48 protein-coding genes are annotated in these 56,998 nt (G+C 74.8%); 24 read left to right on the forward strand and 24 right to left on the reverse strand.

Annotated elements, in window-relative coordinates; genetic code table 11:
- Positions 1-119 precede the first annotated feature (119 nt).
- From ACZ60W_RS09420 to ACZ60W_RS09430, 3 genes are all read left to right on the forward strand, one after another.
- On the forward strand, positions 120-758 hold the full coding sequence (locus ACZ60W_RS09420; protein WP_469754749.1) for an RNA polymerase sigma factor: 639 nt from the start codon (positions 120-122) through the stop codon (positions 756-758).
- Positions 755-1,108, forward strand: a complete 354-nt coding sequence (locus ACZ60W_RS09425) for a hypothetical protein (RefSeq protein ID WP_469754750.1) — start codon at positions 755-757, stop codon at positions 1,106-1,108. Before ACZ60W_RS09420 ends, ACZ60W_RS09425 begins: the two co-directional genes overlap by 4 nt.
- Positions 1,109-1,176: 68 nt before the next feature.
- Positions 1,177-1,467, forward strand: a complete 291-nt coding sequence (locus tag ACZ60W_RS09430) for a DUF7848 domain-containing protein (RefSeq protein ID WP_469754751.1) — start codon at positions 1,177-1,179, stop codon at positions 1,465-1,467.
- A gap of 12 nt (positions 1,468-1,479) precedes the next feature.
- Here the strand turns inward: ACZ60W_RS09430 and ACZ60W_RS09435 are convergent, their stop codons facing one another.
- The 4 genes from ACZ60W_RS09435 to ACZ60W_RS09450 all read right to left on the reverse strand — a co-directional run bounded on the left by ACZ60W_RS09435 (position 1,480) and on the right by ACZ60W_RS09450 (position 6,444).
- Positions 1,480-2,331, reverse strand: coding sequence for an EamA family transporter (locus ACZ60W_RS09435; protein ID WP_469754752.1), 852 nt, complete (start codon positions 2,329-2,331; stop codon positions 1,480-1,482).
- Complete coding sequence (locus ACZ60W_RS09440; protein ID WP_469754753.1) at positions 2,328-2,819, reverse strand: YbaK/EbsC family protein; 492 nt, start codon at positions 2,817-2,819, stop codon at positions 2,328-2,330. Before ACZ60W_RS09440 ends, ACZ60W_RS09435 begins: the two co-directional genes overlap by 4 nt.
- A gap of 125 nt (positions 2,820-2,944) precedes the next feature.
- Entirely contained in the window at positions 2,945-4,588 is a 1,644-nt protein-coding gene (locus tag ACZ60W_RS09445) for a penicillin-binding transpeptidase domain-containing protein (RefSeq protein WP_469754754.1), read from the reverse strand.
- A 113-nt stretch (positions 4,589-4,701) separates the two neighbouring features.
- Complete coding sequence (locus tag ACZ60W_RS09450; RefSeq protein ID WP_469754755.1) at positions 4,702-6,444, reverse strand: dolichyl-phosphate-mannose--protein mannosyltransferase; 1,743 nt, start codon at positions 6,442-6,444, stop codon at positions 4,702-4,704.
- Positions 6,445-6,504: 60 nt separating this feature from the next.
- On the opposite strand from ACZ60W_RS09450, the gene rsmI reads away from it, so the two are divergent.
- The 15 genes from rsmI (at position 6,505) to ACZ60W_RS09525 (ending at position 24,297) form a co-directional block, all read left to right on the forward strand.
- Positions 6,505-7,383, forward strand: coding sequence for a 16S rRNA (cytidine(1402)-2'-O)-methyltransferase (gene rsmI / locus ACZ60W_RS09455; protein WP_469754756.1), 879 nt, complete (start codon positions 6,505-6,507; stop codon positions 7,381-7,383).
- A 138-nt stretch (positions 7,384-7,521) separates the two neighbouring features.
- Positions 7,522-7,941 (forward strand): hypothetical protein, encoded by a 420-nt coding sequence (locus ACZ60W_RS09460; RefSeq protein WP_469754757.1) that lies wholly within the window; start codon positions 7,522-7,524, stop codon positions 7,939-7,941.
- A 42-nt stretch (positions 7,942-7,983) separates the two neighbouring features.
- Entirely contained in the window at positions 7,984-8,853 is an 870-nt protein-coding gene (locus ACZ60W_RS09465) for a TatD family hydrolase (protein WP_469754758.1), read from the forward strand.
- 72 nt (positions 8,854-8,925) lie between these two features.
- Complete coding sequence (locus ACZ60W_RS09470; protein ID WP_469754759.1) at positions 8,926-10,221, forward strand: ubiquitin-like domain-containing protein; 1,296 nt, start codon at positions 8,926-8,928, stop codon at positions 10,219-10,221.
- Between the two features lie 61 nt (positions 10,222-10,282).
- Positions 10,283-11,155, forward strand: coding sequence for a 16S rRNA (adenine(1518)-N(6)/adenine(1519)-N(6))-dimethyltransferase RsmA (rsmA, locus tag ACZ60W_RS09475; RefSeq protein WP_469754760.1), 873 nt, complete (start codon positions 10,283-10,285; stop codon positions 11,153-11,155).
- A complete protein-coding gene (locus tag ACZ60W_RS09480; protein ID WP_469754761.1) occupies positions 11,152-12,072 on the forward strand; it encodes a 4-(cytidine 5'-diphospho)-2-C-methyl-D-erythritol kinase in 921 nt (306 codons plus the stop codon). The genes rsmA and ACZ60W_RS09480 overlap by 4 nt, the downstream gene beginning before the upstream one ends.
- Before the next feature lie 109 nt (positions 12,073-12,181).
- Entirely contained in the window at positions 12,182-13,477 is a 1,296-nt protein-coding gene (locus tag ACZ60W_RS09485) for an acyltransferase family protein (protein ID WP_469754762.1), read from the forward strand.
- Positions 13,478-13,534: 57 nt separating this feature from the next.
- Positions 13,535-15,340 (forward strand): ABC-F family ATP-binding cassette domain-containing protein, encoded by a 1,806-nt coding sequence (locus ACZ60W_RS09490; protein WP_469754763.1) that lies wholly within the window; start codon positions 13,535-13,537, stop codon positions 15,338-15,340.
- 112 nt (positions 15,341-15,452) lie between these two features.
- Complete coding sequence (locus ACZ60W_RS09495; RefSeq protein WP_469754764.1) at positions 15,453-17,267, forward strand: outer membrane protein assembly factor BamB family protein; 1,815 nt, start codon at positions 15,453-15,455, stop codon at positions 17,265-17,267.
- Positions 17,268-17,280: 13 nt separating this feature from the next.
- Positions 17,281-19,113 (forward strand): outer membrane protein assembly factor BamB family protein, encoded by a 1,833-nt coding sequence (locus ACZ60W_RS09500; protein ID WP_469754765.1) that lies wholly within the window; start codon positions 17,281-17,283, stop codon positions 19,111-19,113.
- Positions 19,114-19,320: 207 nt separating this feature from the next.
- Positions 19,321-20,004, forward strand: coding sequence for a helix-turn-helix transcriptional regulator (locus ACZ60W_RS09505; protein WP_469754878.1), 684 nt, complete (start codon positions 19,321-19,323; stop codon positions 20,002-20,004).
- A gap of 114 nt (positions 20,005-20,118) precedes the next feature.
- Complete coding sequence (galT, locus tag ACZ60W_RS09510; RefSeq protein WP_469754766.1) at positions 20,119-21,162, forward strand: galactose-1-phosphate uridylyltransferase; 1,044 nt, start codon at positions 20,119-20,121, stop codon at positions 21,160-21,162.
- Positions 21,159-22,142, forward strand: coding sequence for a UDP-glucose 4-epimerase GalE (galE, locus tag ACZ60W_RS09515; protein ID WP_469754767.1), 984 nt, complete (start codon positions 21,159-21,161; stop codon positions 22,140-22,142). Before galT ends, galE begins: the two co-directional genes overlap by 4 nt.
- Entirely contained in the window at positions 22,139-23,278 is a 1,140-nt protein-coding gene (gene galK, locus ACZ60W_RS09520) for a galactokinase (protein ID WP_469754768.1), read from the forward strand. The genes galE and galK overlap by 4 nt, the downstream gene beginning before the upstream one ends.
- Before the next feature lie 230 nt (positions 23,279-23,508).
- The gene (locus ACZ60W_RS09525; protein ID WP_469754769.1) at positions 23,509-24,297 is read left to right on the forward strand and encodes a LuxR C-terminal-related transcriptional regulator; all 789 of its coding nucleotides are present in this window, start codon (positions 23,509-23,511) and stop codon (positions 24,295-24,297) included.
- On the opposite strand, the gene ACZ60W_RS09530 is transcribed toward ACZ60W_RS09525, so the two are convergent.
- Positions 24,256-24,753 (reverse strand): MarR family winged helix-turn-helix transcriptional regulator, encoded by a 498-nt coding sequence (locus tag ACZ60W_RS09530; protein WP_017241145.1) that lies wholly within the window; start codon positions 24,751-24,753, stop codon positions 24,256-24,258. The genes ACZ60W_RS09525 and ACZ60W_RS09530 overlap by 42 nt on opposite strands.
- Positions 24,754-24,916: 163 nt before the next feature.
- Here ACZ60W_RS09530 and ACZ60W_RS09535 point away from each other — a divergent pair, with 163 nt between their 5' ends.
- Entirely contained in the window at positions 24,917-25,750 is an 834-nt protein-coding gene (locus ACZ60W_RS09535) for a trans-aconitate 2-methyltransferase (protein ID WP_469754770.1), read from the forward strand.
- Between the two features lie 206 nt (positions 25,751-25,956).
- Here ACZ60W_RS09535 and ACZ60W_RS09540 read toward each other — a convergent pair whose 3' ends face one another.
- From ACZ60W_RS09540 to ACZ60W_RS09550, 3 genes are all read right to left on the reverse strand, one after another.
- The gene (locus ACZ60W_RS09540; RefSeq protein WP_469754771.1) at positions 25,957-30,867 is read right to left on the reverse strand and encodes a DNA-binding protein; all 4,911 of its coding nucleotides are present in this window, start codon (positions 30,865-30,867) and stop codon (positions 25,957-25,959) included.
- Positions 30,864-31,721, reverse strand: a complete 858-nt coding sequence (locus ACZ60W_RS09545) for a DUF4132 domain-containing protein (protein ID WP_469754772.1) — start codon at positions 31,719-31,721, stop codon at positions 30,864-30,866. Before ACZ60W_RS09545 ends, ACZ60W_RS09540 begins: the two co-directional genes overlap by 4 nt.
- 203 nt (positions 31,722-31,924) lie before the next feature.
- Positions 31,925-33,199: a geranylgeranyl reductase family protein gene (locus tag ACZ60W_RS09550; protein ID WP_469754773.1), complete on the reverse strand. Its 1,275-nt coding sequence runs from the start codon at positions 33,197-33,199 to the stop codon at positions 31,925-31,927.
- Between the two features lie 392 nt (positions 33,200-33,591).
- On the opposite strand from ACZ60W_RS09550, the gene ACZ60W_RS09555 reads away from it, so the two are divergent.
- Positions 33,592-33,765, forward strand: coding sequence for a hypothetical protein (locus ACZ60W_RS09555; protein ID WP_469754774.1), 174 nt, complete (start codon positions 33,592-33,594; stop codon positions 33,763-33,765).
- 27 nt (positions 33,766-33,792) lie between these two features.
- On the opposite strand, the gene ACZ60W_RS09560 is transcribed toward ACZ60W_RS09555, so the two are convergent.
- The 4 genes from ACZ60W_RS09560 to ACZ60W_RS09575 all read right to left on the reverse strand — a co-directional run bounded on the left by ACZ60W_RS09560 (position 33,793) and on the right by ACZ60W_RS09575 (position 37,657).
- Positions 33,793-34,374: a DinB family protein gene (locus ACZ60W_RS09560; RefSeq protein ID WP_469754775.1), complete on the reverse strand. Its 582-nt coding sequence runs from the start codon at positions 34,372-34,374 to the stop codon at positions 33,793-33,795.
- Positions 34,375-34,537: 163 nt separating this feature from the next.
- Complete coding sequence (locus tag ACZ60W_RS09565; RefSeq protein ID WP_469754776.1) at positions 34,538-35,674, reverse strand: 2Fe-2S iron-sulfur cluster-binding protein; 1,137 nt, start codon at positions 35,672-35,674, stop codon at positions 34,538-34,540.
- An 85-nt stretch (positions 35,675-35,759) separates the two neighbouring features.
- Positions 35,760-37,241, reverse strand: a complete 1,482-nt coding sequence (locus ACZ60W_RS09570; protein ID WP_469754777.1) for a phytoene desaturase family protein — start codon at positions 37,239-37,241, stop codon at positions 35,760-35,762.
- Positions 37,238-37,657: a nuclear transport factor 2 family protein gene (locus ACZ60W_RS09575; RefSeq protein WP_469754879.1), complete on the reverse strand. Its 420-nt coding sequence runs from the start codon at positions 37,655-37,657 to the stop codon at positions 37,238-37,240. Before ACZ60W_RS09575 ends, ACZ60W_RS09570 begins: the two co-directional genes overlap by 4 nt.
- Before the next feature lie 165 nt (positions 37,658-37,822).
- On the opposite strand from ACZ60W_RS09575, the gene ACZ60W_RS09580 reads away from it, so the two are divergent.
- Together ACZ60W_RS09580 and ACZ60W_RS09585 are read left to right on the forward strand one after the other, a co-directional pair.
- Entirely contained in the window at positions 37,823-38,608 is a 786-nt protein-coding gene (locus tag ACZ60W_RS09580) for an SGNH/GDSL hydrolase family protein (protein ID WP_469754778.1), read from the forward strand.
- A gap of 230 nt (positions 38,609-38,838) precedes the next feature.
- Positions 38,839-39,666, forward strand: a complete 828-nt coding sequence (locus tag ACZ60W_RS09585; protein ID WP_469754779.1) for a class I SAM-dependent methyltransferase — start codon at positions 38,839-38,841, stop codon at positions 39,664-39,666.
- 159 nt (positions 39,667-39,825) lie between these two features.
- On the opposite strand, the gene ACZ60W_RS09590 is transcribed toward ACZ60W_RS09585, so the two are convergent.
- The 5 genes from ACZ60W_RS09590 to ACZ60W_RS09610 form a co-directional block, all read right to left on the reverse strand.
- Complete coding sequence (locus ACZ60W_RS09590; protein ID WP_469754780.1) at positions 39,826-40,314, reverse strand: GNAT family N-acetyltransferase; 489 nt, start codon at positions 40,312-40,314, stop codon at positions 39,826-39,828.
- Positions 40,315-40,324: 10 nt separating this feature from the next.
- Complete coding sequence (locus tag ACZ60W_RS09595; protein WP_469754880.1) at positions 40,325-41,863, reverse strand: MFS transporter; 1,539 nt, start codon at positions 41,861-41,863, stop codon at positions 40,325-40,327.
- Between the two features lie 198 nt (positions 41,864-42,061).
- Complete coding sequence (locus tag ACZ60W_RS09600; RefSeq protein WP_469754781.1) at positions 42,062-44,587, reverse strand: hypothetical protein; 2,526 nt, start codon at positions 44,585-44,587, stop codon at positions 42,062-42,064.
- Entirely contained in the window at positions 44,580-45,410 is an 831-nt protein-coding gene (locus ACZ60W_RS09605; protein WP_469754782.1) for an anti-sigma factor antagonist, read from the reverse strand. Before ACZ60W_RS09605 ends, ACZ60W_RS09600 begins: the two co-directional genes overlap by 8 nt.
- 51 nt (positions 45,411-45,461) lie before the next feature.
- Positions 45,462-46,025 (reverse strand): hypothetical protein, encoded by a 564-nt coding sequence (locus tag ACZ60W_RS09610; RefSeq protein ID WP_469754783.1) that lies wholly within the window; start codon positions 46,023-46,025, stop codon positions 45,462-45,464.
- 408 nt (positions 46,026-46,433) lie between these two features.
- Here ACZ60W_RS09610 and ACZ60W_RS09615 point away from each other — a divergent pair, with 408 nt between their 5' ends.
- A complete protein-coding gene (locus ACZ60W_RS09615; RefSeq protein WP_469754784.1) occupies positions 46,434-47,801 on the forward strand; it encodes an MFS transporter in 1,368 nt (455 codons plus the stop codon).
- A 72-nt stretch (positions 47,802-47,873) separates the two neighbouring features.
- Here the strand turns inward: ACZ60W_RS09615 and ACZ60W_RS09620 are convergent, their stop codons facing one another.
- From ACZ60W_RS09620 to ACZ60W_RS09645, 6 genes are all read right to left on the reverse strand, one after another.
- On the reverse strand, positions 47,874-49,766 hold the full coding sequence (locus tag ACZ60W_RS09620; RefSeq protein WP_469754785.1) for a helix-turn-helix domain-containing protein: 1,893 nt from the start codon (positions 49,764-49,766) through the stop codon (positions 47,874-47,876).
- Positions 49,767-49,840: 74 nt separating this feature from the next.
- A complete protein-coding gene (locus ACZ60W_RS09625; RefSeq protein WP_469754786.1) occupies positions 49,841-50,668 on the reverse strand; it encodes a 3-hydroxybutyrate dehydrogenase in 828 nt (275 codons plus the stop codon).
- 55 nt (positions 50,669-50,723) lie between these two features.
- Positions 50,724-51,206, reverse strand: a complete 483-nt coding sequence (locus tag ACZ60W_RS09630) for an NUDIX hydrolase (protein ID WP_469754787.1) — start codon at positions 51,204-51,206, stop codon at positions 50,724-50,726.
- Between the two features lie 115 nt (positions 51,207-51,321).
- Complete coding sequence (lnt, locus tag ACZ60W_RS09635) at positions 51,322-52,920, reverse strand: apolipoprotein N-acyltransferase (RefSeq protein ID WP_469754788.1); 1,599 nt, start codon at positions 52,918-52,920, stop codon at positions 51,322-51,324.
- Positions 52,921-53,029: 109 nt separating this feature from the next.
- Entirely contained in the window at positions 53,030-53,596 is a 567-nt protein-coding gene (locus ACZ60W_RS09640) for a hypothetical protein (protein WP_469754789.1), read from the reverse strand.
- A 61-nt stretch (positions 53,597-53,657) separates the two neighbouring features.
- Positions 53,658-54,452 carry a glutamate racemase gene (locus tag ACZ60W_RS09645; RefSeq protein WP_469754790.1) on the reverse strand — a complete coding sequence of 265 codons (795 nt, stop codon included), beginning with the start codon at positions 54,450-54,452 and terminating at the stop codon, positions 53,658-53,660.
- Between the two features lie 58 nt (positions 54,453-54,510).
- On the opposite strand from ACZ60W_RS09645, the gene ACZ60W_RS09650 reads away from it, so the two are divergent.
- Positions 54,511-55,740: a glycosyltransferase gene (locus tag ACZ60W_RS09650; protein WP_469754791.1), complete on the forward strand. Its 1,230-nt coding sequence runs from the start codon at positions 54,511-54,513 to the stop codon at positions 55,738-55,740.
- A gap of 62 nt (positions 55,741-55,802) precedes the next feature.
- Here the strand turns inward: ACZ60W_RS09650 and ACZ60W_RS09655 are convergent, their stop codons facing one another.
- Positions 55,803-56,924, reverse strand: coding sequence for a PP2C family protein-serine/threonine phosphatase (locus tag ACZ60W_RS09655; RefSeq protein WP_469754792.1), 1,122 nt, complete (start codon positions 56,922-56,924; stop codon positions 55,803-55,805).
- Positions 56,925-56,998: the final 74 nt, after the last annotated feature.

The following is a 56,998-nucleotide window of genomic DNA, read 5'->3' on the forward strand; positions in this document are numbered from 1 at the left end:
GGAGCGTGGTGTTGGGTTTTGCACCTCTTCCTCCTCCCCCACCTCCCCCCCCCCCCCCCCCCCCCGCACCCCCCCCCCCCCCCCCCCCCCCCCCCCCCCCCCACCCCCGGAAGAGGCCCATGCAGTACGCGACAGTGCGGTACGCGATCCCCGTGGCGCCGGCCTGGTGGTCCCGCCTGCTCGCCCGCGTGTCCGGGACCGCGGACCGCCCGGCGGCCCCGGCGGCGCGCCGGCTGCGGGCCGTGCCGGACCCGCACGACGACGGGCGGCCGCCGTCGCTCACCGAGCTGTACCGGGCCCGGCGGCTCGACATGGTGCGGCTCGCGCTCTTCCTGGTCGACGACCTGCCCACCGCCGAGGACGTCGTGCAGGACGCCTTCGCCGCCGTCTGCCGCCGCCACGGCACCTCGCTCGCGGGCCTCCAGGACCCGGGGGCCTACCTGCACACCGCCGTCGTCAACGCGGCCCGCTCCGTGCTGCGCCGCCGCCGGACCGCCCGCGCCTACGCCCCGCCGCACCAGGGTTCCGGGCCGCCCGTCGACGAGGCCCTCCTGCTCGCCGAGGAGCACCGCCACGTCCTGGACGCGCTGGCCGAGCTCACCCACCGTCAGCGCGAGGTGCTCGTCCTGCGGTACTGGTCGGAGCTGACCGAGGCCCAGATCGCGCAGACCCTCGGCCTCTCCCGCGGCACGGTGAAGTCCACCGCGAGCCGTGCCCTGGACGCCCTGGAGAAGAGACTGGAGGCGACGGACCGATGACCCCGCACCCCGACGCGACCGCCCGGCCCGCCACCGAGGACCGCCTCCGCGCCGCCCTCACCGCCCGCGCCGCGCTCCTGGCCCCCCACGACCTCCGGCCCGCCGCCCCTCCCCGCGGCCGCGCCTGGGGCACCCGCCGCCTCCAGGGGGTGGCGGCCCTCGTCGCCGCGGTGGCCGCGGCGGTCGTCCTCGTCGCGCTGCTCCCCGCCGGGGGGATTCCGCGGACCCCCGTCACCCCCGCCGCCACCCCCTCCGCCGGCGAACGCCGCCCGGCCCCGCCGCCCACCCCGGCCCCCTCCCCGCCCGCTCCGACCTCCCCGACCGTCGTGCCTCCCGGCCCCCTCCCCTAGACGTGTCTGCGAGGGCCCCGCGGCGGGAAAGCTGGTGTCGGCGGAGGTCACTGTGGAGGGGGATTCGGATGCGTCGTGAGGGAATCGCAGTGACCCGGCGGGCCGGGGGTACGCAGCGGGCCGGCCGGCGGCCGAAACTGTGGGCGTTACGCGAGGACAGGACGGGCAGCGGGACGATCACCGAGGCCGAGTGCACCACCTGCCTGGACGGCTCCGGGGCGGCGGACGACGGCAGGGGGCCCGCCGTGTGGTGCCTGGCGCACGCGCAGGAGACCGGGCACACCGGCTTCCGCCGCATCCGCACCGACTTCTTCCGGGCGTCCTGCGACACCGCCTCGGCCGCCGCCGACGGCGGCTGAGACGGGGCCGGTTCAGCCGGCGTGCAGCATCAGCCCGATGCCGAGGGCCATCAGACCCGCCGCCGCGACCCGGGGGCCGCCGAAGCGTTCCTTGAAGAAGACGGCGCCGATCGCGGCGCCGACGATGATCGAGGACTCGCGGAGCGCGGCGACCGGGGCGAGCGGGGCCCTCGTCTGCGCCCACAGGACCAGCGCGTACGCGGCCACCGAGAGGGCCGCGCCGGTGAGACCGCGGACGGCGTGGGGGCGGAGCTGGCCCGCCAGGGCGGAGCGGCGGCGGTACAGGGCGTACGCGGGGATGGCGAGGCCCTCCAGGATCATCAGCCAGGCGAGGTAGCCGAGCGGGGTGCCCGAGGCGCGGACGCCGACGCCGTCGACGACCGTGTAGAGCGCGATCGCCAGTCCGGTGGCGCCCGCGGCGAGGAGCGCGGGCCAGTGCGGGCGGGCGCCCTCGCCCCGGACGCCCCACAGGGCGAGCCCGGTCAGGCCCGCGCAGGCCACGGCCACCCCGAGGAGCTGCCGGCCGTCCGGCACCTCGTCGAGGAGGAGGGCCGCGAGGACGGTCACCACCAGCGGGGCCGTACCGCGGGCCATCGGGTACATCTGGCCGAAGTCGCCCAGCGTGAACGACCGCATGAGCAGGACGTAGTAGCCGATGTGGAGCACCGCGGAGGCGGCCAGGAAGGGCCAGGCGCCGGCCGCCGGCAGCGGCACGAAGAGCGCCGTCGCCAGACCGAGCAGCGCGCCGCCGCCGGAGATCAGCGTGAAGGAGAGCAGCTGGTCCTTGATGTGGTGGGCGAGGGCGTTCCAGCCGGCGTGGGTGACGGCGGCGACGAGGACGGCGAAGGTGACGAGCGGCGTCACTCCGCGGACTCGCGCACGTCGACCAGCGTGCCGCCGGCGTGGGCCACCAGCGTCTTGGGGTCGACGGCGAAGACCGTGTGCGGGGTGCCGGCCGCCGCCCACACCACGTCGTGGTCGAGGACGCCGCGGTCGGCGAGGACCCGGGTCCGGGTGGCGTGGCCGAACGGCGGGACGCCCCCGATCGCGTAGCCGGTGGTCTCCCGGACAACCCTGGCGTCGGCCCGGGTCACCCGTTCGGCGCCCAGCTCCTCCCGCACCCGTTCGACGTCCACCCGCGAGGCCCCGTCCATCAGGACCAGGACCGGCACGCCGTCGGCCGCGAAGACCAGCGACTTCACGATCTCGGCGACCTCGCAGCCGATGGCGGCGGCGGCCTGCTGGGCGGTGCGGGTCTCGTCCGGGAAGCGGCGGATCTCGACGTCGAGGCCCGCCTCCCGGAGTGCGGCGGCGAACCGGGGGTGCGCGAAGGAGGCGTCGTCAGCGGTCATGCCCGCACGCTAGCGGTCCGTGTACGGGCCACGCGACCCTCTTCCGGGTCGTGGACCCCGGGCCCCGCGTCCCGCGGCGGGGCCGCCCGCGCCGGCCGGCGGCGCGGCCGGCGCGGGCGGCGCGCTCACCCGGCCCGCAGGACCTGCGCGACCACCGGGCCGGCCGCGTCGCCGCCGTGCCCGCCGGACTGGACGACCGCCGCGGCGGCGAGGTCGCCGGAGTAGCCGGTGAACCAGCTGTTCGAGGTGTTCTGGGAGTCCACCTCGGCGGACCCGGTCTTCGCGCCCTTCGGGGAGGGGAGCCCGGCCATCGCCTTCGTCGCGGTGCCGTCGGGGGCCGTCGCGGTGCCCCGCATCATCTGCTGGAGCCCCGAGGCGACCGCGGGGGACAGCGGCTCGGCGGTCGCGAACGTGCGGTCGTCGAGCTCCCTGGCCACCAGGTACGGCTGGCGGAAGCCGCCGTTCCGGACGGTCGCCGAGAGCGAGGCGACGTTGAGCGGGCTCATCGTGATCCTGCCCTGGCCGATGTACGAGGCCGCCGTCTCGCCGCCGGACGACTCGGGGACGCTGCCGTCGGCCGCGGGGACGCCCACCTGCCAGTTCAGGCCGATGCCGAAGGACCGGCGGGCCGTCTCGCCGAGGACGGTGTCCTCGACGTCCCTCTCGCCGAGCGGCCCGAGCGCCTTGATGAAGGCGGTGTTGCAGGAGCGGCGGAAGGACTGGGCGAGGGTGCCCCCGTCGATCTTGAAGTGGTCCAGGTTGTGGAAGGACACGCCCTTCCAGGTGACGTCGGCCGGGCACTGGACCCGGTCGCCCGGCATCGCCAGCCCCTGCTGCATCATCATCGCCGCCGTGACGATCTTCATCGTCGAGCCGGGGGCCTGCTTGCCCAGGAAGGCGGTGTTGAAGCCGGCGGCCGGACTGTTGGCGACCGCCCGTATCGCGCCGGTCGAGGGCTCTATCGCCGCGACCGCCGCCGACCCGTACGCCTTGACCGCCTTCTCGGCCGCGGCCTGGACGTCCGCGTCGATGGTGGTCCTCAGGGTGCCCGGCCGTCCCTTCGACAGGACGAGGACGGTGGTGTCCGGGACGGCCTCGCTGCCCGAGTCGATCCAGGTCTCGATCCCGTTCGTGCCGCCCGTCTTCGCCCCGTACCGCTTGCGCAGCTCGTCCAGGACCGGCCCGAGCGAGGGGTACTTCTGCGCGGTCAGCTCCTTGCCCGCGCGGTCGACGGCCTTCACGGAAGCCGTCTTCGCGGCGCCGGTGCGCAGGCTGCCGCCGGCGGCCAGCTTGGGGTGGATCACCGTCGGCGCCCACTGCACCAGCGGCCGGCCGGTGGTCCGGCCGCGGACGACGGTCAGCTCGGAGGCGTACGTCCAGGGCTTCGACACGCCTTCGAAGGTGACGGTCGCCGCGACCGTGAACGGCACCTTCGCCCCGACCGGCGTCCCCGGCGTGATGACGGCCGCGGAGACGGCCGCGCCCTCACGGAAGCCCAGCACGGCCGGCCCCGCCGTGACCGGGTCGTTGGTCAGCTGGGCCGCCTTGTCGGACTCCCCGGCCGCCCACGCCGCCAGGAAGTCCCGCGCGGTCGACGTCACCTCGTCGGCGGTGACGGGCCCCGATCTCGGCGCCGCCTCCGACCGCGTCCCGACCTTCGACTCCCCGCCCGTGACGCCGTTCCACAGGTTGTACCCGCCGTACCCGACGCCCCCCGCCACGACGGCGAACACACTTCCCACGACCGCGACCTTGGCTCCGCTGCGCATGGCTGCGCCTCCCCTCCCCCGGTGGCCGTCCAGTCAAGCAGCGCGGCATCGCGGTGTCGAGGAACTCATGGCACATCTGTCACTCCGTCACCGCTGCGGCGCGACGCGGTGCGTCACACCCAGGTGTCGAGCCACATCCGGGAACGCCATTGGTCCAGCGGAATGGGAGTGCCGGTGTAGATGGGCCAGAAATAGATGAAATTCCAGACGATGAGCAGGACGAGACATCCGGCCGCCACCGCGCCGAATGTACGGCGTCTTTCCGATGAACCGCGGGGGCCGATGAGAGCGCCCAGCATCATCGCCACCGCGAGACACAGGAAGGGCACGAAGACGACGGCGTAGAAAAGGAAGATGGTGCGTTCCTGGTAGAGGAACCAGGGGAGCCAGCCGGCCGCGATGCCGCACGCGACGGCGCCGGCGCGCCAGTCGCGGCGGAAGGCCCAGCGCCACAGGACGTAGAGGACGGCGAAGCAGGCGGCCCACCACAGGAGCGGGGTGCCGAGGGCCAGGACCTCCTGGGCGCACTTCTCCTTCGCGCTCGCGGGGCAGCCGGCGGTGCCGGGGGCGGGCGACTCGTAGAAGTAGGAGACGGGGCGGCCGAGGACGATCCAGGACCAGGGGTTGGACTGGTAGGTGTGCGGCGAGGTCAGGCCGACGTGGAAGGTGTACACCTCGGACTCGTAGTGCCAGAGGCTGCGCAGCCAGTCGGGGAGCCACCCCCAGGTGCCGCCGCCGACCGTCCGGTCGTGGTCGGCGGCCCAGGTGCGGAAGTAGCCCTTGTCGCTGACCAGCCAGCCCGTCCAGGTCGCCAGGTAGGTGGCGATCGCCACCGGGACGACCGAGACGAACGCCGGGACGAGGTCCTTGCGCACGACCGCGAGGTGCGGCCGGACGGCGCCGGCGGTGCGGCGGCCCGCCACGTCCCACAGGACCGTCATCAGGCCGAAGCCGACCATGACGTACAGGCCGTTCCACTTCGTCGCGGCGGCGAGCCCCAGTGACACGCCGGCCGCGATCCGCCACGGCCGCCAGCCCAGGCGCAGGGACTCCGCGATCTCCGCGTCGGGCCGCAGCACCCCCTCCTCGTCCTCGGGGAGCGCGGCCGCGATCCGCTGCCGGGTCCGGTCGCGGTCGATGACCAGGCAGCCGAAGGCGGCGAGCACGAAGAACATCAGCACCTGGTCGAGCAGGGCCGTGCGGCTCATCACGAAGTGCAGCCCGTCGACGGCGAGCAGCAGCCCCGCCAGGCAGCCCAGGAACGTCGAGCGGAACAGCCGGCGGCCGATCCGGCAGAGCATGAGCACCGACAGGGTGCCCAGGAGCGCCACCACGAACCGCCAGCCGAACGGCTCGAAGCCGAAGAGCTTCTCGCCGACGCCGATCATCCATTTGCCCATCGGCGGGTGGACGACGTAGCCGGGATCCGTCGGCACGAGCACCGCGCCCGGGTCGGTCAGGATCGTCTTGTCGATGTCCTTCGGCCAGGCGCCCTCGTACCCCTGGTTGATCAGGGCCCAGGAGTCCTTCGCGTAGTACGTCTCGTCGAATATCACCGCGTGCGGCTTGCCCAGGTTCCAGAACCGCAGCAGCCCCGCCACGGCCGTGACCAGGAGCGGACCGCCCCAGGCCAGCAGCCGCCAGAGCCGTTCGGCGGGCCCGGGGCCGAGGCCCAGGAGCGACCACACCCGCGGTGAGGGGCGGGTGTAGGAGGGGACGAGCCGCTCCCGCAGCCCGATGGGTGCGGCGCTTCCGGCGGGCGGCACGTAGCCGAAACGCCGCAGCCGCTGCTGCCACGAAGAGGGCTCTGCCACGGCGTGCCGGCCCTCCAGGGTCTCGGGTGCGGTACTGGTCACCGCGCCATCGTAGGGAACGCGCCTGTGCACGTCGCCTGTCCGGGCTGGGAGGATGTCGGTGTGACAGGAACGCTGGTACTCGCAGGGACCCCCATCGGTGACATCGCGGACGCTCCGCCCCGACTCGCCACCGAACTGGAGAACGCGGACATCGTGGCCGCCGAGGACACCCGGAGGCTGCGCGGACTGACCCGGGCGCTCGGCATCCACACCACGGGCCGGGTCGTCTCCTACTTCGAGGGCAACGAATCCGCCCGTACGCCGGAGCTGGTCGAGGCGCTCGTCGGCGGCGCGCGCGTGCTGCTCGTGACCGACGCGGGCATGCCGTCCGTCTCCGACCCCGGCTACCGGCTGGTCGCCGCCGCCGTCGAGCAGGACATCAAGGTCACGGCCGTCCCCGGCCCGTCCGCCGTGCTCACCGCGCTCGCCCTCTCCGGGCTGCCCGTGGACCGCTTCTGCTTCGAGGGCTTCCTGCCGCGGAAGGCGGGCGAGCGGCTCGGGCGGCTGCGCGAGGTCGCGGACGAGCGGCGGACCCTCGTGTACTTCGAGGCCCCGCACCGCCTCGACGACACCCTCGCCGCCATGGCCGAGGTCTTCGGCGCCGACCGGCGCGCCGCCGTCTGCCGCGAGCTGACCAAGACGTACGAGGAGGTCAAGCGCGGCCCGCTGGCCGAGCTGGCCGCCTGGGCCGCCGAGGGCGTGCGGGGCGAGATCACCGTCGTCGTCGAGGGCGCGCCGGAGGCCGGACCCGCCGAACTCGACGCCGAGGAGCTGGTGCGCAGGGTGCGGGTGCGCGAGGAGGCGGGGGAGCGCCGCAAGGAGGCGATCGCCGCCGTCGCCGCCGACGCGGGACTTCCCAAAAGGGAGGTGTTCGATGCCGTGGTGGCGGCAAAGAACGCGGACGCGTCGGGCCCCGGAAAGGGTAAAGGACTAATCTGAAAGGCAAAGCCGAACCCGGCGCCTGGACCCTTCCTCGGGCGCTTGGCAAGGGAAGGGCCAAAAGCCTTCCATGGTTCCTCCCGCGCTGATGCGCTCCCGCCCGAAAAGGCGTCCACTGGTCAGTGGAGAGGAGCTGGCATGAGCGAGAGCACCGGCACCGGCATATCCGTCGCCCATGAGGCGTACGCCTTCGCCTGCATGCACTGTGGATACGGCTGGGAGCAGGCGTACGACATCGAACACCACGTCGACGCCGCCGGTCAGGCATTCGTCGTCTACAAGGCCGACGGAGAGCGGGTCCCGTCCCCGCTGTCCAGTCCCACCTGCATGAACTGCGGCGGCCACGTCGTCCGCATCATGCGCGCGGGGCAGGTGTCGTCGGTGCTCGACCTGATCGCCGCGACGGAGAAGCACCGGCGCGGCGCGAAGGAGACCAGGCCGGTCTCGCCGGCCGGACCCATCGGCCAGGAGCTGACCGAGGACACCGCCGAGAAGCCGCCGGTGCCGCACCACTGGCACCTGTCCGACCTGCTGCATCCTTTCCGCCACAACAAGTAACGCCTTGGCGGTGGCACTCATGGCCCTCGTACGATGCGGGCCATGAGTGCCAAGGACGCCCCGCCCCCGCTGCCCGAACCCCTCCTCGTGGAGGTCGCGGACTCGCACACCCACCTGGACCTGCAGTCCGGGACCGTCGAGGAAGCCCTGGTCAAGGCCGCCGCGGTCGGTGTCACCACGGTCGTGCAGGTCGGCTGCGACGTGAAGGGCTCCCGGTGGGCCGCGGAGACCGCCGCCGCCCACCCCCAGGTGCACGCGGCCGTCGCCCTCCATCCCAACGAGGCCCCCAGGATCGTCCTCGGGGACCCCGACGGCTGGTCCCGGCAGGGCGCCCGCGAGGGCGGCGGCGACGCGGCCCTCGACGACGCCCTCGCCGAGATCGACCGGCTGGCCGCCCTGCCGCACGTCCGCGGGGTCGGCGAGACCGGACTCGACTTCTTCCGCACGGGACCGGACGGCATCGCCGCCCAGGAGCGCTCCTTCCGCGCCCACATCGAGATCGCCAAACGGCACGGCAAGGCCCTGGTCATCCACGACCGGGAGGCCCACGCCGACGTGCTGCGCGTCCTGGACGAGGAGGGCGCCCCGGAGCGGACCGTCTTCCACTGCTACTCCGGCGACGCCGCCATGGCCGAGATCTGCGCCGCCAAGGGCTACTACATGTCCTTCGCCGGCAACGTCACCTTCAAGAACGCCCAGCCGCTGCGCGACGCGCTGGCCGTCGCCCCCCTCGACCTCGTCCTCGTCGAGACCGACGCCCCCTTCCTCACCCCGGCGCCCTTCCGCGGCCGCCCCAACGCCCCCTATCTGATCCCCGTCACCCTGCGGGCGATGGCGGAGGTGCGGGGCATCGGGGAGAACGAGCTCGCGGAGGCCATCGCCGTGAACACGGCCCGCGCCTTCGATTACTGATCCATAACGGTTACGTGTCGTAGTCGAGCCGTCCGGCAGAGTGACGGCCGCCGGGGCTAGGGTCCCGGCCTCGTGAGCACTTCCCAGGGCAGTCACCGAGCCGGACGGCGGGGCGCGGCCGCGACCCTGTCCCTGCACGACCAGCCGACGCAGGCGGCGCCCCTCGTCCTCCCGGAGACCGGACCGGCCCCCGGCGCCGTCCCCGGGCAGGGCTCCCGGGCCGGCTCCCGGCGCGCGGCCCGCCGCCGCAAGGCCGGCGGGGCCGGGGCGTCCGCCGCCGGCGGGCTGCGCCGGCTCGTCCCGCAGGCCCTCGTCGTGGCCTTCCTCGCCGGCGGCACCAGCGCCTTCGTCGCCGACGACAAGGAGGTGCGGCTCACCGTCGACGGCGTCCCGCGCACCCTGCACACCTTCGCCGACGAGGTCGAGGAGCTCCTCGCCGACGAGGGCCTGGCCGTCGGCGCGCACGACATCGTCGCCCCCGCCCCCGGGGAGGCGCTCGCCTCCGGCGACGAGGTCGTCGTCCGCTACGGCCGCCCGGTCTCCCTCACCCTCGACGGCCGCCGCCGCCAGGTGTGGACGACCGCCCGGACCGTCGAGGGGGCCCTGCGCCAGCTCGGGGTCCGCGCCGAGGGCGCCCACCTCTCGGTCTCCCGCGGCGCGCCGATCTCCCGGCAGGGCCTCGCCCTCGACGTCCGGACCGAGCGCACGGTCACCTTCCTCGCCGACGGCCGCGAGCGGACCGTCCGCACCAACGCCGCCACCGTCCGGGAGGCGCTCGTGGAGGCCGGCATCACCCTCTCCGGGCAGGACACCACCTCCGTCCCCGCCGGCGCCTTCCCCCGCGACGGCCAGACCGTGAACGTGCTGCGGATCACCGGCTCCCGGCAGGTCCGCGAGGAGGCCGTCCCGTACGCCGTCGAGACCGTCCGCGACCCGCTGCTGTTCGCCGGCACCGAGACCGTCGAACGGCAGGGCGTGCCCGGCGTCCGCCGCGTCACCTACAGCCTGCGGACGGTCAACGGGGTCCGGCAGAAGCCCCGCAGGATCGGCGAGGAGATCGTCCGCGAACCGGTGTCCCGCACCGTGCGGATCGGCACCCGCCCGCTCCCCACCTCCGTCGCCGGCGCCGACGGCCTCGACTGGGGCGCCCTCGCCGCCTGCGAGTCCGGCGGCCGCCCGAACGCCGTCGACCCCTCGGGGACCTACGGCGGGCTCTACCAGTTCGACCCCGGCACCTGGCAGTCCCTCGGCGGCAGCGGCACCGCCCAGGACGCGCCCGCCGCCGAGCAGACCTTCCGCGCCAAGAAGCTGTACGTCCAGCGCGGGGCGAGCCCCTGGCCCCACTGCGGCAGGCGCCTGTACCGGTGACTCCGCCGGACGGGACCCGGTCGTACCGATGACCGCGCCGGACAGGGCCTAGGCTGTACCGGTGAGCACCACCACCGGCCCCGAAAGCCCCGACGCCCTCCTCGGCCCCGCCGACATCCGTGAGCTGGCCGCCGCCCTCGGCGTCCGCCCCACGAAGCAGAAGGGCCAGAACTTCGTCATCGACGCCAACACCGTCCGGCGGATCGTCCGCACGGCCGAGGTACGGCCCGACGACGTCGTCGTCGAGGTGGGACCCGGCCTCGGCTCCCTCACCCTGGCGCTCCTGGAGGCCGCGGACCGCGTGACCGCCGTCGAGATCGACGACGTGCTCGCCGCCGCGCTGCCCGCCACGATCCGGGCCCGCATGCCCGCCCGCGCCGACCGCTTCGCGCTCGTCCACTCCGACGCGATGCACGTCCAGGAACTCCCCGGCCCGGCGCCGACCGCGCTCGTCGCCAACCTGCCGTACAACGTGGCCGTCCCGGTCCTCCTCCACATGCTGGAGCGGTTCCCGACCATCGAGCGGACCCTCGTCATGGTCCAGGCCGAGGTCGCCGACCGGCTCGCCGCCAAGCCCGGCAACAAGGTCTACGGCGTCCCGTCGGTCAAGGCCAACTGGTACGCCGAGGTCAAGCGCGCCGGCTCCATCGGCCGCAACGTCTTCTGGCCCGCGCCCAACGTCGACTCCGGCCTCGTCTCCCTCGTGCGCCGCACCGAGCCGCTCGCCACCACCGCCACCCGCCAGGAGGTCTTCGCGGTCGTCGACGCGGCGTTCGCGCAGCGCCGCAAGACCCTCCGCGCGGCCCTCGCCACCTGGGCGGGCTCGCCCGCGGCGGCCGAGGACGCCCTGGTGAAGGCCGGCATCTCGCCGCAGGCGCGCGGCGAGTCCCTGACGGTCGAGGAGTTCGCGCGGATCGCGGAGGCGAAGGCATGAGCGGCATCACGGTACGGGTCCCCGCCAAGGTCAACGTGCAGCTCGCGGTCGGCGCCGCCCGGCCCGACGGCTTCCACGACCTCGCCAGCGTCTTCCTCGCCGTCTCCCTGTACGACGAGGTGACCGCCACCCCCGCCGCCGGACTCACCGTCACCTGCGAGGGGCCCGACGCCGACAAGGTGCCGCTCGACCGCACCAACCTGGCCGCGCGCGCCGCCGAACTGCTCGCCGCCCGCCACGGACTCTCCCCCGACGTCCACCTGCACATCAGGAAGGACATCCCGGTCGCCGGCGGCATGGCCGGCGGCAGCGCCGACGGCGCGGGCGCCCTGCTCGCCTGCGACGCGCTCTGGGGCCTGGACTCCTCCCGCGAGGAGCTCCTGGAGATCTGCGCGGAGCTCGGCAGCGACGTGCCCTTCAACCTGGTCGGCGGCGCGGCCCTCGGCACCGGGCGCGGCGAGAAGCTCGACCCCGTGCCGGTCGGCGGCACCTTCCACTGGGTGTTCGCCGTCGCCGACGGCGGACTGTCGACCCCCGCGGTCTACGGCGAGTTCGACCGCCTCGCCGAAGGCACCGACGTCCCCGCGCCCGCCGCCTCCCCGGTCCTGCTCGACGCCCTGCGCACCGGCGACACCGCCGCCCTCGCGGACTCCCTCGCCAACGACCTCCAGGCGGCCGCCCTCTCGCTGCGCCCCTCGCTGGCCGCGACCCTGACGGCCGGCACCGAGGCGGGCGCCCTCGCGGCCCTGGTCTCCGGCTCGGGCCCGACGACCGCGTTCCTCGTCAAGGACGCCGAGGCCGCCCGGGCGGTCGCCGCCGCCCTCGTCGCCTCGGGCACCTGCCGCACCGCCCGCACGACCACCTCCCCGGCCCCCGGCGCGACGGTCGTCCGGCCGTCCGGCCACCACGGCGGCTAGGGCGCACGGAGTCCCGGCGGCCGGACCGCCGCCGGGACACCCGTACTCAGCGGGCGGTTGAGTATCCGCGCCCTGTCGCCGCGGGGGCGGGCGGCGGGAGCGTACTCCCATGGGAATCAGCGCTCGCGAACTCGCCGCCGCCACACCCGCGACGCGGGACCGGTACGTCGACCTGCTCCGGGTGGCCTCGCTCGCGGTCGTCGTCCTCGGCCACTGGCTGATGGCGGCCGTCACCGCCGACGGGCAGGTCGGCAACCTCCTCGCCGTCGTCCCGGAGCTCCAGGCCGTCACCTGGGCGCTCCAGGTGATGCCGGTGTTCTTCTTCGTCGGCGGCTTCGCGCACGCCCTCGCCCACCGCTCGCGCCCGGGGTACGCGGCCTTCCTCAGGGCCCGACTCCAGCGGCTGCTGCGGCCCACGATGGTCTTCGTCGGCGTCTGGGGCGCCGGCGCGCTGGCCCTCCAGCTCGCCGGCGTCGACGGGGGACTCGCCGGGGTGGCGCTGCGCCTGGTCACCCAGCCGCTCTGGTTCATCGGGATCTACCTGGCGATGGTCGCCTTCACCCCGCCGCTGCTGCGGCTGCACGCGCGGTGGGGATGGGGCGCGTTCGCGGTGCTCGCCGGCGGCGCCGTCGCGGTGGACGTGCTGCGCTTCGCGGCCGGTGTCCCCTACGTCGAGTTCCTCGACTTCGCCTTCGTCTGGCTCGCGGTCCACCAGCTCGGCTTCCTGCGCGCCGACGGCATGATCCGCCGGCCGGCCCTCCTCGCCGCCGCCGGCCTGGCCGGTGCGGCCGCCCTCGTCGCCCTCGGCCCCTACCCGCTGTCCATGGTGGGGATGCCCGGCGAGAAGGTGTCGAACATGGCGCCGCCCACCCTCGCCCTGCTCTGCCACGGCCTGTGGCTGGTCGGCGCGGTCGAACTGCTGAAGGGCCCGGGCACCCGGCTCGTCGCCCGCGCCGGGGTCTGGCGGACGGTCGTCGCCGCCAACGGGATCGCGATGACGGCGTTCCTCTGGCACCTGACGGCCATGCTCGCGGTGTACGGGGCGATGCTCGGCCTCGGCCTCGGGCTGCCCGCGCCGGCGTCCGGCGCCTGGTGGGCTCAGGTCCCGCTCCGGTTCGCCGCGGCCGCCGCGCTCACGGCGCTGCTCGTCGCGCTCTTCCGCCGCTTCGAGGCCCCGGGCCGCGCCCCCGCCCGCACCGGCGGCTCCGCGCTGCCCGCCGCGCTGGGCGTCGCCCTCGCGCTCCTCGGCGTCCTGGGCCTGTCCATGACGGGACTCGGCGGCCTCCTGGAGGGCCACGGCGCCACCCTGATCGCCGTCCGCGTCACGGCCCCGGCGGCGGTGGCGATGGCCTTGACCGGCTGGCTCCTGGTCGAGCGGCCCCCCGCACGCCGTCACCGAGAGTGACCGGTCGCCCCACCGTCTACCCTGGACGTCGATCGATCACCCCGTACAGGAGTCAACGTGGCCGTCAACCTGGTCAATGTCGAGAACGTCAGCAAGGTGTACGGCACCCGTGCCCTGCTCGACGGGGTCTCGCTCGGTGTCTCCGAAGGGGACCGGATCGGGGTGGTGGGCCGCAACGGCGACGGCAAGACCACCCTGATCCGGATGCTCGCCCGGCTGGAGGAGGCGGACACCGGGCGGGTCACCCACAGCGGCGGGCTGCGCCTGGGCGTGCTCACCCAGCACGACTCGCTCGACCCGAAGGCCACCATCCGCCACGAGGTCATCGGCGTCATGGCCGACCACGAGTGGGCCGGCAGCGCGAAGATCCGCGACGTGCTCACCGGGCTCTTCGGCGGGCTCGACCTACCCGGCTTCGAGAACGGCCTCGACACCGTCATCGGCCCGCTCTCCGGCGGCGAGCGGCGGCGGATCGCGCTCGCCAAGCTCCTCATCGAGGACCAGGACCTGATCGTCCTCGACGAGCCCACCAACCACCTCGACGTCGAGGGCATCTCCTGGCTCGCCCAGCACCTCCAGGCGCGCCGCTCGGCCCTCGTCTGCGTCACCCACGACCGCTGGTTCCTCGACCAGGTCTGCACCCGCATGTGGGACGTGCAGCGCGGCGCCGTCCACGAGTACGAGGGCGGCTACTCCGACTACGTCTTCGCCCGCGCCGAGCGCGAGCGGATCGCCGCCACGGAGGAGACCAAGCGGCAGAACCTGATGCGCAAGGAGCTGGCCTGGCTGCGGCGCGGCGCCCCCGCCCGCACCTCGAAGCCGCGCTACCGCATCGAGGCGGCCAACGAGCTGATCGCCGACGTGCCGCCGCCGCGCGACACCAGCGAGCTGATGAAGTTCGCCAACGCCCGCCTCGGCAAGACGGTCTTCGACCTGGAGGACGTGACCGTCACCGCCGGTCCCAAGACCCTCCTGGAGCACCTGACCTGGCAGCTCGGCCCCGGCGACCGCATCGGCCTCGTCGGCGTCAACGGCGCGGGCAAGACCTCCCTCCTGCGGGCGCTCGCCGACGCGGCCGTCACCCAGGGCGAGACCCAGCCCGCCGCCGGGCGGATCGTCGTCGGCAAGACCGTCAGGCTCGCCTACCTCTCCCAGGACGTCACCGAACTCCCCGCCACCCTGCGCGTCCTGGAGGCCGTGCAGCAGATCCGCGACCGCGTGGACCTCGGCAAGGGCCGCGAGATGACGGCCGGACAGCTCTGCGAGCAGTTCGGCTTCTCCAAGGAGAAGCAGTGGACGCCGGTCGGCGACCTCTCCGGCGGCGAGCGCCGCCGCCTCCAGCTGCTGCGGCTGCTGATGGACGAGCCGAACGTCCTCTTCCTCGACGAGCCCACCAACGACCTCGACATCGAGACCCTCACCCAGCTGGAGGACCTCCTCGACGGCTGGCCGGGCTCCATGGTCGTCATCTCCCACGACCGGTTCTTCATCGAGCGCACCACCGACAGGACGCTCGCGCTGCTCGGCGACCGGACCCTGCGGATGCTGCCGCGCGGCATCGACGAGTACCTGGAGCGCCGCCGCCGCATGATCGAGACGGCCGCGCCGGCGCCCGCCGCCCCGGTCGCGCAGGCGAAGCCCGGTGTCTCCGCCGCCGACGCGCGGGCCGCGAAGAAGGAGCTCCAGAAGGTGGAGCGGCAGCTCGACAAGGTCGCGCAGAAGGAGGCGAAGCTGCACACGCAGATCGCCGACAACGCCACCGATTTCGAGAAGGTCGCGAAGCTCGACGCGGAGCTGCGGGAACTCGTCGCGGAGCGCGAGGAATTGGAAATGCGCTGGCTCGAACTGGCCGAGGACGCATAACGAGGGCATCACAGGCCGGTCCTCCCTTGGGTACAAGGGGCGGACCGGTCGCTTTTGCGCCATCACGTGAGTGGTAGAAAGAAAACCCGTTCACGTCAAGGGGGAACCGCTGATGACCCAGCCGCCCAGCAACCAGCCGCCGGGGGGCTTCGGAGCCCCTCAGGACCCGAACCAGGGTCTCCCGCCCGTCCCGCCAGTGCCGCCGCAGGCCCCGCCCGCCCCGCAGACCCCGCCGCCCGCCGCGCCGGGTCCGTACGGGCAGCAGCCGACGCAGCCCGGCTACGGGTACCCGCAGGCGCCGGGCCAGCCGCCGGCCGCGCCGGGCCCCTACGGCCAGCCCGGTCCGTACGGACAGCCGCCGCAGCAGCCGTACGGCTACCCGCAGCAGGGCCAGCCCGGCCCGTACGGGCAGCAGGCGAACCCCTACGGCGGCCACCCCACCCAGCCCCTGTACCAGGGCGCCCCGACCCCGCCGTCCGGCGGCGGCGGTCTGAAGGGCCGGACCGGCGTCGTGGCGGCCGTGGCCGCCGCGGCCGTCCTGGTCGCCGCCGTCACCACCTGGGCGGTCGTCTCCGGCGGGGACGACAAGGACCCGGTCGCCGGGCCCACCGCCACCGCGACCACCTCCGCGGCCCCCAAGCCCACCGAGTCGGTGGACCAGGGCGACGGCTCGGGCGACGGCGCGGGCGGCGACGAGGACCTCAACGCGGACCGCCAGCCGGGCGAGGCGAAGGTCGGCTGGCTCCTCAAGAACGACGTCGACCTGCCCCGCAACGGCTCCGAGGTCCACGGCCCGTGGATCGTCGGGGACACCGTCGTGAAGGCGATGTACAAGGGCGTCGACGGCTACGGCCTGAGCGACGGCAAGCGCAAGTGGCACGTCGACCTGCCGTTCGAGCTGTGCGCGGCCCCGCCGGAGCCCGCCGCCGACGGTTCCATGGTCTTCGGCTACGCCGAGAGCGCCAAGGACGGCGCCAAGTGCACCCAGCTGCAGAAGATCGACCTCAAGACGGGCAAGGCCGGCTGGAAGAAGGCCGTGCCGAAGGCCACGGGCCTCTTCGCCTTCTCCGACAACACCCTGTCCATCAGCGGCAACACGGTCACCGCGGCCGGCTCCAGCAGCGCGTACGGCTTCTCGCTCACCGACGGCCGGCAGCTCTTCCAGGGCGCCACCACGGGCTGCAAGCCCTTCGCCTACGCGGGCGGCAGCAAGCTGATCGCCGCGATGGACTGCCCCTCGGGCAGCGCCGGCAAGAAGATCCAGGCGGTCGGTCAGGTCGACCCGAACACCGGCAAGCCCCGCTTCACCTTCAAGCTGGAGGCGAACTGGGAGGTCGACAAGGTCTACTCGGTCGACCCGCTGGTCGTCTCCGCCACCCAGCGCGAGCAGAAGAAGTGGACGATCTTCGCCCTCGACGCCAACGGCAAGCTGCGTTCGCAGATCCAGGGCGGCAGCGACAAGTTCGCCCCGTCGTGCGGCGGCGGCCTGGTCATCTTCGGCCGCAACCTCCAGGGCTGCACCGGCGTCGCGGCCGACGCGAACACCTTCTACATGGCGACCGAGACCGACTACGGCAAGCCCAACGAGGTCGTCGCCTTCGACCTGGCGACCGGCAAGGCCAAGTGGCGCTCCAAGGCCCCCGGCGAGCAGTCCATGACCCCGCTGCGCATGGAGGGCGGCCAGGTCCTGCTGTACGTGGACCCGTCGTACGACAAGGGCGGCGCCGTCGCCACCCTCGCCCCGACCGGCGGCGCGCCGCGGATCCTGCTCCAGCACCCGGCGTCGACCGCGTCGATCGAGAGCAGCTTCTACAGCGCGGGCTACGCCTACGGCAGCGGCACCTTCGTGGTGGCGAGCGGACGTGTGTCGGCGTCCAACGACAAGGACGAGATGCAGGTCAAGACCATGATGGCCTTCAGCAAGTGAGGTACACGGACCGATGACGCAGCCACCCCCGCCCCCGCCGAACCAGCCCCCGGATCCGCAGGGGGGCTTCGGCGCCCCGACGCCGCAGCCCCCGACGGAGCCCGGCTACGGATATCCGCAGCAGCCGCCGACGCAGCCCGGCTACGGCTACCCGGCGCAGCCGCCCGCGCAGGACCCCGGCTACGGCTACCCGCAGCCGCCCGCGCCCCCGCAGCAGCAGCCGTACGGCTACCCCACGCAGCCGCAGCAGCCGCAGCAGCCGCAGCAGCCGCAGTACGGCGGGTACCAGCAGCAGCAGCCCCCGTACGGCTACCCGACGCAGCCCCAGCAGCCCTACGGCGGCTACCCGCAGCCGGCGCCCGCCCCCTCGGCGCCGGGTGGCCGGAAGCTCTCCGCCCAGCTCCAGATCGTGATCGCGGCGGTCGTCGCCGTCGCGGTGATCATCGGCGTCGGCATCTGGTACGCCGGCTCCGGCGGCGACGGCAAGGACGACGAGGCCAAGGGCACCGGCGGCACCTCGCAGGGCACCACCGGCGACGGCGGCAAGGGCGGCGGGATCGACGGCGCGGGCAAGGAGAAGGCGCCGGCCGACACCCAGGCGAAGGCGGCCTTCCAGGTCCCGCAGCCCAAGGTCCCGGACGTCACCGACGTCTCCGGCTCCTGGATCACCGACAAGGCGTACGTGAAGTCGGGCATCAACTCCGTCGTCGCCTACGACCTGGACAAGGGCACCCCGCTCTGGACGCTGCCGCTGACCGGCCAGGTCTGCGGCGCCTCCCGGCACGTGAGCGCCGACAACAAGGTGCCGATCCTCTTCGAGGCCACCAAGCGGGTCGCGCCGCGCTACTACCAGCCGTGCACCGAGGTCGGCGTGGTCGACCTGAACACCGGCAAGCTGCTGTGGTCCACCTCGATCACCGGCGGCTCCGCCGGCGACCAGAAGGCCCGGTTCAGCGAGGTCACGCTCAGCGGCGCGACCGTCGCGGCCGGCGGCACGGACGGCGGCGCCGCCTTCGACCTCGCCAACGGCAACCCGCGGTGGAAGCCGCAGGTCAACGACGAGAACTGCTACGACCTCGGTTACGGCGGCGGCGCGGGCCTGGTCGCGGTCCGCAAGTGCGGTCCGTACAGCAGCCAGTACGTGCTCATCCAGAACCTCAACCCGGCCACGGGCGCCCCGGTCTCGCAGTACAAGATGCCGAGCGGCGTGAAGTACGCCTCGGTCGTCTCCACCAAGCCGCTGGTCGTCGCGGCCGACGTCGGCGAGAGCGCCGGCGACGGCAGCGGCATCTCCGACTTCTTCTCCCTCGACGAGAAGACCGGCAAGCTCAAGGTGAAGATCACCGCGGACGCCGACCAGTACGCCGCCCGCTGCCGCTCGACCCGCGTCGAGGCATGCTCGCAGGCGGTCGTCGGCAACGGCCGGCTGTACGTGCCCACCGAGGAGCACGAGGGCAGCAGCGGGGAGTACGGCGACGAGACCAACGAGGTCATCGCCTTCGACCTGACCACCGGCCGCACGGCGCCGGAGAAGGCCGACGCGGGCGACAAGTACACCCTGGTCCCGCTGCGCATGGACGGCGGCAACCTCATCGCCTACAAGGCCCCGCCCTACGACAAGGGCGGCCAGATCGTCTCGATCGACGGCGGGACGATGAAGTCGACGGTCCTCCTGGAGAACCCGGCGGACAAGTCGGTCCGGGACGCCGAGACGAGCTTCAGTCTGAACGGCGCCGAACTCGCCTACCGCGACGGCCGGTTCTTCCTCTCGGAGACCCTGATCAGCAAGGCGCGGGCGGGGGACGACAAGGAGTACCTGATCGTCGCCTTCTCCGCCGGGCACTGACGCAACGTACGGCGGCGGTGGGCCCCTCCGGACTTCCGGAGGGGCCCACCGCCTTTTCCGCCCCCCCCCGTGTCACCTGGTCGGGGGACACGGGCCCCCGGCGGGGCATGTCGGCGGTTGGGGCGGCACGGGGCGGGGGAGCGTGTAGCTTGCCGGGTCTGGCGTGCCGGGGGGTCCGGCGGGCCCGGAGGATGGGGGATGACCGGGATGGGCGTACGCCTCGTGGTGGTCGACGACCACCGCCTGCTGGCGGAGGCGCTCGCCTCGGCGCTGAAGCTGCGAGGGCACCGGGTGCTCGCGGCGGGCGCGCCGGTGGCGGGGGCGGCCGAGCTCGTGGTGGGCCGGGCGCCGGAGGTCTGTCTGCTCGGCACCGCCGCGCCGGCCGCGCCGGGCGCCTTCGACGTGGTCGTGCGGATCAAGCGGGAGCGGCCGCAGGTGGCGGTCGTGGTGCTCGGGCCGGTGCCGTCGCCGCGCGGCATCGCGGCGGCGTTCGCGGCCGGCGCCTCGGGGTACGTGCGGCACGACGAGCGCATCGAGGGCGTCGAGCGGGCGCTGGTGAAGGCGAGGGCGGGGGAGACGGCGGTGGCGCCGGCCCTGCTCCAGGGGGCCTTCGCGGAGCTGCTGCACCCCTCCGCGCAGCCCGACGACGAGGCGCAGCGGCTGCTGCGGATGCTGACCCAGCGCGAGGTGGAGGTCCTCGTCCGGGTGGCGGAGGGGGAGGACACCCGGCTGATCGCGGCGGGGATGGGGATCGCGCCGAGCACGGCACGGACGCACGTGCAGCGGGTCCTGATGAAGCTGGGGGTCGGGTCGCGTCTGGAGGCGGCGGCCCTCGCTGCCCGGACGGGGCTGCTCGACCGGGCGGTGCCGGGGCAGCGCGGCCCCTCCTGAGAGGACGGACGACGGGTCCCGCGGGTGCGGGACCCGGCTTCGCCATTGACGCCGATGTTTGAATGTGGTTCTTTGTGCGTGGTTCTGTTTGATCCCGCCCCCGGAGGGCATCCCGTGAAGAAGACCGTCACCACGCTCGCCGACGGGCGCGAGCTGATCTACTACGACACGCGCGACGACACGGTCCGCGCCGCGGTCGACCCGCGCCCCCTCACCCGCGTCGTCTCCCGCTCCGAGATCCGCCTCGACGAGCTCACCGGCGACCCCGTCGCCGTCGCCTCCCACCGCCAGGCCCGCACCTACCACCCGCCGGCCGACGCCTGCCCGCTCTGCCCCGCCACCGACGGACGCGAGAGCGAGATCCCGGAGGCGGACTACGAGGTGGTCGTCTTCGAGAACCGCTTCCCCTCGCTCTCCGGCGGCGTCGGCCGCTGCGAGGTCGTCTGCTTCACCGACGACCACACGGTCTCCTTCGCCGACCTCTCCGAGGAGCGGGCCCGGCTCGTCCTCGACGCCTGGACCGACCGCACCGCCGCCCTCTCCGCGCTGCCGGGCGTCGAGCAGGTCTACTGCTTCGAGAACCGCGGCCGGGAGATCGGCGTCACCCTGCCCCACGCCCACGGCCAGATCTACGCCTTCCCCTACGTCTCCCCCCGCACCGCCGCCATGCGGCGCCGCGCCGACGAGCACCGGGCGGCGACCGGCCGCAACCTCTTCGACGACGTCGTCGCCCGCGAACGCGCCGACGCCGAACGGGTGGTGCTGGAGACCGAGCACTGGATCGCCTTCGTCCCCTACGCCGCCCACTGGCCGTACGAGGTGCACCTCCACCCCCGGCGCCGGGTGCCCGACCTGCTCGCCCTCGACGAGGCCGCCCGCACAGAGTGCGCACAGGTCTACCTGGAACTCTTGAGGCGCTTCGACCGGCTCTTCGGCCCGGACGAGCCGCCGACGCCCTACATCGCCGCCTGGCACCAGGCGCCGTTCACGGACGAGCGGCGCGAGGACTTCGGACTGCACCTGGAGCTTTTCACCGTCCGACGGGCCTCTGGCAAGCTGAAGTTCCTCGCGGGCACCGAGTCCGGCATGGGCGCGTTCATGAACGACGTACGGCCGGAGGACGCGGCCCGACGACTCCGAGAGGTGGCGAGCGCATGACCACGACCGCGAAGAGGTACCTGGTGACCGGAGGCGCCGGCTACGTCGGCGGCGTCGTCGCCGCCCACCTCCTGGAACGGGGCCACCGGGTCACCGTCCTCGACGACCTCTCCACCGGCTTCGCCGAAGGGGTCCCCGACGGCGCCGAGTTCGTCGAGGGCCGCATCCAGGACGCGGCGAAGTGGCTCGACGCCTCCTACGACGGCGTCCTGCACTTCGCCGCCTTCTCCCAGGTCGGCGAGTCCGTCGCCCGCCCCGAGAAGTACTGGGAGAACAACGTCGGCGGCACCATGGCGCTGCTCGCCGCCATGCGCGACGCCGGCGTGCGCCGGCTCGTCTTCTCCTCCACCGCCGCCACCTACGGCGAGCCGGCGACCGTCCCGATCACCGAGTCCGCGGCGACCGCGCCCACCAGCCCCTACGGGGCGAGCAAGCTGGCCGTCGACCACATGATCGGCGGAGAGTGCGCCGCGCACGGCCTGGCCGCCGTGTCGCTGCGCTACTTCAACGTCGCCGGGGCGTACGGCTCGCTCGGCGAGCGCCACCAGCCCGAGTCCCACCTCATCCCGCTCGTCCTCCAGGTCGCCCTCGGCGAGCGCCAGGCGATCTCCGTCTACGGCGACGACTACCCCACCCCGGACGGCACCTGCGTCCGCGACTACATCCACGTCGCCGACCTCGCCGAGGCCCACCTCCTCGCCCTCGACGCCATGACCGCGGGCGAGCACCTGGTCTGCAACCTCGGCAACGGCAACGGCTTCTCCGTCCGCGAGGTCGTCGAGACCGTCCGCGCCGTCACCGGCCACCCCGTCCCCGAGACCGTCGCCCCGCGCCGCCCCGGCGACCCGGCCGTCCTGGTCGCCTCCGCCGACGCCGCCCGCGAGCGGCTCGGCTGGACGCCGTCCAGGCCCGACCTGGCGGCCGTCGTCGCCGACGCCTGGGCCTTCGCCCGGAAGCAGCGGGAAGGAGCACGCGCGTGAACGTCGCCGCCGACTTCGAGGCGCTGTACGGCGCCGCGCCCGACGGGGTCTGGGCCGCCCCGGGGCGGGTCAACCTCATCGGTGAGTACACCGACTTCAACGACGGCTTCGTCCTGCCGCTCGCGCTGCCGCACACCACCGTCGCCGCCGTCTCCCGCCGGGACGACGGCGTCCTGCGCCTGCACTCCGCCGACGTCGACGGCGGGATCGTGCAGCTGGACGTCGACGCCCTGGAGCCGCTCTCCGGCGGCGGCTGGGCGGCCTACCCGGCCGGTGTGGTCTGGGCGCTGCGCGAGGCGGGGCACCCGGTGAAGGGCGCGGACGTGCACCTCGCGTCGACGGTGCCGACCGGCGCCGGCCTCTCCTCCTCGGCGGCCCTGGAGGTCGTCACCGCGCTGGCCCTGGACGACCTGTTCGGCCTCGGGCTCTCCCGTCCCGAGCTCGCCCGGCTCGCCCAGCGCGCCGAGAACGCCTTCGTCGGCGTCCCCTGCGGCGTCATGGACCAGATGGCCGCCGCGTGCTCCGAGGAGGGCCACGCCCTGTACCTGGACACCCGGGACCTCTCCTGCCGCCAGGTCCCCTTCGACCTGGCCGGGGAGGGGCTGCGGCTGCTCGTGGTCGACACCCGCGTGAAGCACGCGCTCGGGGACGGCGCGTACGCCGAACGGCGCGCCGGGTGCGAAGCGGGTGCGCGGGCGCTCGGTGTGAAGGCCCTGCGCGACGTGAACGCCGTGCACCTTTCCGCATCCCTCGCACTGCTGAGCGACGAGACGGTGCTGCGGTACGTCCGGCACGTCGTCTCCGACAACGCCCGGGTCGAGCGGGTCATCGCCCTGCTCGACGCCGGCGACACCCGGGCCGTCGGTCCCGTCCTCACCGAGGGGCACGCCTCCCTCCGCGACGACCTGAAGGTCTCCTGTCCGGAACTCGACCTCGTCGTCGAGACGGCGAACGCCGCGGGAGCCCTGGGCGCCCGCATGACCGGCGGCGGCTTCGGCGGCTCGGCCGTCGTCCTCGTCGACACCGACCGGGCGGGCGAGGTCGCCGCGGCCGTCACGGCCGCCTTCGCCGCCGCCGGCCACGCCGCACCCGGGATCTTCCCGGCCGTCCCCGCGGCGGGGGCGCGCCGGCTCTGAACCCGCCGTGCATCCGGACGACTTCGCACAGTTCCGCCAAACGGCCCCCACCGGCCCGCCCCGCCCCTACTCTGTTGGGCAGCGCCGGTGGGGGCCGGTGCTGTTCAGGGGTCGAGACCGTCGGGTACGGCGTCGGCAGCGGGGTAAAAGTCAACGCACGGCGGCGGCCGGGCGACCGACGGACACCCCGCCTCCGGCGCCGTGCCCGCGCGCCGGTCCGTCCTCGACACATGGGGGTGTCCGTGGCACGTATCCGGGTCCTGGTGGTGGACGACCACCGCATCTTCGCCGAGTCGCTGGCCGCCGCCCTCGCGGCGGAGCCGGACGTCGACGTCGCCGCCGCCGGCAGCGGCCCGGCCGCCCTGCGCTGTCTGGACCGCGCGGCCGCGGAGGGGCGCCGGTTCGACGTGCTGCTCGTCGACGCCGAACTGGGCGCGGGACCCGCGGCGGCGCCGGCGGCCCGTGCGGCGGGCGACGGGCCCGAGGCCGCGGTGGACGGGATCTCCCTGGTCGCGGCCGTGCGCAGGGCCCAGCCGGCCGTCCGGACCGTCGTCCTGGCGGAGAAGGACGACCCGCACCGTGCGGCGCTCGCCCTCCAGGCCGGTGCCTGCGGCTGGGTCGCCAAGGACTGCTCGCTCCAGCGGCTCCTCGCGGTGGTACGGGGGGTGCTGCGGGACGAGACGCACCTGCCGCCCGCGCTGCTCACGGGCGTCCTGAGGGAGCTGACGGCGGCCCGCAAGCACCGGACGGACAGCGAGCGCCTGGTCGAGTCGCTGACGCCGCGCGAGCGGGAGGTGCTGCGCTGCATGGTGGCGGGGCTGGGCCGCAAGGCGGTCGCGGAGCGGCTCTTCCTCTCCCCGCACACGGTCCGCACGCACATGCAGAACGTGCTGGGGAAGCTGGGCGTGCACTCGACGCTGGCCGCCGTGGCGCTGGCCCGCAGGGCGGGTGTGGGCCCCGCCGAGCCGGCTCCCGCGCTAGCCGGGGATGTTGTCGAACGGGGCGGTCAGCCGGCGTAGCAGGGCGGCCAGTTCGCCGCGCTGGGCGCGGGAGAGCTGGGCGAGGATGGCGCGCTCCTGGGCGAGCAGCCCGGCGAGCGCCTCGTCGGCCCGGTCGCGGCCCTCGGGGGTGAGCCGGACCAGGACCCCGCGGCGGTCGCTGGGGTCGGGCAGCCGCTCGACCAGGCCCTTCTTGGTGAGCCGGTCGATGCGGTTGGTCATGGTGCCGGAGGTGACCAGGGTCTGGGTGAGGAGCTGGCCGGGGGAGAGCTGGTAGGGCGCTCCGGCGCGGCGGAGGGAGGTGAGGACGTCGAACTCCCAGGGCTCCAGCTGGTGCTCGGAGAAGGCGAGCCGACGGGCGCGGTCGAGGTGCCGGGCGAGCCGCGAGACGCGGCTGAGCACCTCGAGCGGTTCCACGTCGAGGTCGGGGCGCTCGCGGCGCCATGCAGCGACCAGTCGGTCGACCTCGTCCTCCATGACGATCAGTGTAGAGGGTCTGTTGACATAAAGTCTCTTGGGGTCGAGTTTCTCGATATCAAGTATCTTGGAGTCAAGATATATTTCCCTGGACTACGGGGAAGGGACCCGGCCGGAACTTCGTTCCGCTTCGGCAACACGTGCCAGCAAGGGGGCTTCGAACATGCATTCCGTGGAATCCGCCGCACCAACCTGGGATCCGCAGCAGTACCTCCGTCACTCCGGCCACCGCACCCGGCCGTTCCTCGACCTGCTCGCCCGAATACCGCACCTGCCGGCCCAGGACCGGCCCGCCCGCATCGCCGACCTCGGCTGCGGCCCCGGCAACGTGACGGCCCTCCTCGCCGACCGGTGGGCCGACGCGCACATCACCGGCTTCGACCTGTCGCCGGAGATGCTGGAGCGCGCCGAGAAGGACTGGGCGGGCACCACCCGCGGCGGTGGCTGGCTCGACTTCCGCCCCGCGGACGCCGCCCACTGGACCCCCGCCGAGCCCTACGACCTGATCGTCTCCAACGCCGCCCTCCAGTGGGTCCCCAACCACCCCGAGTCCCTCGCCTCCTGGGTCGACGGACTCCACCCCGGCGGCACCCTCGCCTTCCAGGTCCCCGGCAACTTCACCTCGCCCAGCCACGCCCTCCTCGGCGAGCTCTGCGACACCCCCGAGTGGCGCGCCCGCCTCGGTGACCAGGGCCGCCGCTTCGTCCACATCCTCGACCCGGCCGAGTACCTCACCCGACTCACCGACCTCGGCTGCGAGACCGACGTCTGGGAGACCACCTACAGCCAGCTCCTCCAGGGCGAGGACCCCGTCCTCGACTGGGTCAAGGGCACGGCGCTGAGGCCCGTCCTCACCACCCTCGGCGACGACCGGGAGGCCGTCGACGCCTTCCTCGGCCAGTACCGCGCCCTCCTCCGCGAGGCGTACCCGCCCGGCCCGCACGGCACCGTCTTCCCCTTCCGCCGCATCTTCGCCGTCGCCCGCAGGAGCGACTGAGCGCGGAGCACCCCGAACGCGCGGGGGGGGGGGGGGGGGGGGGGGGGGGGGGGGGGGGGGGGGGGGGGGGGCGGAGGGGGGGGGGGGGGGGGGGCGGAGGGGGGGGGGAGGTGGAGTGGGGGGGGGGGGCACGGTGGCTGGGTGGCTCCCTCCCCCCCCCCCCCCCCCCCCCCCCCCCCCCCCCCCCCCCCCCCCCCCCGCTCCCGTCAGCGGCGGCGCCGGGTGCGGCGGACCTTCAGCTCCTCGAAGCGCGGCACGTCGCCGTCGAGGACGCGCTGCCAGGCCCGGGCGAAGAGCTCCGGGACGGGTTCGGCCGGCACCAGGGCGCCCAGGAACGGACGGTGGGCGCCCTCGGCGTCGTACAGCGCGAGCTTCCACTGCTCGACCGGCAGCGTGGGCGCGCTCTGTTCGGCCCAGGCGCCGGGGAGGAACAGGGAGCGTCCGGCGCGGGCGCGGACGGCCGTCACCACGAGCTCCCCGCCGGCCAGTTCGGCGCGGGCGGCCTTGAGGCGGGCGGGCTTCCAGCCGGTCCAGCGGGCCGTGTTGCGGTCCGTGGGGTCGGGCAGGGCGAGGAGCATGAGGTACAGGGTGGCCGCGTCGGAGCCCAGCCCGTGCGTCCGGGCGACCTCGGCGACGAGTTCGGGCACCGCACGCGACGGGTCCTGCGGCCACCAGGTGCCGTCGTGGTCGGTGTCCCCGGCCGCGGGCGCGCCCGGGTCGGCGAGCAGACGGGCGAACGCCGGGTCGTGCGCGCGCCGCAGGGCCGCCTCGACGGAGCTCGGCCGCTGGTCGGGGCCGCGCAGCGCCGCGAGGTACGGGTCGGAGCCGGTGGAGTCGAGCAGGGCGGTCCGCAGGGCCGGCTGGGGCTGGCCGTCGTGGGTGGCCATGAGCACCGCGCCGTACCGCTCGTATCCGGGGGCCGTCTCGGTCGGCGCGCCGGCGACCTTCCGGAACTCCTCGAGGTAGGTGAAGCTCCCGGCCGCGACGAGGAGTCCGGGCGAGGCGAGGCGCTGCCGCACGGCATCGAGCGCCTCGGGGAGCTTCGCCCGCAGGGGGTCGCCGGCGGGCAGCCGGTGGGCGAGCCACGCCGTCAGGCTCATCGCGCCCGTGAGGACGGAGTCGGTGAACGGCTCCTTCGCCGGCGTGACCGGGGCGGGCCGGTCGCGCTCGATGTGCCAGGCCACGTCGACGCCGAGCTCCGGGGCGGCGGCCGGGTCGAGGATCGCCTGGAGGGCGCGGTGCACCGGCCAGCTGCCGCGGACGGCGCGGGCGGCCTCGGCGGCGAGCCAGTCGGGTACGTGGGTGCGGCGGCCCACCCGGGCGTTCCACACGGCGGCCGCGGCCGCCGTGTCGGGTCCTTCGCTCCAGAGCAGCGCGGGGTCCCGGGGCAGCAGCGCCGCGACCACGGCCCGCCGCACCTCGACGGGCAGCGCCCGCAGTTCGTCGCGCGCCTGCGCGGCCTCGGCCACCTTGAGGCCGAGGGTCTTGCGCAGCTCGGCCGGGAGGAAGTTGTTCTCCCAGCTGTCCACCTCGGGCAGGCCGGCCAGGACGAGCCGGGCGAGCGCGGCGGAGACGCCGGTGAGACGGGCGAACTCCTCGGCGTGCTCGGGGAGGAAGGGCGTCTCCGGGCGCGTGGCGGCCTCCGGGAGGAAGACGGCCAGCCAGTCGGCGTCGCGGGTGCGGTCGCCGACCGGGGCGTCGCCGCGCAGGGTGTAAGGGCCCGGCACGTCGAAGCGGCCGCGGGGGTCGTGGAGCAGCGCCCCGAACTCCCGTCCGCCGTCGACGTCGGTGTGGTGCTCGGTGATCGCGAGCGCCGCTCCGCCGCCGAGCGGGAGGACGGCGCGGTGTCCGGAGCTGTGCTTCAGGCCGTCGGGGGTGTGCAGGTGGGCCGTGCCGAGGTGGACGAGGACGCGGCGCCAGTGGCCGGCCGATCCCGCGGCGGAGGCCAGCCCGAGGGCCTCGACCTGTCCCAGGATCCGCAGGAGCACGGCCCGGTGTCCGGCGCCGCTGCCCGGCGCCACGGCCCGGTAGGCGATCGCGGCGGGCTCGTCGAGGAGCGGGGTGAAGGGCAGGCTGGTGTACGGCAGGGAGGGCAGGTCGAAGTGGACGCGGCCGGGCTGCGCGGTGGCCGCGGTGTCGGCCCGGGCGGCCGCGAGGGTCTCCAGGAAGCGGTGGGCCACGTCCTCCTCGACGCCCGAGCGGTAGTACCCGGTGCCGACGATGCCGTTCAGGGCCTTGCCGATCAGCACGTCGGCGGGCCCGGGGACGCGGGTCTCCGCGGACGCGGCCGAGGGGTCGAGCCGTTCGGCGACGGCGTCGAGGGACTTCTGCTGCCGGACGGCGAAACGGAGGACCCGCACGACGCCGGCGACGAGTTCGGGGGCGGTGATCGAGGGCAGCGCGGTCGCGACCAGCTCCGGGAGATCCGCCGCGCGCTCGGCGAGGACGGCCGCCTTCAGGAGGGTGCCGGCCGCCTCGGCGTCGGCCGCCCGCAGCGCGGCCGAGCCCTCGGTGTCCCGTGCCCGCAGGGCGTACAGGTGGGACAGCGGCGGCAGGGTGACGCTCGCCGTGCCGTACAGCTCGTTCCGGTCGCCGTCGCTGGTCGTCGTGACGACGCCGTCGGGGTCGCGCAGGGAGAGCTTGCGCCACTCCCGGGTCAGCGCCCGGGGCCGCTCGTCGCCGGGGAACGTCAGCGCCGCCACGGGCATGTCGGCGCCCTCGGGCAGGCTGACGGCGCGCCCGGCGGTGTCCTCGGCGTACCAGCCGTTGCCGGGGAGCCGCACGACGCGCCAGCCGAGCAGGCCGTCCGCGGGGGCGCCGAGGACGGAGCCGTCGACGGCGGGTGCGGGGCGCAGCCAGGAGGAGCGCGCGGAGAGTTCGGCGCCGTCGGCGTGGGCGCGGAGGGCGTCGGCGAGGAAGCCGGGCTGGGAGCGCCGGCCGTGGGCGCCTTCGGCGGGGTCGTACTCGGCCCAGCCGGCGTCGTCGTGGTGCTCGCCCGTCGTCCACACCCAGTGGGACGTGCCGTCGGAGATCAGCGGGCGCTCCGGCGGCAGCGTGGTGTCGCCGTGGTGGAGGACGCCACCGCCGGTGGTCCGGCCGCCGCCGGGCAGCGCCAGGCTGGGGTTGTCGGTGCGCAGGGACCAGTAGTCGGTGCGGCCGTCGAGGGTGAACACCCGGTCGGGAGCGGTGTGCCAGTATCCCTCCGTCTCGGTGCGGCCGTAGGCCGACCAGAAGACGAGCAGGGCGCCGTCCACGTAGTGGAAGCCGTAGCGCCGGGAGTGTCCGGCGGGGGTGCGCAGGTCGTGGACGAGCACGGTGGAGTCGGCGTCGATGACCCGGACCTGGGTCGTGCCGGCGACGATCAGGTAGGGCCACGCCTCGACGACGGTGAGGCCGTCGGTGGTGTCCCGGGTCGGGCCGAGCGCCGCGAGGGTCTCCTCCCACACGGGCCAGCGGAGCTCCTCCCAGAGACCGCCGCGCAGGGTGCGCGCCAGCGTCGCGCCGAGATCGGCGCCGGCCGCGGCCGCGACCTCGTCCGGCGCGAGGGCGAGGGCCTCGGCGGGCAGCCACGAGAGGCGGGCGAGGGCCTGCGGCAGGCCGGGCAGACCGGCCGCCACCGACTCGCGGGCGACGTCGCGCATCCACTCGGTGAGCATCGGGCGTCCGCCGGCCGAGGCGGCGAGCAGGCGCATGACGTCGGCGCCCGAGGAGGCGTTCCCGTAGGAGGAGGCGGCACGCCGGAAGGCGGGGCGGAAGCGGAGGTCCGCGGCGAGGGCGGCGAGGTCGCGGCGGTTCTCGCCGCGGGCCCAGTCCGTGAGGCCGAGGGCGCGGCCGTAGCGGTCCGGGGTGTCCTCGGGCGGGTCGACGACGGCGATGTCCAGGGAGAGCAGCAGGTCGAGGAGGTCGGCGTCCTCGACGCCGATCCGCAGGGCACGCTCGCCGTCGGGCCGGCTCGCCAGGTCGGCGCGCAGCCGGCCGGCGGCGCGGTCGACCAGGTCGAGGAGGGCGGGCGGCGTCGGGCGGGGGCCCCAGCCGCGGTGCCGGGCGGCGTGGAAGCGCTCCAGCCAGGCGGCGGCGCCGTCGGGGCAGCGCTCCTCCGGGCCGGGGTCCGGGTCGGTCAGTCCGGTGTCCGCCCCGGACTCGGCGAGGAGGCCGAGCCACAGGACGCTCAGTTCGCCGTCGTCGCCGGGCGGGGTGATCGACAGCAGCGTGCCCCGTACGGCCGGGACGCGGCGGGCGAGGGCGACCAGGGCGGTGCGGTGGGCCTTCCACCAGCCGGTCGCCGCGCGCAGGGTGGCCGGCAGCGGCAGCAGTTCGGCGAGGTAGTCCTGCTCCGCCTCGGTGCCGGACAGGCCGGCGGCGCGCGCCAGGCGCCGCAGTTCCGTGGCGGCCTGCGCGGAGGGAGCGAGTCCGCCGGCGGTCCTGCGCACGCAGAGGCGCCGGAAGCGCTCGTACGCCTCGCCGGGGGTGAGCCGGGCGGAGAGCTCCTTGCCGTAGCTCGCGAGGACCTTCACCGGCAGGGCGCCGGCGAGGGCGAACTCCAGGAAGACGGAGTCGAGCCGGTCCTCGTCGACGGTGAGGCCGTGCTGTGCCTCGCTGGTGCGGGCGCGGCCGAAGAGCTGGCCGGCGTACGTGGCGTTCTCGACGCCGAGGAAGACCCGCGCGGCCTGCTCGTAGAAGACGGGCAGGAAGTGCGGCACGGCGGAGGCGAGCCGGCCGGCGAGTTCGTGGCAGGCGTCGAGGGCGGCCTTGGGCTTGGTCTTCGCCTGCCGGGCGAGGCGGTCGAGCTCGGGCACGACGGCCAGCGCGTGGTGCCCGTCCTCCGGGTGGTGCACGAGGACCCACTCGGGGAAGCCGAGCTCCCGGCGCCGGCCGATGCCCACCGTGGCCGGCTCGCCCTGCGGAACGAGCCCGAGGAAGCCGGCGGCGAGGTCCTCGGCGGGGCCGAGTTCGGCGGCGGTCAGCCGGACGACGACCCGCTCGTCGCCGAGGACCGGATGGCGGTAGGCCCGCGCGGTCATCGGGACGGCGGAGGCGCCCGCGTCGCCGGCGTCCGCCGGGAGCACCGCGCCGGCCCCGAGGAGCTCCGCGTTGTCGGAAACAGTCGTGCTGGTCATGCGTCCCCACCCTCTTCGATCGTGCGGCCGGCGTACAGCGCAGCGGCCATGCGCATCCCCTCGGACCAGGCCACCGGTCCGACCTCGGTCAGCCGCACCGCGCGGCCGTCCTCGTCGTGCCAGGTCAGGCCGCCGGTCTCCGACTCCCCGTCCCAGTACGGCTCGCCGATCCACACGGACGCCTCCGTGCCGCGTCCGCCGTCCCGCACCTTGCAGGTGGCGTATCCGCCGGAGACGCGGTAGCCGAGGGCCGTGGCCCGCGCCGCGAGACCGAACCGCGAGAGGAACTTGCCGCCCGCGTAACGCCGTACCTCGGTGGCGGTCTCCGCGTGCCCGGTGCCGGGCCCGTCCCAGGTGGCGCGGTGGATCTGCTCCACCCGCTGGGTGATGCCGAGTTCGGCCGCGAAGTCCCGGACGTCGTCCAGGTCAGGCAGGAGGACGGGGTGCGGGAGGGTGACGGTCCGCGGCGAGATCCGTACGGTCTCGCCGTCGAGGTCGAGGAGCCGCAGCTCGCCGTCCGCGGTGACGTCCCGCAGGAAGCCGACCTCGTCCGGGTCCTCGCCGACCACGGCCATGTCGCGGAGGGCCGACCCCCACGCCTCGTCCGGCCACACCCGGGCTATCAGTTCGGTGGGCACCGGGAGCGAGGACACCATCCAGGCGTCCACCTGGGCCACACAGGCGGCCGCGTGCCGGTCGAGCCACTCGGAGAGCCGGCGCAGCCGGTCGACCTCGGGGTCGTCGCGCAGCCCCTTCGGCAGCGTCTTCAACTGCCGTCCCCCGGCGCGCCGTGCCACCACACGCCCGTCCTCCAGGGTGACCTCGTACCCCTCACCCGCTGTCAGCCACGCCATCTGCCGTGCCCCTCCGCCTGTCCTTGTGGGAAACCGCGCAGCTCGAACCACGGGGTGCAGAGCCCCGGAGCCGCGGTATGGAGGGAACACTAGACAGGGTCACTGACAACGCGTCCGCGCCCTCCCGCCGGCCGGTCGGGGGACGGTGGCGGGAGGGCGCGCGACGGGTGACGAGGGGCCCCGCGGCGGGGGCCGACGGGAGGTCAGGCGGACGGGACCGCCCGCTGGATGGCGGTGATGACGCGGTCGAGGGCGTCCTTGCTGTGCGGGTCGGTGAGGTTGGCCCAGAGCTTGAACATGAAGCGCTGCAGGACCGGCCGCGACAGGCTCCGGGTGGCGACGAGCCGCATGACGCGGGGCTGGTTGAGGGCGTGCACGACGAGGCGCCCCACGGTGAAGTAGCGGCCGTAGGAGGCGCGGACGACGTCCGGATAGCGCAGCAGGGCCTCCTCGCGCGCGTGCGCGGTGGGCCGGCCGAGGGCGTCGGTGACGGTGTCCGCGGCGAGGCGTCCGGACTCCATCGCGTAGTCGATTCCCTCGCCGCTGAGCGGGTTGATCATCCCTCCGGCGTCGCCGGTCAGGAGCAGGCCGCGGGTGTACTGGGGCCGCCGGTTGAGCCCGGCGGGCAGCGGCGCTCCGCGCAGCGGTCCGGTGGCGTGGGCGTCGTCGAAGTGCCGGGTCGGGGAGAGCCGCGCGGTCCACTCGCCGAACATCCGCCGGTGGTCGATCTCGGGCCGCCGGCCGACGTGGAAGGTGCCGAGGCCGACGTTGAACGTCCCGTCGCCGACGGGGAACACCCATCCGTAGCCGAACGGCATGTAGGGACGGCCCTTGGCGTCCTCGGTCTCCAGGTCGAGCCACGCCTCCAGGTGGTCCTGGTCGCGGGCGGGCGTCCGGTAGTAGCGGCGTACGGCCACGCCCATGGGCCGGTCCTGACGCTGGTGCAGACCGAGGGCGACGGCCAGGCGGCTCGACGCGCCGTCGGCGGCGACCACCAGCGGAGCCTCGTAGGTGCGGGAGGCCCCCTCCCGCTGGGCGGTCACGCCCGTCACGTGGCCGGTGGCGGGGTCGAGGACGGGACCCGTCACCTTGGTCCCCTCCAGCAGGCGGGCCCCGGCGGCGACGGCCCTGCCGGCGAGCAGCTGGTCGAGGTCCATGCGGCTGCGCACGAGCCCGAAGTCGGGGTAGGACGCCACACGGGGCCAGGGCATCTCGACCGTGGTACCGGAGCCGTGGGCGCGCAGGCCACGCGTCCTGACCCAGCCGTCCCCGGCGATGTCCACGCCCATGCCGACGAGTTCCCGCACGGCCCGCGGGGTGAGTCCGTCACCACAGATCTTGTCGCGGGGGAAGGTGGCCTTCTCGATCAGCAGGACGTCGCGGCCCGCCCGGGCGAGGTGGTAGGCGGCGGCGCAGCCGGCGGGTCCCGCGCCGACGACGATGACGTCCGCCGAGTCGCGGGTGGGTGACAGGTCCATGTGTGGTCTTCCTCTGCTGCGGCGGCGTGAGGTGCGGGGAACGGCTTCCCATCTGTACCCAGGGCCGACGGCTTTGATCACCCGTCACGTCATGCACCGTGCCGGAGGGCCGCCGCCCCGCCGGCCCCCGGCTCCGGCGGCGGCGTGCGGGCGCCGACGTACCCCGGCTCCGGCGGCGGACGGGAGCGTCGCGGCTCCCGCGTCCTCCTCCGGCCGGCCCGCGTGACGACGGGGCCGGATCCCCGTCGCCGGCTCCCACCCTGCCTCTCCCCTCGGCCGCGGCGGGGGCCCCGAGGCCGACCGGCCGCACACCTCACCTGTTCGGCTCCCCGGGGCGCCGGCCGTCCTCGCGGGCGGGGGTGGCGGGCGCGATCACCTCCACCACGCGCCAGGTGGGTGCGGCGGTCGGCGTCGCCGTCGCCGGCGGCCTCGTCGCGGACGCCGCTCCCGCCGGCCTGCCTGCCGCCACCCGGCCGGGGTGGCTCCTGGTGGCGGCGTGCGGGCTGTTCCTCCTCGTCGTGGCACGCGCCGCGGGTCCTCGGCCGACCGGGACGGCCGGGGGGTGACCTCGCCGCACGCGGCGCTCCGGACGGTCAGCCGGCCGGGGCCCGCCAGGGCTCGAACCACGGGTCGGGCCAGCGCTCGGCGGCGGCCAGCAGGGGGAAGAGGGTGGCGCCGTCGATGGTCTCGCGGATGATGTCGGCGTGGCCTCCGTGGCGGGCGGTCTCCTCGATGAGGTGGAGCAGGACCCAGCGGACCGACCACTCCTCCACGTCGGCGGGGAACCAGGGCAGACCCCGCGGGACGGGGACGCCGCGACCGAGGTCGGCGACGGAGGCGACGACCGCGTCGGTCTCGCGGACGGCGGCGTCGTAGGCGTCGAGGACGTCCGCGAGGGTCTCCTCGGCGGTGAGCGCGAACTCGGCGGAGTCGCTCTCGTCCGCCTCCCGTCGCGGCCCGCGCTGCCGCTGGAGGATGAGGTCGGTCCAGCCCGCCTCGCAGCGGGCGGCGTGCTTGATGAGGCCGCCGATGCTGAGTTCGCTCGCGGTGGGGGTGAGGCGGGCCTGGTCGTCCGTCAGTCCGTGGGCGGTGGCGCGCAACGTCCGGCGCTGCTGGGTGAGATAGGCGAGCAGGCCGTCGCGCTCGTCGGCGACCGGCGGTACGTGTGCGGGCATGCCTCGACCCTCTCGCCCGGCCGTGGCGCCGGTCAACACTTTTCTGAAAGTTCTTTCATCATCTTTCGCAAGTGCTCGGGGCGACGCCTCGAAGGGCTCGGTCCCGGCCCGCGGCTCCTGCCGGGAGCGCCTCGCGGATCAGCCCGGTCCGCCGGGCGTCCGGTCACACGTCGAGCGCGACGTCGGTGACCGGATAGGCGACGCACGCGTGGGTGTAGCCGAACCGCTCGTCGGAGAGCCGGAGCCGGCCCTCCGCCGCCGTGTGGACGGTGCCCGCCACGACCCGTACGCGGCACAGGCCGCACTCACCGGAACGGCAGGCGGCCTCGGGGCGGACCCCCTCGTCCTCCAGGGCGTCGAGGAGCGGCCGGCCGCGGCGGGTGCGGAAGGAGCGGCCGCGGACGGTGACCGTGACCTCCGTGTCGGGTGCCGCGTCCGCGGGCCAGTGCGGCTGGGCGGTCGGGTCGGCGGGGGCGCCGTTGGCCTCGAAGCGGACGCGCCGGGGCGGATGTCCGAGCTCCGCGAGCCGCGCGAGCGCGTACGGGTAGAGGGCCTGCGGCCCGCACACGTACACCATCCGTCCGTCGAGGGGCCCGGCGAGAGCGTGGACGAGCCCCGCGGTGAGGAGTCCGGTCGGTCCCGCCCACCGCGGTCCGGGCTCGGCGACGACGTGGTCGACGCGGATGCGCGGATGGTCCGCGGCGAGCGCGTCCAGCGCGTCGCGGAAGAGGATGTCGCCGTCCGAGCGGGAGCCGTAGAGCAGGTGGAAGCGGCGGTCGAGGCCGTGGTCGACGATGTCGCGGATCATGCTCAGGGCGGGGGCCGCGCCCGAACCCCCGGCGAGGAAGACGACGTCGTCGCCGTGGAAGAGCGGGTTGTGGTGGAAGGTGCCCAGCGGGGCGCCGGTCGTCAGGGTGTCGCCGGCCCTCACCGTGTCGGCCAGGTGGTTGCTGATCCGCCCGCCGGGGACCCGACGGACGGTCAGGTCCCAGTGGTCGCGGCGGGCGGGGCTGGAGGCTATCGCGTACGGGCGGCTCGTGCCGTCCGTGTGGACGGCGACGTACTGTCCGGCGAGGAACGGCGGCAGGTCCGCGCCGTCGGGGCGGCGCAGCCGGAGGGTGACGGCGGTCGGGGTCTCGGTCACCACCTCGGAGACCGTGAGGGTCAGCCGCGCCGGGTGGCGGGCGTCGAGGAGCCGGCGCGTGGCGGCGGCGTGGTCGGCGGTGTCCGCCGGCCGCCGGTCGATCTCCGCCTGGACGTCGTCGTGCCCGTCGAACAGCGGCGCGAGGGGGTGCTTCACAGATGTCTCCCGGGGGTTCGGACGGGGCGTGCGCTCGGGCGGTCCGGGGCTCAGGCGGTCAGGGCTCGCGGGATGCGGCGGGTGCTCAGGCGGTCCGGGCGCGAAGGATGCGGCGGGCGACGCGGCGGCCGGCCTCCAGGGTGGGCTGGAAGCCGCCGGACCCGGCCCAGGAGCCCGCCGGATGGAGTCCGGGGACGCCCGGGTCGCGGACGCTGTCGCGGAAGAGCCAGCTCTCGGTGCGGTCCTGGTCGTAGCCGTAGATCGCGCCGCCGGGGTGGCCGAGGTACCGCGCCAGGGTGAGCGGGGTGGCGACGTCGACCTCCTCGATCGCGTCACGGATGCCGGGGGCGACCGCCCCGACCCGGTCGAGGAGCGTCTCGGCGTAGGCGAACTTGGCCGTCGCGTACGCGGCCGGCGGGAGCTTCTCCCAGACGTCGGCGTACTGGAGCGTCATGAGGCTCACGTGGGTGGCACCGCGGGGGGCGAAGCCGATGGGCGCGAGGTCGTAGGAGGAGACGCAGATGCCGCGGGCGGGCTCCAGGGTGCGCCACGAGGCGTGCGTCCGTTCGTCGTCGAGGTCGGCGGTGACGAACGTGGTGCTGCTGGTGAAGCCGAGTTCGGCCGGGGTGGCGTCGAGGCCCATGTGCAGGACGAAGCCCGAGACGCCGACGCGTCGGGTGGCGAGGTCGGCGCGGATGCGGTGCGGGACGACGGCGTCGTCGAGCATCGCGTAGGTGACGGGGAGCGAGGCGTTGGAGACGACGTCGCGCGCGGAGATCTCCTCGCCGTCGGCGAGGCGGACGCCCGCGGCCCGGCCGCGTTCGGTGAGGATCCCGGTGACCTCGGTGTGGAAGCGGACCTCTCCGCCCGCGGCGAGGAAGGAGTGGAGGATCGCGGTCGACATGGCCTGCGAACCGCCCCTGACGTGCCAGGGCTTGAACTCCAGATAGGCGAAGAGCGTGATCGCCAGGTCCTGGAAGGCGAGCCGGGAGGGCGGCTGGCCGAGGTAGGTCCAGTAGGTGGCGAGGACGGAGCGGAGGCCCGGGTCGTCGAAGTGCTCGGCGAGGACGTCCGCGAGGGGCCGGAGTCCCTGCCGGAAGAGGACCGGGTCGATCTGCTCGGCGGGCATCCCGCGCAGGGCGGCGATCTGCCAGAAGGCGACGTCCTTGACGAGCCGGAAGAAGCGCTCGACGCGGTCCCGGTTGCCGGGGAAGGCCGCTTCCAGGGCGTCGGCCGCCCCGGCCCAGTCGGCCGGCAGCGTCACGTCGTACCGGCCGGGGACGACCGCGCGGTAGAGGTCGTCCTCCCGGACGAAGTCGACGCCAAGGACGCCCAGTTCGTCGAAGAGTTCCCGCAGGGTGAAGCCCTGGCCCTCCAGCCCGACGCCGGACAGCTGGTGCAGGGCGACCTCGAACTCGTACCGGCCGCGCCGGAAGGAGGTGGCGCAGCCGCCCGGCACGGTGTGCCGTTCCAGCAGGAGGGTGCGGAGGCCGGCCCGCTGGAGGGTGGTGGCGGCGGTGAGACCCGCGTTGCCGGCGCCGATCACGACGACGTCGACGTCGGTCATGCGCCGGCCGCCGCTCCGGGCTCACCGGCCTCGTGGGCCTCGCGGGCGATCCGGTCGAACTGGGCACCCATGGCCTCGGCGAGCGCCTGGGCGGCGGAGAGCGGGCGGACCATGACGGTGAAGTCGTCGATCTTCCCCTCCGCGTCGAAGTGGAGGAAGTCGCAGCCCTGGATGCTCTTCCCGCCGACGGTGGCCGTGAAGACGAGGGCGTGGTCGCGGCCGTCGGGCTGCGCGATCTCCCGGACGTAGGTGAAGTCCTCGAAGACGCGCATCACGCCGCGCAGGATCGCCGCGGTGATCGCCTTGCCCGGGTACGGCTTGAAGGCGACGGGGCTGGTGAAGACGACGTCGTCGGCGAGGAGGGCCTCGATCGCGGCCTCGTCGCGGTTCTCCACGGCCTTGCGGAAGGGATGCACGGTGACCACCTCTAGTAAACTAGTTGAATAGGTGTACCGGAGAGTAGGGGTCGCGCCTGGGCTTGTCCAGGGCGGGCCGCGTCGGAGTGGGGCGGCACCACATACTCCCTTCCGCACCTGTTCCATGACGCGACCATCGCGTCCACCCGAAGAGAGGCCCTGCCCATGACCGTCAGCCCGGTTCCCTTCTCGCGGTTCGTGGCCCTCGGCGACAGCCAGACCGAAGGCGTCGGCGACGGTGACGACGCCACCGGACTGCGCGGCTGGGCCGACCGCCTCGCCGAGCGCCTGGCCCGGCACAACCCCGAGCTGCTCTACGCCAACCTCGCCGTCCGCGGCCGCGTCGCCGGCGAGGTCCACGCCGGCCAGCTCGCGCCCGCCCTCGCGCTGCGGCCCGACCTCGCGACCGTGGTGGCGGGCGTCAACGACCTGCTCCGGCCCCGCTTCGACGCCGACGAGGTCGCCGGTCACCTGGAGGCGATGTTCGCCGCGCTCACCGCCGGCGGGGCACGCGTCGCCACCCTCACCGTCCCGGACGTCACCCGTGTCATCCCCCTCGCCCGGCCCGTGCGCTCGCGCATCACCGCCCTCAACGACCGGGTCCGCGCGGCCGCGGCCCGCCACGGCGTCGCGGTCGCCGAGACCGGGCTCCACCCCGTCGGCGGCGACCCCCGGCTCTGGAGCACCGACCGCCTGCACGCCAGCCCCGTCGGCCACGACCGCATCGCCGCGGCGGTCGCCCAGGCCCTCGGCCTCCCCGGCACCGACGACTCCTGGACCCTCCCCTTCCCCACCCCGCCCGGCCCCGGCGGCGGCGACCTGCGCTGGGCCGCCGAGTTCCTCGGCCCGTGGCTGGGCCGCCGCCTGCGCGGCCGCTCCTCCGGCGACGACCGCTCGGCCAAGCGCCCCGAGCTCACCCCGGTCGCGACCGAGCCGGTCGCGGGAGCCTGACGGCTCCACGCGCGCGAGGCACCCTCGGAAGGCAGCCCCTGCCGTCCGCTGGGCCGAATGGCCGAGGCGCGCCGCCCCTCGGCCGGGCGGGCCGGCGCGCCCCGGTGGAGGATCGAGGAGGCGGCGGGCCCGGCACGGGCCGCCGCGCAGACCCCCCGCGCGTGAAGAGGTCCGGCCATGGAACCGTTCGACCGGCTCGACGAGACGCCCGCCCCCACGCCGGTGCCGGCGTGAGTCCCGGGCGCGGCCCGGACACTCCGGGCGAAGGCCGCTACGGGGAGGCCGTCTTCCGGCCCGAACAGGCTGGCGAAGGGGAACGGATCGACTTCGGCGCCCTCGCGTACGACGACATCACCCTGGCGCGGCTGCGGGCCCTGGGAGCCGGCCCGGGCTGGCGCTGCCTCGACATCGGCGCCGGTACGGGCACGGTGGCGCGGCGGCTCCTGGAGGAGGCCGGCGTGGACGGCGTGCTCGCGGTCGACCGCGACGTCCGCTTCCTCGCCGCGCGCCCCGTGCCCGGGCTCGACCTCCTGGAGGCCGACGTCACCGCGCCGGACTTCTCCCCCGGCCGGTTCCGGCTGGTCCACGCGCGGTTCGTCCTGATGCACCTCCCCGACCACGAACGGCTGATCGGCCGGCTCGCCGACCTCGTCGAGCCCGGCGGGTACCTGGTGCTCGGCGACGCGATCGACCTCACGAGCGACCGGGCGCCCGGCAGCCCGTACACCGCGGCCATGCGCGCGATGTGGCGCGGACTGCGCACCACCATCGGCACCGACGTCTCCTGGGTCCCCTCCTACCCCGGCCTCCTGCGCACGGCGGGTCTCCTCCCCGTCGCCGCCGAGATCCACGTCCCGCCCCTCACGCCCGGCAGCGCCCTCAGCCGGTTCTGGGCCGACACCTGGGAACGCGGCAGGGCCGCGATGACCGCCACCGGCCTCGTCGACGACGCCGGGATCGACGAGGCGGTCGCCTATCTGGCCTCCGAGGAGTGCGCCGCCCTCTCCGCCGGCCTGCTCACCGTCTGGGGGCGCAAGCCCGGTGAGAGCTCCGGCTGACCGGCACGGCCCCGCTCCCCGCGGAACGGGCTTCGCCGCTCGGCGCCGTCAGCCGGCGGGACGGGCATCACGGATGGGTGCCGTCAGCCGGCGGGACGGGCTGCCCGGATCGGTGCCGCCGCCGTCAGCCGGCGCGACAGGCTTCCCGGATCGGCGCCCTCACTCGGCCCGGCGGCCCCGCAGCCAGACGTAGTCGACCGGCTGGACCTCGTTCCAGCCCGCGGCGAGGGCCGCGTCGACCGGGGCGAATCCGGCGCCGCGATAGCAGCCCAGGGCGGGGGCGTTGTCCGGGTGGACGCGCATGAAGACGTCGGCGTGCCCGGTGGCGAGCGCCCGGGAGAGGAGCGCGCGCACCAGCACGCGGCCGAGGCCCCGGCCGCGGACGTCGGGGGCGACGATGATCCGGGCGAGTTCGACCTCGTCCTCCTCGGCGTCGAGCCACAGTTCGCCGTAGCCGACGACGCCGTCCTCCCCGACGAGGACATGGGCCCGGACGTCGTCGTCACGCTGCCAGTCGGCGACGGTCTCCGGGGACACGGGGAAGTCCGGCCGCCCGCACCAGTGGACGACCTCCTCGGCGGAGACCGGCCAGCCCGCGACCGTGGCGGCGTGGGCAGGGGCGAAGGGCAGAAGGTCGGTCCGGGTCATGCGGGCGACCCTAGTCCGTCGTGGTCGTGGTCGTGGCGGATGCCTCGGTCGTCGTCGGGGTGCCGCGGTCGCCCGGGTGCCGGACGGCGCACAGGAATCCGATGCCGAGGGCGACGGCCATGCCGTAGAAGACCCACTGGTTGGCCTGGGCGAAGTCCATCTGGAGGGACGACATGGCGTCCCGGGTGGCCTCGGCGACCGGGCCCGTGCCGGAGGGCGGCGTGCCGTCTCCGTGCCCGGAGACGGAGTCCGTGATGCCGCGGGCGACCTGGTCCGCGACGGACGGGGCGACGCCCCTCGCCCGGAGGGTGTCCGTCACGTTCTCCGTCATCGCCCGGGACAGCAGGGTGCCGAAGACGGCCATGCCGACGCTCGCCGCGTAGTTCCGGACGGTCTGGGTGATGCCGGTGACCTCGCCGTACGAGGCGCCGATCGCCCGGTTGACCGCGTCCGTCGAGGCGGGTGCCAGGATGAAGCCGATGCCGGCGCCCGCGAGGGCCACGTAGGGCCACTGGTCGTGCATGGACAGGTCGGTCAGCTTGCCCGCCCACAGGGCGAAGCCGACGGCTCCCAGGATCGTCCCCGCCTTCAGGGCGGGGCGCGCGCCGCGCTTGTCGAGGATCCGGCCGCCCCACTGGGAGGCGAGCGCGAAGCCGACGAAGAAGTACAGCAGGAACAGCGCCGCCTGGTTGGGGGAGGCGCTCAGGGACACCTGGGCGTAGACGGACGAGAAGAAGAAGACGGGGACGAAGGCGAGCATCGCGAAGAACAGCACGGCCGAGTCGACCGCGAACGCCTTGTCCCGGAAGACCCGCAGGTCGATCAGGGGATGGCGGACGCCGCGCTCGTACCGCACGAACACGTACAGGATCACGAGGCCGCCGCCCACGCACAGCCAGGTCGCCCAGCTCCCCCAGCCCCAGGACCACGCCTGCTGGAAGCCGAGGACGCTCAGCCCCATCCCGGCGGCGACCATGACCGCGCCGGGCACGTCGAGGGTGCCGGGTCGGGGCCGGTCCGGGATGTGGGCGAGGGCGGTGAGGACCAGGGCGACGAGCGCCACCGGCACGTTGACCCAGAAGACGGCGCGCCAGGTCCACGAGGCCGTCAGCCAGCCGCCGAGCAGCGGCCCGACGGCGGTCAGCGCGCCGGAGATCCCGAAGAAGAGGGCGAGGGCCCTGCCTCGCCTCTCGACCGGGAAGACGGCCACGACCACGGCCAGCGCCGCGGGGAAGAGCAGGGCCGCGCCGAAGCCCTGCACGGCCCGGAAGGCGATGAGCCACGGCTGGGCGTAGTCACCGGAGGGGACGCAGCCGCAGAGGACCGAGGCGATCACGAAGACCAGCGTGCCGATGACGACGACGCGCCGCGGCCCGTACAGGTCGGCCAGCCGCCCGCCGAGGGCGAAGAACGCCGCCAGGGCGAGGAGGTAGGCGTTGACCACCCATTGCATGCCCGAGCTGGAGAGTCCCAGCTCGCGCACGATGTCGGGGGCGGCGATGGAGACGATGGTCTGGTCGATGAACGTCATCGCCACCGCGAACATCATCGCCGCGAGTGCCACTGTCTGGTTCGGGAGCCGCGCGCCCCGCTGTTCACCGGGGCTCGGCTGCGGACCAGGTTCCGTCCGGCTGCTCACCCTGCCCAGTGTGATCCGTTCCGCGTCGTCCCGCACGTCAGGTCGGCGCCGGGGGCGGCCTCTTCGCGCACGAGGGGGCCGCGCGGGTGAAGGGGGATGCGCACCGGATCACAGCAGGTCCGACCGGCTCCGGCCTCCTTCGTCCGCCTGTAGTCCCGTCCTGCGCAGCCGGCCCGCCATCCGTGCGGAGGCAGCTCGGGGAGCCTGCGCCGCCAGCGCCGACAGGAGCCCTTCCCAGGCATCGGTGAGTCCCGCGTCCACCGCCGACCGGTAGGCGACGACGGCATCCCGCAGCCTTCCCTGTTCCAGGTACAGAGCGCCCAGTGCGGAGTACGCCTCCGTGTCGCCGGCATCGCAGCCACGGAGGTAGGCGCGTTCGGCCGCGGCGGAGTCACCCGTGCCCTCGCGTACGCGGCCCAGCGCGGTCCAGGCGTCGGGCGCTCCGAGGGCGGCGGCCCGCAGGACCGCTCGCCGGGATCCGCCCCGGTCCCCCACCCGTTCCCGCATCCGGGACAGGGCCGCCCAGGCCGCGGGGAAGCCTCGGTCGGCCGCCTGATCCGCGGCGTGTTCCGCTCCCGGCCCGTTTCCCACGCTCTCCCGGTACCGAGCCAGGCGGATCCACGCCTCCACGTCACCGGCACGGGCAGCCTCCCGCGCGGCACGAGCGGCGCCGACCGCCTGGCCCCGTTCCGCGCGGACTTCGGCCAGCGCGCTCCAAGCCTGCGGATCGCCGGTGCGGGCCGCCTGCCCGGCGGCCGCCTCCGCGGCACCGCTGTCACCGTCCGCGTCCGCGAGCAGGGCCAGCACGCGCCACGCCGCGCCGACGCCCATGGCTGCCGCCTCGCGATGGGCGGCGGCCGCCCCCGACACGTCTCCCGCCCGATGCCGCAGCCGGGCGAGTACCGACCAGCCCTCGGGGTTCCCCACGCCGGCGCCGCCTGTGGCCGCTGCCAGGGCCGACCCGTGTTCTCCGAGTGTCCAGTGCAGCCGCACCAGATGCGCCCACGCCTCGCCGACGCCCGCGTCGGCCGCCCGCGTGGCGTGCTCCACCGCGTCGGCCGGGCGGCCCGCGCGTTCGGCGGCCTGTGCGAGACCGATGTGCCCCCAGCTGTCACCGGCACGCACCACGTGCTCGAACGCCGCGGCCGCCGCGGGACCGTGGGCCGCACGCATCCGGCCGAGCGTCCGCCACGCCTGCGTCCGCCCCGCCGCCGCCGCCTCCACGGCGACGGCGTCCGCGGCGGCCGGGTCCCCTGCGACCTCGCATATCCGGGCCATGGCCGACCAGGCCCACGCGTCCCCCGCGTCGGCAGCGCGACGGTACGCGTCGAAGGCGGCGCCGACGTCCCCGTCGGACTCACGCGCCACGGCGAGGGCCGCCCAGGACAAGGGGTCCGCGGCAGCGGTCTCCTCGGCGGCGGCCCGGCCGTCGGTGGTTTCGACCAGGACGGCCCAGGAGGCGCGGGCCCGTGCGTGGCCGCCCTCGGCCGCCTTCTCGTACAGTGCGGCGGCGCAGACGTAGCGGCGCCGCCGCTCGGCCGCCGCCGCGAGGGCATGGAGGTCGTCCGCGGTCCTGGCGTACACCGCCGCGCTCCAGAAACCGGCCGGTGGCGCCAGATGAGCCCTCACCCGGCGTATGTGCTGTTCCAGGTAGTCGTCCGGACGGTAGCTGTCGGGGTCGCCGACGTCCCTCGCGTACCGTTCCGCAATGAGCGGCACCGGACCGGCCGCTGCCGTGGTCAGCGTGCTGATCGCAGCCGGGAACCATTCCGCGCCCGCGGCCGCACGGGCGACGGAGTCCATGAACCCGGCCGCGGCCTCCTTCAGCATTCGGGCCGGCACGGCGCTCGCGTGGCCCAGCCGGCGCGCTTCGACGGCCGCCGTGAGCACGGCGTGCTCGGGGGCGGTGAACCACTGTCCCGGGCCCATGTCCCAGTGGCGGACGAGCTCCGGTCCGCCGGTGAGATGTTGCAGCACCCGATTGCCGGTCCCGGCGGCCCGGACGGCGGCGGCCAGGCGGGGGTCCCGGGCAGCCGCCGCGGCGACGGCCCGGGAGTCACCGGGCAGCGTGTCGGGCACCGTGATCCTGGGGTGGCGTCCCGTGAGCAGGGCCCGCACATGCGGGGCTTCGTCCCAGCCGTCCAGGCGCCGCTCCGTCAGTCGTCTCAGGTGGTCCGGCCACATGGTGCCCACCACGGCCAGTGGTGCGACCTGATCGAGCAGCCGGCTCAGCCCTCTGGCGGCCCGCTCGCCCGGGGCCCCGTCCAGATACCGCTGGGTCTCGTCGAGCCAGAGCACGGTGCGCGGGCCGACGAGCGACGCCTCTGCCCAGGCGGACAGCTCCTCGGCGTCCGCCGGACGCGCCAGGGGCCAGTCGGGCAGGGTGCCCGTCACCGCCTCGTAGAGAGCACGGGTCTTGCCGCTCGCGGAGCTGCCCACCGTCAGGACGAACGACGCGTCGTTCCTGGACGCCGCGCGTGCCAGGAGCTGCCGCAAGGTCTGGTCGTGGGGGCGTGGGAGGTACTCGGTCGGCGGGAGTTCGGCGCTCTCGTCGAAGCCTGGTGCGGGGCGGACTCCCAGGCGTTCGGGGCCCCACTGGGCGGCGGTGCGGTGCGTGACCTCGCTGTCAGCCATGCGCGCGCAGGACCTCCCGGCCGAGGAACTCGATGGCCCGGTCCACCGTGGGAAAGGTGGGGAAGACCCTGATCAGTCCCGTGAGCCGCAACGGCTTGAACACCTCGTCGGACCGGGCGACGAATGCCAGCGCGCCGGAGTGGGCACGAACGCGGACCAGCCCGCCCTTGAGAACCGCCAGCCCCGTCGAGTCGAGGAAGACGACGTCCGTCAGGTCGACCACCAGGAAGTACCGTCCCTGGTTCACCAGGTCGACCAGTATCTCTCGCATGGACGACGCGTTGTAGACGTCCAGTTCCGGCGCGGAGGTCACCAGACTGATGGTCTCGGTCAGGTGCTCGTAGAAGTATCCGTCCCGCCCGACGACACGGGTCTCGGCACCCATGGCCTCCCTGGCGAGCCGCTGCCGGGCCCGCCCTTCCAGGGCCGTGCGCCGCTGCTCGACGGTCTCCTCCGCGTAGTCACCGACCATCCTCTCCACGGCGCTCGGCACACTGTCATGAACGCGGAAGATCCAGTGCAGGCCGGCCCCGGTGAAATCGAGGCGCGCCCGGGTGTCGCTGATGACCAGGGAGATCGTTCCCCCGCGGCGTTGCACGTTCTCGAGAGCCTCGACCAGGACGCCCAGGCCCTTCCTGTCGACGCGGGCCAGGCCACTGAGGTCGACGACCAGCAGCAGCCTCCCCTCCTCCGCCAACCGGGCCAGCACCCTGCGCAGTTCCGGAGAGGAGTCGAGGCGGGGTACGCCCTCCGGATCGTCGCTGTCCACCCGCACGACGGTGACGCCGCCCTCGTGCCCCTCGTACGAAACCCTCAGCTGCACCAGGCCCCCCTTGGTCTCGGACTCTTCAGGATCCTCCCGGCCGGCCCCCCTCTACCCGGGGGTGAGGGCCACGCGGGCCGCGTCCAGGAACGTCTGCTGGGCCGGCGCGTGTTGCGTGTCCGGAGCACCGGAGGCGAGGGAGTTCCGCAGCGCCTGTGCCGCCGCCGTGACGAGGTCCGGCCCTTCCAGACGTACGACATTGAGGGCCTCTCCCACCGCGGCCATCGCCGCGTCGTACTCCCTCCGGCGCGGCGTCTCGTCCGCCCTGCCCAGGGCGCTCTGCCAAGCCGCCCCCGCCAGTCGAGCGCTGTCCGTACGGCCCAGGAACGTCACGTACGCCGCCCGCCGCACCGCCCTCTGGTTCGCCAGCGCCTGCTCCGTGAGCGTCCGGCGGGACACGTCCAACTGTGCCGTGGCCTGGAGCTGTCCCGCGTCCCATGCTGCGGCCGCCTGTTGTCTGCCCGCCTCCCAGGCCGCAGCGGCCTGCCGCTCCCCCGCCGCCCACGCGGCCGCCGCCTGCCGCTTGGCTGCGGCGAGGGCGAACACCCCGGTCAGCGCTCCGCCGCCGATCGCGGCCCCCGCGGCGACGAGCGCCGTCAGCACGGCGTCGTTCACGTCGGACGCCCGGCGTCCCGCTCCGCTCGCACATCCTGCATCTGCCCGCTCCTCCGCAAGCCCGACGGTGGTGTAGGTCCCTCATTCTGCCCAGCCGGACCCGCGGGAACCCGTGCCGTCGCCCCGGAATCGGGCACGACCCGGTCCCCCCCTCCGGAGGAGGGCGGCCGGCGTGAGCGACACGGAGGCCCGCACGGTACCGCCGGATCATGACCGAAAGGGACAACTCCGGCGGCTGTCCGTCAGACGTGGAGGCCCACACGGTGCGGTCGTGACGAGAGGCCATGGCGGTTTGGCGCATGCGATCACGTCGAACTATGGTGTCCCACCACATACGCGCCTGACCTGCGGCTTCCTACGGTGTGGCGACACCGAATCGTCCCCCGTACCTGCCTGGAAGTGGTGCTCATGGCCGCCGCAAGAACCGCTCCGACACCCCCCGGATCCCTGAAGCGCATCGTCGCCGCCAGCCTGATCGGAACCACCATCGAGTGGTACGACTTCTTCCTGTACGGCTCCGCCGCGGCGCTCGTGTTCAACAAGCTGTTCTTCCCCGAGTCGGATCCGCTGGTCGGGACGCTGCTGTCGTTCCTGACGTACGCGGTCGGGTTCGCGGCCCGGCCGCTCGGGGCGCTGGTGTTCGGGCACTACGGCGACCGGCTCGGGCGCAAGAAGCTGCTGGTGCTGAGCCTGCTGCTGATGGGCGGTGCGACGTTCGCGATCGGCCTGCTGCCGACGCACGCGACGGTGGGGTCGGCCGCTCCGGTGCTGCTGACGGTGCTGCGGCTGGTGCAGGGCTTCGCGCTCGGCGGCGAGTGGGGCGGGGCCGTCCTGCTCGTCTCGGAGCACGGGGACGCCCGGCGGCGCGGGTTCTGGGCCTCGTGGCCGCAGACCGGGGCGCCGGCGGGCCAGTTGCTGGCGACCGGTGTGCTGTCCGCGCTGACCGCGCTGCTCTCCGACGCCGCGTTCGCCTCGTGGGGCTGGCGCGTCCCGTTCCTGCTGTCGGGCGTGCTGGTGATCGTGGGGCTGTGGATCCGGCTGTCGGTCGACGAGTCCCCGGTCTTCAAGGCGGCGCTGGCCGCCGCCGAGGAGCGCAAGGCCGTCGCCGGACAGGTGGAGAAGATGCCGCTGGTGGCGGTCCTCCGGCACCACTGGCGGGACGTGCTGATCGCGATGGGCGCCCGCATGGCGGAGAACATCTCCTACTACGTGATCACCGCGTTCATCCTCGTCTACGCCACCACCCAGGTCGGTCTGAGCAAGCAGACCGCCCTGAACTCCGTCCTCATCGCCTCCGCCGTCCACTTCGCGGTGATCCCCCTCTGGGGCGCGCTGTCGGACCGGATCGGGCGGCGGCCCGTGTACCTGATCGGCGCCGTCGGCGTCGGTGCCTGGATGTTCCCCTTCTTCGCCCTGATCGACCGGGGCACCTTCGGTTCGCTGCTGCTCGCCGTGACCGTCGGCCTGGTGCTGCACGGGGCCATGTACGCGCCGCAGGCGGCGTTCTTCTCGGAGATGTTCGCGACCCGGATGCGCTACTCCGGGGCCTCCATCGGCGCCCAGTTCTCCTCCGTGGCCGCCGGCGCCCCCGCCCCGCTCATCGCGACGGCCCTGCTCGCCGACTACGACAGCTCGACCCCGATCGCCCTGTACGTGATCGCCGCCGCGCTGCTCACGGTCATCGCCCTGGCCTGCGCCCACGAGACCCGGAACCGGGACCTCGGCGACATCGCCGAGGACGCCGCTCCCGCCGACCGGGTCCGCGCCGACGCCTGACCCCGGCCGGACCGGCCGCCACCGAGGCCCCGTGCCCCGCTCGTGACGAGCGGGGCACGGGGCCTTCCGGCGTCAGGCCCCGGTGACCGCCGCCGACATCGCGTGGAGGCGCAGGGCCAGCTGGATCTCCAGGGCGCGGGACGGGGACTGCCAGTCGGGGCCGAGGAGCCGGCCCACGCGCTCCAGGCGCTGGGCCACCGTGTTGACGTGCACGTGGAGGGCGTCCTTGGTCCGGGCGGGGCTCATGCCGCTGGCGAAGTAGGCGTCGAGGGTGCGCACGAGGTCGGTGCCGCGGCGCAGGTCGTAGGCGACGACCTGGCCGACGGTGCGGTCGACGAAGCCGTCGATGTCCCGGCCGTCGGCGAGCAGCAGGCCGAGGAAGCCCAGGTCCTCGGCGGCCGCGCCCTGCCCGGAGCGGTGCAGGAGGCGGAGCGCGTCGAGGCAGCGACGGGCCTCCTCGTACGCCACGGCCACCTGGTCCGGGTGGTCGAGCACGGCGCGTACGGGTGCGGAGGCGCCGACGGTGACCGGTTCGCGCAGGGTGCCGCCGAGGTTCCTGGCGGTCTGCCGGGCGAGGTCGGCGGCGCTCTCGCCGGGTCCCAGCGGGAGCAGCAGGACCGCGCCGCCCTCGCGGGCCGAGGCGAGTCCGTGGCGGGTGGCGGCGAGGTGGGAGGCGGCCGACCACAGGCGCTGGCGGTCGGCGCTCTCGCGGCGGCCGCCGTCGGTGTCGGTGGCCTCGCCGGTGCGGTCGATCCGGGCGGCGAGCACGACGTGCGGTGCCTCACTGTCGGTACGGAGGCGGGCGGCGCGCTCGCGCAGGAGGCGGCGGTCGCGGTCGGGGGCGTCGAGCAGGTCGTCGAGGAGTTCGCCGCGGACGCGCTGTTCGGCCTCTCCGGCGGAGCGGCGGGCGAGCAGCAGCAGGGAGGTGACGAGGGCGGCGCGCTCCAGGGTGCGCTGGTCGACGGGGTCGAGCGCGGGCTGCCCGCGCAGGACGAGGGCGCCCAGGGTCTCGCCGCCGGCGGAGACCGCGGCGACCCAGTCGTCGCCCTCGCGGACCGCGTGGCCCTCGGCCCGGCGGGCCGATCCGGCGTCCGCGCCGGTGAACTCGACGGTGCCGCCGAGGACCTCGGAGACGGCTTCGGCCACGTCGTGGACGCCGCCGCCGTGCAGGACCAGCTCGGAGAGCCGGTCGTGCACCTCCGAGGCCCGCTCGATGACGGCGCTGTGCTCGCGGATGATGTCGTTGGCGCGCTCCAGCTCCGACAGGGCCGTGCGGGTCTCGGCGAGGAGGTTGGCGGTGTCGATGGCGACGGCGGCGTGGGCGGCGAACGAGCCGAGCAGCGCGACCTGCTCGCGTTCGAAGACCCGGGCCCTGCGGTCGGCGGCGAACAGGACGCCGATGATCTGGCTGCCGAGGCTGAGCGGGACGCCGAGGATGGCGACGAGGCCCTCGTCGCGGACGGCCGCGTCGATGGTGCGGGTGTGCTGGAAGCGCGGGTCCTCGAAGTAGTCCTCGGTGACGTAGGGCCGGGCGGTCTGGGCGACGAGGCCGCCGAGCCCCTCCCCCATGCCCAGCCGGACCTGCTGGAAGCGGGCGGAGACCGAGCCCTCGGTGACGCGCATGTAGGTGTCGCCGGCCGCCGGGTCGTTGAGGCTCAGGTAGGCGACCTCGGTGCCGAGGAGCGAGCGGGCCCGCTGCACGATGGCGCGGAGCACGGCGTCGAGGTCGCGGAGTCCCGCGAGGTCGTGGGCGGTGGCGAAGAGCGCGGACAGCTCCGCCTCGCGGCGCCGCCGCCCCTCCAGCTCGGCCCGGACGCGCAGGGCGAGCTGCTTGGCCTCTTCGAGGCCGGCCAGCTCCTCGGGGCCGGCGCCGCCCGCGCGGGCGAGCAGCACCGGCCGGTCGTAGGCCTCCGTCGCGGCTCCCCGGGCGAGGAGTTCCAGGTAGGAGACGTGTTCATGGGACATGGACACAGGGATACCTGCCGTACCTGGGGTCGCACCAGCCCTGTGGACGACCTGTCCGGGGACGCGGGATGCGCTCAGTGCGCGGTCCATCCGCCGTCGAGGGTGAGGGAGGTGCCGGTGACGAAGGACGCCTGGGGGGCGCAGAGGTAGAGGACCGCCTCGGCGACCTCCGCCGGTTCGATGAGCCGCTTGAGGGCTGAGTCCTTGAGCAGGACCTCCGTGAGGACCCGCTCGGGCGGGATGCCGTGGGCGGCGGCCTGGTCGGCGATCTGCCGTTCGACGAGCGGGGTGCGGACGTAGCCGGGACTGACGCAGTTGGAGGTGACCCCGTGCGGGGCCCCTTCGAGGGCCGCGGTCTTGGAGAGCCCCTCCAGGCCGTGCTTGGCGGCCACGTAGGCCGATTTGAAGGCGGAGGCGCGCAGCCCGTGGACCGAGGAGATGTTGACGATCCGGCCCCAGCCCTGGCGGTACATGTGGGGCAGGGCGCCTCTGATGAGCCGGAACGGCGCTTCCAGCATCACCGTGAGCACGGTGTGGAAGACGTCCGGCGGGTACTCCTCGATGGGGCGGACGAGCTGGAGTCCGGCGTTGTTGACGAGGATGTCGGCGCCGTCGGCGGCCGCTTCGGCGGCGTCGAGGTCGGTGAGGTCGAGGTGCCGGGGGTCGAGGATCCCGGGGAGCGGCGCGGCCTCGTCGGCGAGGGTCTCCAGCCCCTCGGCGGCCCGGTCGACGGCTCTGACCCGGGCGCCGGCGGCGGCGAGCCGCAGCGCGCAGGCGCGCCCGATGCCGCCGGCCGCGCCGGTGACGAGCGCGGTGCGGCCGGTGAGGTCGAGGGCGAGTCCGGCCGCGTCGGGCAGGGGTGCGGCGGGGTCGGTGCCGGGGGCGGTGAGAGGGGCGCTCATGTTCCGCACCCTATGAACGGCTCTCCCCCGCACCGATGTGTGCTCGGCCCATATTTCAGCTGGTCGCTGTGGTGCGGAACCATGTGGGTTCGTCGGCGAGCGCCTTCTCGATGCGGAGGTACGAGAAGCGCTTCATCTCCGGCAGGGCGTCCACCTCGAACCAGCCGACCTCGGTGGACTCGTCGTCGTTGACCCGGGCCTCGCCGCCCACGGCGCGGCAGCGGAAGGACACGTCCATGAACTGGCAGACGTCGCCGTTGGGGTAGACGACGGGCTTGCGGAGGGTCTCGACGAGCAGGACGCGCTCGACCTCGCAGCGGACGGCCGTCTCCTCGAACACCTCGCGGACCGCGCAGTCGGCGGGCTGCTCGCCGGGGTCGACGATGCCGCCGATGACCGCCCAGACACCGTTGTCGGACCGTCGGCCGAGCAGCACCCGGCCACGGTCGTCGAGGACCACGGCGCTCACCCCGGGCAGGAAGAGGAGCTGGTGGCCGGCGGTCTCGCGCAGGGCCCGGATGAAGTCAGGGGTAGCCATGGAGCGACCCTAGATCATCTGCCATCCCGGCCCGGTCCGCGAGGGGTGTGCCCGACGGCGCACCCCTCGGCGCTCGCCGTGGGCTCCCCGGCGCCGGTCCGCCGGGGGCCGGAGCTCACTCCGCCGGCGCGCGCCGGGCGCGTACCGCACGGAACGCCGCCCAGCCGATGCCGACGGCCGCCAGGGCCGCGAGCAGGGCTTCGGGGAGGGTGCCCATCCGCGTGGCCGGGGTGAGGGAGGAGCGCAGCGGCACCTTCTCCACCAGGACGTCCGGGGTGAACATCTTCGTCTGCGCGACGATCTCGCCGTCGGGGCGGATGACGGCGCTGACGCCGCTGGTGACCGGGACGACCACCGACCGGCTGTGCTCGACGGCCCGCACACGGGACATCGCCAGCTGCTGGTAGGTCATCTCGCTGCGGCCGAAGGTGGCGTTGTTGCTGGGGACGGTGATGAGCTGCGCGCCGTGGGTGACGGTGTCGCGGACCGCCCAGTCGAAGGCGGCCTCGTAGCAGGTGGCGAGGCCGACCCGGGTGCCCGCCAGGTCGAAGACGCCGACCTTCGTGCCGGCGCCGAAGTCGCGGCTGACCCGGTCGACGTTGCTGTTGAAGAGGCGTACGAAGGACCGCATCGGGATGTACTCGCCGAACGGCTGGACGTGCCGCTTGTCGTACGTGGCGACCGGCCCGCGCTGCGGGTCCCACTGGATGAGGGTGTTGCGGAGCTTGCCGGTCTCGGGGGTGACGACGGCGCCGATGACGGTCGGCGCGCCGATCGCCCGGACGGCGCCGTCGATGACGTCGGCCGCGTCGGCGTTGGCGTACGGGTCGATGTCGGAGGAGTTCTCCGGCCACAGGACGAAGTCGGGCTGCGGCGCGCGGCCCGCGGCGACGTCCGCGGCCAGCTCCCGGGTGCGGGCGACGTGGTTGTCGAGGACGGCGCGGCGCTGGGAGTTGAAGTCGAGGCCGAGCCGGGGCACGTTGCCCTGGACGGCCGCGACGGTGGCGGTGCCGTCCTCGGCCGAGTCGTCGACCAGCGGAAGGGCGGCGAGGGCGCCCGTCACGGGCAGCAGGACGGAGAGCGCCGCGGCCGCGAGCGGGCCGCGCGGGACGGCTCCGGTGGCGCGGTGGGCGCGCAGCAGGCGGTACGCCTCGTACAGGCCGAAGCCGCACAGGGCGACGGCGAAGCCGAGCACCGGCGTGCCGCCGACGGCGGCCAGCGGCAGGAAGAGGCCGTCGGCCTGCCCGAAGGCGATCTTGCCCCAGGGGAAGCCGCCGAAGGGCACGCGCGCACGGGCCCCCTCGGCCAGGATCCACACCCCGGCGGCGAAGAAGGGCCACCAGGGCAGCCGCGACACCGCCGCGATGCCGAGTCCGGCGGCGGCCACGAACAGCGCCTCGACGGCGGCGAGCGCGAGCCACGGCCCGGGGCCGACCTCCTCGCCGGTCCAGATCAGGAGCGGCAGCAGGAAGCCGAGGCCGGCCAGGTAGCCGAGTCCGAAGCCGGCCCGCGGTCGGCGGCCCCGCAGGACCCAGCCCAGCAGGGCGAAGGCGGGCGGCGCGAGCCACCACAGGGGGCGGGGCGGGAAGCTGAGGAAGAGCAGCAGGCCGGACAGGACGGCCGCTCCGGGCCGTACGAACCGCCGCAACCGGGAACCCGGAGTGGGTGCGGTTCCGGCTCCGGACGCGTCGACGGGGGTGATGGTGGCGCTCACCTTGCGGAGTCTACGGGGCGTCCCTGTCATCGGACCGTCCGGTCCGACCTCCGACCTGCGGCGGAGCGGGAACCGCGGGCGGCCGGGCCGGTGCGCCGGGGGACGGGTGTCAGACGCCCGTCGGGGCGGGCGGGCCGGGAGGGGCGGAGCGTCGGAGGAGGTCGCGGATCGCCTGGACGGCGGACTCGGCGTCGTCGACGGTGACCGTGAAGGTGCGCCCGTCGCCGAGGCGCAGGACGAGGCCCTCGCCCCGCCGGACGACGACGGCCGTGCCGATCTCCGGACGCCAGCGGTATCCCCAGCCGCCCCACTGGCGCGGGGTGACGCTCGGGGCGAAGTCGGCGCCCACGATGTGCGAGAGCAGGATGCGCCGGCGGGGCACGCCGATGTGGCCGCAGCGGACCTCCATGGCCCGGGCGTCGACCTTCACGGCGACGTGGACGAAGGCGAGGGTGCCGAAGAGGACGAGCAGTCCGGCCGCGACGCAGCCGACGACCGCCATCAGGAGGGCCGCGATGCCCGAGGTCCAGGCGGATTCGACGGCGATGGTGATGCCGAGGGCCATGCAGGCGGCGCCGGCGACGGCGGCGACCCACTGGAGGCGGTTGGTGGCGCGCCCGGTCCAGACGGCGGGGATCAGCTCGTCCGCGGGCCGGGGTCGGTGGTGCTCCCTCATACAGGGAGAGTACCCAGGTTCGTCCGGGACAGCGCGGCGGAGCGGGGTCGCCCCCTCACGCTCAGTGAGCTGCGGCGGTGGCCGCGAGGAGGCGGCCCTCGGTGTAGGTGAGGGCGGTGGCCGGGAGGGTTCCGGGGCGGCCGCTGAGGAGCACGGAGAGATGGCCGGTGGGGTCCGCGTCGGGCGCCGGTTCGGCGCCGACGCGGCGGAGCGCCTGCGCGGCGACCGCGTCGGCGGAGCCGTGGAAGACGATCGGCGGCAGCCCGTCGTGGCGCCGGGCCTCCAGTGCGGCGAGGACCCGGTCCTCGACCAGTTCGTAGTGGGTGCAGCCGAGGACGACGGCGCGGACGTCGGCCGGCGTGAGGGCGGCCGCGGCGGCCACGGCGCGGTCGACGGCGTCCCGGTCGGCGTGCTCCACGGCGTCGGCGAGGCCGGGGCAGGGCACCTCGGTGACGTCGGCGCCGTCGGCGAAGTCGCGGATGAGTCCGCGCTGGTAGGCGCTGCCGGTGGTGGCAGGGGTGGCCCAGATGGCGACCTTGCCGCCGGCCGCGGCGGCCGGCTTGATCGCGGGCACGGTCCCGATGACCGGGATGTCCGGTTCGAGGGCGGCGCGCAGGGCGGGCAGGGCGTGCACGGTCGCGGTGTTGCACGCCACGATCAGCGCCTGCGGGCGGTGCTCGGCGGCGGCGAGGGCGACGGCGAGCGCGCGCCCGGTGAGGTCCTCGGGGGTACGCGGACCCCACGGCATGCCGTCGGGGTCGTTGGAGAGGAGCAGATCCGCGTCCGGCCGGAGCCTGCGGACCGCGGCCGCCGCCGGGAGGAGGCCGATTCCGGAGTCCATGAGCGCGATCTTCACCCGGTCACCCTAGCCGATGAGCCTCGTACCCCCTTCGATCTGGGGCAGACTGCCGCGAATGAGCACCCTCGCCTGGTTCGCCGTCGGTTCCCTCGCCGTCTGGGTCTGGCTGCTGCTGGGCCAGGGCTTCTTCTGGCGCACGGACCAGCGTCTGCCGGCGACGGGGGGCGGGCCCGGCACCGGGCCGGCGCGGGACGGGACGAGCGGCCCCGGCGGACCCGGACCGTGGCCGCGGGTCGCGGTCCTCGTCCCGGCGCGCGACGAGGCCGACGTGCTCCCCCTGAGCCTGCCGTCCCTCCTCGCCCAGGACTATCCGGGCCCGGCCGAGATCGTCCTCGTCGACGACGGGAGCACCGACGGCACCGGCCGGCTCGCCGAGGAGCTGGCCGGCCGGCACGGCGGGCTCCCGCTGACCGTGGTCCGGCCCGGGGAGCCGGAGCCGGGCTGGACGGGCAAGCTGTGGGCGCTGCGGCACGGCCTGACGGTGGCCCGCTCGCGCGAGCCCGGTCCGGAGTACCTGCTCCTGACCGACGCCGACATCGCCCACGGGCCGGGGAGTCTGCGCCTCCTCGTCTCGGCGGCCGTGACCGGCGACCTGGACCTCGTGTCCCAGATGGCCCGGCTCCGGGTCGACAGCGGCTGGGAGCGGCTGGTCGTCCCGGCGTTCGTCTACTTCTTCGCCCAGCTCTATCCCTTCCGCTGGATCAACCGCGCCCGTCCTCGGGCCACGGCGGCGGCGGGCGGCTGCGTCCTGCTGCGCACGGAGACGGCGGTGGCGGCGGGCGTCCCCGACGCCGTGCGGGGGGCCGTGATCGACGACGTCTCGCTCGCCCGCGCCGTACGCCGCAGCGGTGGCCGCGTGTGGCTGGGGCTCGCCGACCACGTCGACAGCGTCCGCCCCTACCAGGGCCTCGGGGAGCTGTGGCGCATGGTGTCGCGCAGCGCGTACGCCCAGCTGCGCCACAGCCCCCTGCTCCTCGCGGGGACGGTGGCGGGCCTCGCCCTGGTCTACCTCCTCCCGCCGGCGGCGCTCGTGGCCGGGGCGGCGAGCGGCGACGCCCCGGCCGCCTGGGCGGGCGGCGCGGCCTGGGCCGTGATGGCGGGCACGTACGTCCCGATGCTCCGCTACTACCGCCGGCCGCCGTGGACGGCGGTCACCCTTCCCTTCACCGCGCTCCTCTACCTCCTCATGACCGTCGACTCCGCGGTGCAGCACCACCGCGGCCGGGGCGCGGCCTGGAAGGGGCGCACCTACTCCGCCGACCACCTGGCGCAGCCGGGCGAGTAGCGGCGGCCGGGTCCGTGCCGGAGCGCCGCGCGGGGCCGGCGGGGGCGCCCCGGGGTGGTCCGCTACGGCTCCGCCGGGAGCCGTTCGACCGCGACGAGGGCCGCGTCGTCCCCGAGGTGGCCGCCCGCGTACGCCTGGAGGTCGGCCCGGAGACGGCCGAGGAGCGTGGGCGGATCGTCCCGGGCCCAGGCCGCGAGCCGCTCGGCCAGGGGGTAGAAGGCACGGGTGCGGTCACGGGCCTCGATCACCCCGTCGGTGTAGAGGAGGAGGACGTCCCCGACTCCGAAGGGGAAGGTCTCCACGGTGACGTCGGGCGCCAGGACGTCCGAGAGTCCCAGCGGGGGGCTCGCGTCGGCGGCGTCCAGGGGGATGACCCGGCCCTCCCGGAGGAGCAGCGGCGGCGGGTGGCCGCAGTTCACCAGCCGCACCACCGGCTCGTCGTCGGGGACGTCGAGCACCAGCGCGGTGACGAAGGCCTCGGCGGTGTCGTCGTCGGCCCCGGGCGCGTCCCCGTCGTCGCTCTCCGACCCGACACCCGCCTCCAGATACCCGACGAGTTCGGGCAGGTCCGGCTCGCGGCGGGCGGTGACCCGGAAGGCGCCCAGCACGAGCGACGCCTCGCTGATGGCGTCCAGGCCCTTGCCGCGCGCGTCGCCGATGAGCAGCCGGGTCCCCTTCGCCGTGCGCGCCGCCGCGTACAGGTCGCCGCCCATCTGCGCCTCCTCCTCCGCCGCGAGGTAGACGGAGGCGATGCGCAGGGGTCCGGCCCGGGGCGGAAGCGGCCGCAGGACCACGCTCTGGGCGGCGTGCGCGATCGACCGCAGCCTCGACATCCGGTTCTCGTCCCGTTCCCGCAGTGCCGAGAAGAACGTGGCGATGACGGAGATCAGGACGAGCGCCACGATCTGGTAGGTGTGGTTGAGGTCCGTGATGCTCGTCCGCGCCAACGCGACCACCGTCTGCGCCGCGACCGCCACCGCTCCCACGAACGCCGTCGTCCTCGGTCCCGCGAACGACGCCGTCACCGCCGGCGCGGCGATCAGGAACGGCCCCAGGTGCACCTCCGGCGGCACCAGCACGTCCACCGTGGTGACCGCCGCGATGAGCGCGAACGGCACCGCGAGCAGCAGCCGCCCTCCGCGCCGGGAGAGGCGCGGAGCGGCGTCGCTGCGGCGGAGACCCATGGAAAAGGCATACCTCAGGTCACCGGCCGTGTCCTGTCGCCCCGCCCCGCCGGTGGGCTCCGGGCCCCGGGCCC

The organism is Streptomyces sp. NPDC104202, from assembly GCF_055584185.1.

What these genes read in the sequence shown, in the direction of transcription:
- galE (WP_469754767.1), top strand. Translation starts at nt 21,159, where the DNA reads ATGACCACGACCGCGAAGAGGTACCTGGTGACCGGAGGCGCCGGCTAC.
- ACZ60W_RS09545 (WP_469754772.1), bottom strand. Translation starts at nt 31,721, where the DNA reads ATGGCGTGGCTGACAGCGGGTGAGGGGTACGAGGTCACCCTGGAGGAC.
- ACZ60W_RS09525 (WP_469754769.1), top strand. Translation starts at nt 23,509, where the DNA reads ATGGGGGTGTCCGTGGCACGTATCCGGGTCCTGGTGGTGGACGACCAC.
- ACZ60W_RS09535 (WP_469754770.1), top strand. Translation starts at nt 24,917, where the DNA reads ATGCATTCCGTGGAATCCGCCGCACCAACCTGGGATCCGCAGCAGTAC.
- ACZ60W_RS09590 (WP_469754780.1), bottom strand. Translation starts at nt 40,314, where the DNA reads ATGACCCGGACCGACCTTCTGCCCTTCGCCCCTGCCCACGCCGCCACG.
- ACZ60W_RS09625 (WP_469754786.1), bottom strand. Translation starts at nt 50,668, where the DNA reads ATGAGCGCCCCTCTCACCGCCCCCGGCACCGACCCCGCCGCACCCCTG.
- ACZ60W_RS09615 (WP_469754784.1), top strand. Translation starts at nt 46,434, where the DNA reads ATGGCCGCCGCAAGAACCGCTCCGACACCCCCCGGATCCCTGAAGCGC.
- ACZ60W_RS09640 (WP_469754789.1), bottom strand. Translation starts at nt 53,596, where the DNA reads ATGAGGGAGCACCACCGACCCCGGCCCGCGGACGAGCTGATCCCCGCC.
- ACZ60W_RS09600 (WP_469754781.1), bottom strand. Translation starts at nt 44,587, where the DNA reads ATGGCTGACAGCGAGGTCACGCACCGCACCGCCGCCCAGTGGGGCCCC.
- ACZ60W_RS09485 (WP_469754762.1), top strand. Translation starts at nt 12,182, where the DNA reads ATGGGAATCAGCGCTCGCGAACTCGCCGCCGCCACACCCGCGACGCGG.
- ACZ60W_RS09620 (WP_469754785.1), bottom strand. Translation starts at nt 49,766, where the DNA reads ATGTCCCATGAACACGTCTCCTACCTGGAACTCCTCGCCCGGGGAGCC.
- ACZ60W_RS09430 (WP_469754751.1), top strand. Translation starts at nt 1,177, where the DNA reads ATGCGTCGTGAGGGAATCGCAGTGACCCGGCGGGCCGGGGGTACGCAG.
- ACZ60W_RS09460 (WP_469754757.1), top strand. Translation starts at nt 7,522, where the DNA reads ATGAGCGAGAGCACCGGCACCGGCATATCCGTCGCCCATGAGGCGTAC.
- ACZ60W_RS09540 (WP_469754771.1), bottom strand. Translation starts at nt 30,867, where the DNA reads ATGACCAGCACGACTGTTTCCGACAACGCGGAGCTCCTCGGGGCCGGC.
- ACZ60W_RS09595 (WP_469754880.1), bottom strand. Translation starts at nt 41,863, where the DNA reads ATGATGTTCGCGGTGGCGATGACGTTCATCGACCAGACCATCGTCTCC.
- ACZ60W_RS09550 (WP_469754773.1), bottom strand. Translation starts at nt 33,199, where the DNA reads ATGGACCTGTCACCCACCCGCGACTCGGCGGACGTCATCGTCGTCGGC.
- ACZ60W_RS09440 (WP_469754753.1), bottom strand. Translation starts at nt 2,819, where the DNA reads ATGACCGCTGACGACGCCTCCTTCGCGCACCCCCGGTTCGCCGCCGCA.
- ACZ60W_RS09495 (WP_469754764.1), top strand. Translation starts at nt 15,453, where the DNA reads ATGACCCAGCCGCCCAGCAACCAGCCGCCGGGGGGCTTCGGAGCCCCT.
- ACZ60W_RS09530 (WP_017241145.1), bottom strand. Translation starts at nt 24,753, where the DNA reads ATGGAGGACGAGGTCGACCGACTGGTCGCTGCATGGCGCCGCGAGCGC.
- ACZ60W_RS09570 (WP_469754777.1), bottom strand. Translation starts at nt 37,241, where the DNA reads ATGACCGACGTCGACGTCGTCGTGATCGGCGCCGGCAACGCGGGTCTC.
- ACZ60W_RS09560 (WP_469754775.1), bottom strand. Translation starts at nt 34,374, where the DNA reads ATGCCCGCACACGTACCGCCGGTCGCCGACGAGCGCGACGGCCTGCTC.
- ACZ60W_RS09655 (WP_469754792.1), bottom strand. Translation starts at nt 56,924, where the DNA reads ATGGGTCTCCGCCGCAGCGACGCCGCTCCGCGCCTCTCCCGGCGCGGA.
- ACZ60W_RS09425 (WP_469754750.1), top strand. Translation starts at nt 755, where the DNA reads ATGACCCCGCACCCCGACGCGACCGCCCGGCCCGCCACCGAGGACCGC.
- ACZ60W_RS09420 (WP_469754749.1), top strand. Translation starts at nt 120, where the DNA reads ATGCAGTACGCGACAGTGCGGTACGCGATCCCCGTGGCGCCGGCCTGG.
- ACZ60W_RS09465 (WP_469754758.1), top strand. Translation starts at nt 7,984, where the DNA reads ATGAGTGCCAAGGACGCCCCGCCCCCGCTGCCCGAACCCCTCCTCGTG.
- ACZ60W_RS09480 (WP_469754761.1), top strand. Translation starts at nt 11,152, where the DNA reads ATGAGCGGCATCACGGTACGGGTCCCCGCCAAGGTCAACGTGCAGCTC.
- ACZ60W_RS09580 (WP_469754778.1), top strand. Translation starts at nt 37,823, where the DNA reads ATGACCGTCAGCCCGGTTCCCTTCTCGCGGTTCGTGGCCCTCGGCGAC.
- ACZ60W_RS09505 (WP_469754878.1), top strand. Translation starts at nt 19,321, where the DNA reads ATGGGCGTACGCCTCGTGGTGGTCGACGACCACCGCCTGCTGGCGGAG.
- ACZ60W_RS09650 (WP_469754791.1), top strand. Translation starts at nt 54,511, where the DNA reads ATGAGCACCCTCGCCTGGTTCGCCGTCGGTTCCCTCGCCGTCTGGGTC.
- ACZ60W_RS09500 (WP_469754765.1), top strand. Translation starts at nt 17,281, where the DNA reads ATGACGCAGCCACCCCCGCCCCCGCCGAACCAGCCCCCGGATCCGCAG.
- ACZ60W_RS09445 (WP_469754754.1), bottom strand. Translation starts at nt 4,588, where the DNA reads ATGCGCAGCGGAGCCAAGGTCGCGGTCGTGGGAAGTGTGTTCGCCGTC.
- ACZ60W_RS09630 (WP_469754787.1), bottom strand. Translation starts at nt 51,206, where the DNA reads ATGGCTACCCCTGACTTCATCCGGGCCCTGCGCGAGACCGCCGGCCAC.